Genomic DNA, 57,671 nt, shown 5'->3' with positions numbered 1-57,671 from the left:
TCCTGATCCAGCAGCCAATTCAACCTCGCGCAGAAAGGGGATCGACACCTCGTCATCATTGACGGGGGTGTCGTCGTCCCACAGGCTTATGTCCTTGAGTTCCGAATGCATCGGGTCGCGCCCGTCATCGCGCAAAGCGCCCACTGCTGCACGCCCGCGCAGGTAATCAGTGCTCACGCGAAAATACTCGGCGATACGGGAGATGTGTTTATCCGACGGATCAACGATCTTGCCGCTGAGGATCCGGGACAGTGTGGATTGAGGCACGCCAGTGCGTCGGTGAAGCTCCGTGGGGGAGATCCGGTCGCGGTCCAGCAGCTCTCTTAAGACGATAGAAACGTTGCGTTTTTGCATAGCGCGGATAGTGACGGGAGTTTGGGGGGTTGGCAAATGCTAATTTGCATATTTATGCATTAAACATCCGGATCTCACTTAATTCGAATCAGAACACTGTATATACAACCAGTTATCGACACTCTATTATTCCGACAGCTTGGTATTGCTGCCGATCAACACCTTGCATGTCGACAACTCAAGGCCTATGTATAAAACTCTTTGACAACGTAGCCAGCAACGACGGAGGTGCTCATGGCTTATTCAGCGCTAGCTGTCGCTAACGCCTTCATTGAACGTGCGAAGGAAGGCAAGCTTTCGGGCCTGACGCCCATGAAGCTGCAAAAACTGCTGTTTTATACGCAGTCCTGGCATTTGCGCGAACGGGATCAGCCCCTCATGGATGATCACTTCGCCCGCTGGCAATATGGCCCGGTCATTCCGTCGCTTTACCATGAGTTAAAATCCTACGGTAATCGCCCGGTGACCGCGTTGCTCAGCAACCTGAAGCCCGACGCTGAAGACATTGTCTTCGTGACACCGAGAGTGCCTGAGAGCGATACCTACACCCATCGTTTGATTGACCGGATCATCAACAAATACGGCAAGTGGTCTGGCACCCAACTGTCCAACCTCTCCCACGAGGACGGCACAGCCTGGGCCCTCAAGGGCGCCGACGGTTCGGCCATCGACTGGGAAGACATGGCCACACTCATTCACCCAAAGAGCCGCATCCGTGAGTGAAGAACTCGACAACCTGGAACTCACCTTGCCCCCCGTGGCAGGGCCTGACCAGGACACCCAAGCCGGTGGCGAGCAAGCCATAGGCACCGACGATGAAAGAAGCCAGAACCTCAAAGACCAGAAGGCTGAAAGGCAACTGCGCAAGAAATATGCGGGGCGTGCGTTTTGGTTCGCTGCGTGCGGGGTGATCTTCTGGGGGGTCCTGCTGGTGTGGAATGGCTGGTCGAAGTATTACTCGGGTAAAGCGCCGTTCTCGGACAATGTGTTGATTGCCATCACTACGGCGACTTCAATCAACTTGTTTGCGGCGTTTCTTGGGGTGATCAGAGGGTTGTTTCCGGCTAGTGGGCGTAAATCCAAATAGTCTGGTCGTACTCATACCCTGACTTCTCTCTATCCGGCATTAAGGTGTGAGCACGCAAAAGTCAGTTAATCATCTTCAAGGCACTGATCTTTTTTTTAGTTTTTGCCGAGCTTATCCAGCAGCGACCGGCTGCAAAAATCGCACCGAGGTGGAGTTTCATCTTGCGGCCAACACCTCGGATTTCCGCCACGTCCGTATTGCGCAAGACCTGGTCCCGCTTAACCGGGTCGGTGCTATTGACCACCCCGACCAGCATCAACTGAAGCCGCACCCGCGGCGGCTTCTGTCGTCGGCCAGTCAGCGGCGCGGAGTCTGCAAGGCGTGGTAGCCGTAATCGGCGCGAGCTTTGCGTAAAGGAACGCCCTCCTCGATAGCCGTACGAATATGTTCTTCGGCCTGGTGGATTTCTTCGGCCACCTCCAGCACTTCGCTCAGTGAGCCGGCCGGAATCACCACCAGGCCGTCACCGTCGCCGCGCAACCAATCATCGGGTTGTACCCGCACGCCACCCAGCGTAACGGGCGCCTGGATCGCTTCGACACGCACGCGATCCTTGCCGGTGCGCATCCAGTTCCCCCGGGAAAAGATCGGGTAGTTAAGCTCCAACGCACGGTCGACATCGCGGCAGATACCGTCAATCACCGTCCCGGCCAACTGCTTACGGGCGGCGGTAGAGGTCAGTAAATCGCCCCACACGGTGGTGTCGAGCCGCGCCTGGTTGTCGATCACTACCACCTGGCCAGCCTCAAGGTCGTCGATGTAGTCACCCACCGAGCCGCCGTCCAGGCCAATAGGGCCGTAGCGCAGGGTCCAGGCTTTGCCTGTGAGGTTGAACGACCGGTCCAGAGGCATGATGTCGGTGCACTGGCAAACGATTTTCAGGCGGTCCATCGCATCGCTGAGGTCGGTGCAACTCAGGGCGTCGAGGCGGGTAACAATAGAGGTTTGCATGATGTGGCCTTCCTTGTGTCCTGTGGGTTAACGCGCGGTGGCGTCGGCACTGAATGCGTGGATCTTGTCGACGATCTGGCGTGACGCCGTCCGGATTGCCGTGGTGGTATTGCCAGCGATGTGCGGCGTCAATTGCGCATTGGCAATAGCGGTCAATGGCGAGTCGAAGCGGTCTTTTTCAAGGGCAAAGGTATCGATGGCGACGGCTTTGATATGTCTGGGAAACTGGCGCATGAAAGCGGCCAACCGGTGTTCGTCGACGATCCCGCCGCGCGCGGTATTGATGAGGATTGATCCCTGGCGCATCTGCTGGAACTCGGCGGTGCCGAACAAGCCTCGGGTCTGCGGGGTGAGCGGTACGTGGATCGAGACGATGTTCGCCTCGGCCAGTAACTGTTCAAGACCTGCCCGCCGCTCAAGCCCAAGGCTATGCGCCACCGGTTCGGTAAAACGTTCGGACCCGGTGGCGATCACCCTGATGCCCAGCGCCGCAGCCTTGCGCGCCACCTGCCGGGCAATGCTGCCGGTGCCCACCAGCCCAAGCGTCAGTTCGGCGTATTCGCAGGCAGGTGCCAAGGAGCCTTTTGCCCAATGGCCGTTGTGCGTTTCAGCGTTGTAGTCATCCAGGTCGCGCGACAGAAACAGCGCCTGGGCCACGACGTATTCGGCAACAGCGGTCGCGTTGGAGCCCGGTGTGTTGAGGATCGCCACGCCACACTGCTCGCACGCCAGCCGATCAATATGATTGATCCCTGTGCCAGCCTGGGCAATGGCGCGCAGTGGCGTGGCCAACGCCGGCGAGGTGGCAGCGCGGATCAGGCCAGCGCCCAACGGGATGTTCAGGCGCGTCTTGAACACGCTGTACCCCCCGGCCTGACTCACGGCGGCAATAAAGCCAGGCTCGTCATGGCAGTTGATCTCGGCATAGTGAATGCGCGTGCCGTAGTGCTGCCGGATGCGCTCTTTGTCCGCGAAATAATGCAGGTTGAGGGTGACGCCCAGGCCCAGTTCAAGAAAGCGATCGACTTCCTCAAACAGTAACGGCGGCCCGGGGGCATCCAGTATCAAGGTGGTAAATGCCATACAGTTGATCCTCTTGGAGGGTAGCGCCTGCCGATACCCAGGTTGCCCTGGGCATCGGGGTTAATCACCAGGTGAAATGGTGGGCGCTTGCGGGATCGACCAAACCTGCATCGGTACTCACGGCCGCGAGGAACCCGCTGTAGAAATCATTCAGCGATGACGACTGGATGAACGCGGGATTGCTTTTGGCGTAGAGCAGAAACAAGCGATAGATTCGCAAGTTCTTTTCCTTGAGATAGACCTCGGCCCTGAGGCTGGGCCATAGGTTGAGCAAGCTGCCTTCCTTGATTTTCCATGGATCCGCCGGCTCGGTGCCGTTGGTGGCTTTGTACACGAAGCGCTTACCTTCAATCACTTCCAGGTGCAGGCTGGCCAGCAGCTGTTCGGCGGTACCGACGGCTTCGGCCTTCAAGGCTTGCGCCAGCCTCTGGATGTGGGCCTTTTCCGGGATGCTGCCGGTCAGGGTCAGCCAGGCGCATTTGAGGTCGGTTCGCGCAATGGCGTAGGCCATGCCTTTGACGTAGGTGTGAAAGCTCTCATCCTCGTTGAAGGCCTTGGACAAGCAAGTTGCCGGCTCTTGCGCAAACTGCCCGACGCCGATCAGTTCGCTGTGCAATCCACCGGCCAGCAAGGCGCGGGTCCAGGGAATCGCACGAATGGCATCGGGACGCGACTCGAACACCTTGATGTTGAAGATACGAGAAGGCGGCCGGGTGCCTTTGGCGGTGGCCCTGACCACATCGAATCGCGCCAGGTCCCGCAGCAGGGAAGGCAGCGCCGGATGCTCGAAGAACGTCGCCTGGTAGCGGCGCACCACGCCCCCCCAACGTTGAACCCTGCCGGCAATGACCTCCTCGGACGGCTGCGGCTTGGGCTCGGCGTGCATACGGTACAACTGGCTGAGAAAGTTGACGGACTGGTTGCGGGTCAGCAGATGAGCGCGCATCTCCGCGCAGCCGGCCAGCATGAAGCGGGTTTCCGGGCCCTCCAGCGCGCCGAACTCCTGCAAGGTCTCGGCGATCACCCCATTACACCGTGCGTGTTCCCCGCCCATGATGACGTGGACGACCACCTCGATGCCATAACGGGCCGCGATCAACTTGTGCTGGTTGGCAATCGCCATGTTCAGCTTGTGCATGGCCTTGCCGCCTTGCTTGCCCGTGTCGCTGGGGCCAAACGTGATGTATTGGCGGTTGCCGCGCGTTGCCAGGTGCTGGCGGTACACCGGGTTTTCGTACACCTCATGCACCGTGGCCACCGTGCGCTCGGCACCTGCCAGGTCTTCAGGTTGCAGAGCGATGTCAATCCCGTCCCGTACCTGGGCCGCTTTCATCAGGAACAGCACCTCCAGCGCGCTGAGGGCCGAGGTGTACTCGGCGATCCCGTGGATTTTCATCCGGTCGCGATAACGGTCAATCATTTCAAACCGTTCCACCGCGTTGCGCGCATCGTGCATGCGGATATAGCTCGGATCCTGCTCCATCAGCGCAATGTAATCCTGGCCGGCATATTGCTCGACTTTCCGCGTGTAAATCGGCGTGGTGCGTTGCAAATACTCCTGCCACAGGGCAGCGGGCGTCCGGGCCGCCCCGCCCTCCAGCGCGACCTCAAGGGCGGCCTGACGCGCACGCTCATCCAGCTCGTGATAGTGCCGGCCCTGGCCCAGGCCGATGGTTTCCAGCCACTGGCTGGAAAGGATCTCATTGACCACGCAGCTGAACATCTCGGCGTTTTCACGAAACTCGATATCCAGATAGTGAAAGCCAAACGCATGCACCCGCAGCAGCAGACGGTCGATGGCGGCGGGCTGGGTAAAACGGATGCTGCTCAGTGCGTCGATCAGTTCGGCGGGACGCTTGAAATGCTCGGGATGATCCTTGCCCACGCGAGCACGAATCTCTTCAAGGCGATGCCGTGCGCCGCCGTCCTTGATCAGACTGTCGATATCAGCGATGTAGCGATTGCGCAGCGCCGTTTCCAGCGCCACCACCAGGGTTTCGGTGTGCTGGTTGGTGTCATAGGGGCGGCCATCCTTGTCGCCGTATAACCAGGTGAACAAAGTCAGCCATTTTTCCTGCGGCGCCAGGCCCAGGGCGTGATGCACGTCGGGCAACGCGTCATACACACTGTCGGCGTAAAAAATCTGTGACTCGATATCGGTGCCATTACTGCCCGACCACACGGCGTTGTACAACTCCAGCAGAAGCTGCGCAGTGACTTGAGGCTTTTTCAGGCCACGATCCTCGACGTGCTGTGCCAGTTTCTGCAAGACCAGCACAACGGAATGCTTGAGCTGATCGGTTTCCTTGCACAGCACTCCCAGGCTGATATTCACGCCCGCAGGCGCTGCAATCAACTGCGGATCGAGCGTGAGCAACTGACGAGGCAGACTGGCTTGCGAAGCAATCTGGGTCGCCACACCCCTGACCGACAATTCGAACAGCAGTTGCTTGATCAGTAACAACTTCCAGAATGCCTCGACGTCTTTGCTGGAGCGCGATTCGAAGAACGCCTTGCCCAGAGCTGCGGCCAATTTCGAATCACCCTTGTCCAGATACGACAGCGTATCGATTTCAGCATAGATCCTGAGACAGGCACGGGCATGCGGGGTGTGGGAAGCATCATCCGTGTTGGCCTTGAGTGCGTGCTCCAGGGCTCGCCATAGGACGTCATGCAGTAGCGCGGGGTTGGTATGGCCGATTGAGGGGCGAGTTGATGCATTTTCCAGTATGGAGTTGATCACATGATTCATGGGTTCAAGCCTCGATAATTGTCAAATCCCTTGTTTGCAGTGCGCCGAACAGACACACGCAAAATCATCAATGTCCCAGGCTTAACCCACTGCGTCGCAACGAACGGAACTCACCTGTTCGCCGACAGAAAGCCCCCTTGTCGATACCGAAAAACGGCAAAAAAATGAAACAATTTGTTACATCTGTGAGCAATAAAACATGCTCCGAATTTTTCGACAAAAGACCTTTTTGGAATAGAGAGCCAGAAAAAAATGATAGGAAGCTAATAAAAATCACATCAACGATTCTTTTTAGTGCGGATGTTTTTTCTAAAACCCTGATTATTCGAAATTATATTCACCCGCTCAAAAACGCTCGCCCCGGAAAGAATCTCGCGAAGGCACGACCTGCGAGCGCAACTTAAACAATTCTTCATAAACACGGCTTTATGAAAAACCAGAGCAGGTTCACGCATTAACAGCGGTGTTTCCTTGCAAAACGCCTTGCACCCCACCTCCAATCTTCTCCACGTCGCCAAGCTGCTCGTAGAAGATGCGGCGATGACCAAGGAGACGGACCGTTACGCCTGGGCTTCGCATGACTTGCAGGAAATGGTCAAGGCGGTGGTTGATGATGGGGTGAAGGTGTTGGATTCGCCGGTTAATACCCAGTAAGCCGCGAAAATAGAAAAGGCGGGCAACCGCTAACCTGTGGCGGCGCCGCTCCTTTAGTGGTGGATATCGGGGCGGCACCGCTTTTGCTTTTTACCTATCCGTTTGCGACCTGCGAACCCCCGACCTCGCGTGTTAACCTTGCCGCCATCGCAAAAAATGCTGGGCCAAGCGCCCCCTTTGCCCCATCACTTTCAACGAATTTGCCTACTACCCAATGAGTAAAAACACTTCAGACCTGTCCTCCCACACCCCGATGATGCAGCAGTACTGGCGCCTGAAAAACCAGCACCCTGATCAGTTGATGTTCTATCGCATGGGCGACTTCTACGAGATCTTCTACGAAGACGCGAAGAAGGCCGCCAAGCTGCTGGACATTACCCTGACCGCGCGCGGGCAGTCGGCGGGGCAGTCGATTCCGATGTGTGGGATTCCTTATCACTCGTTGGAAGGCTACTTGGTCAAGCTGGTCAAGCTGGGCGAGTCGGTGGTGATCTGTGAGCAGATCGGTGACCCGGCCACCAGCAAAGGGCCGGTGGAGCGCCAGGTGGTGCGCATCATCACCCCAGGCACGGTGAGTGATGAGGCGTTGCTGGATGAGCGTCGCGATAACCTGATTGCGGCGGTGTTGGGCGATGAGCGTCTGTTCGGCCTGTCGGTGCTGGATATCACCAGCGGCAACTTCAGCGTGCTGGAGATCAAGGGTTGGGAAAACCTGCTGGCGGAGCTGGAGCGTATCAATCCGGTGGAGTTGTTGATCCCGGATGATTGGCCCAAGGACTTGCCCGCCGAGAAGCGTCGGGGAACCAAACGTCGTGCACCGTGGGATTTTGAACGTGATTCGGCACTGAAAAGTCTGTGCCAGCAGTTCTCGGTGCAGGACCTTAAAGGCTTTGGTTGCGAAACCCTGACCCTGGCTATCGGCGCTGCCGGCTGCCTGCTCAGCTACGCCAAGGAAACCCAGCGCACGGCCCTGCCGCACTTGCGCAGCCTGCGCCATGAGCGTCTGGACGATACCGTGGTGCTTGATGGCGCCAGCCGTCGCAACCTGGAACTGGACACCAACCTGGCCGGTGGCCGCGATAACACCCTGCAATCGGTGGTAGACCGTTGCCAGACCGCCATGGGCAGCCGTTTGCTGACCCGTTGGCTGAACCGTCCGCTGCGGGACTTGACCGTGCTGCAAGCGCGTCAGACGTCTATTACCTGCCTGCTGGACGGCTACCGCTTTGAAAAATTGCAGCCGCAACTGAAAGAAATCGGCGATATCGAACGTATCCTGGCACGGATCGGTTTGCGCAATGCACGGCCCCGTGACCTGGCGCGCCTGCGTGATGCCTTGAGCGCCCTGCCGCAGTTGCAAGTGGCGATGACCGAACTGGACACGCCGCACCTGCAACAGCTGGCCGTGACGGCCGGCACGTACCCGGACCTCGCCGCGTTGCTGGAAAAGGCCATCATCGACAACCCGCCGGCGATCATTCGTGACGGCGGTGTGTTGAAAACCGGCTACGACAGTGAGCTGGATGAGCTGCAATCCCTGAGCGAAAACGCCGGGCAGTTCCTGATCGACCTGGAAGCCCGCGAAAAAGCCCGTACCGGCCTGGCTAACCTGAAAGTCGGCTACAACCGCGTGCATGGCTACTTTATCGAGTTGCCGAGCAAGCAGGCGGAGTCTGCGCCTATCGACTATCAACGTCGCCAGACCCTCAAAGGCGCCGAGCGTTTTATCACCCCAGAGCTCAAAGAGTTCGAAGACAAGGCGCTGTCAGCCAAAAGCCGCGCCCTGGCGCGGGAAAAGATGCTGTACGAAGCCTTGCTCGAGGACCTGATCAGCCGCCTGGCGCCGTTGCAAGACACCGCCGCCGCCCTGGCGGAGCTGGATGTGTTGAGCAACCTCGCCGAACGGGCGCTGAACCTGGACCTCAACTGCCCACGGTTTGTCAGCGAACCGTGCATGCGCATCGTGCAAGGCCGTCACCCGGTGGTAGAGCAGGTGCTGACCACGCCGTTCGTCGCCAATGACCTGTCGCTGGACGACGATACCCGCATGTTGGTAATCACCGGTCCGAACATGGGTGGTAAATCCACCTACATGCGCCAGACCGCGTTGATCGTGCTGTTGGCGCATATCGGCAGCTTCGTACCCGCAGCCAGTTGCGAATTGTCGCTGGTGGACCGCATTTTCACGCGGATCGGCTCCAGCGATGACCTGGCCGGTGGCCGTTCGACCTTTATGGTGGAAATGAGCGAAACCGCCAACATTCTGCACAACGCCACCGAACGCAGCCTGGTGCTGATGGACGAAGTAGGTCGCGGTACCAGCACCTTCGACGGCCTGTCCCTGGCTTGGGCCGCGGCCGAACGCTTGGCGCATTTGCGTGCGTACACGCTGTTCGCCACGCACTACTTCGAGCTGACGGTGTTGCCGGAAAGCGAGCCGCTGGTGGCCAACGTGCATCTCAATGCCACCGAGCACAACGAGCGCATCGTGTTCCTGCACCATGTGCTGCCAGGGCCTGCGAGCCAGAGCTACGGCCTGGCCGTGGCGCAGTTGGCCGGTGTGCCGAACGAGGTGATCACCCGTGCCCGCGAACACCTCAGCCGCCTGGAAACCACGGCCCTGCCCCATGAAACCGTGGTCGCCAGCCCAGCCAAGGCCAGCAAGAAACCTGCCGCGCCGCATCAGAGCGATATGTTCGCCAGCCTGCCCCATCCGGTGCTGGATGAGTTGGCAAAGCTTGACCTGGATGACTTGACGCCGCGTAAAGCGCTCGAAATGTTATATGCACTGAAGACTCGGATATAACGCAGACGCTTGCAAGCTGATAGAATCTCGCGCGGTTTGGGATGCTGCGGGCTTTTAGCCTGGTCCGCAGACTATCGCTCTCAAACCTCGCGAACCCCACCACAAGGGGTTTCGCTGCCGCCGCCTGAGGAGAAAATTAGAAATGACCTTCGTCGTCACCGACAACTGCATCAAGTGCAAGTACACCGACTGCGTAGAAGTCTGTCCGGTGGACTGCTTCTACGAAGGCCCGAATTTCCTGGTTATCCACCCGGATGAGTGCATCGACTGCGCCCTGTGTGAACCAGAATGCCCGGCCGTCGCGATTTTCTCCGAGGACGAAGTGCCTGCGGGCATGGAGCAATTCATTCAGTTGAACGTCGAGTTGGCAGACATCTGGCCAAACATCACTGAGCGCAAAGATCCGATGCCGGACGCCGCCGAATGGGATGGCAAGCCCAACAAGATTGAGCAACTAGAGCGCTAAAGCGCCACTGCCCAACAAAAAAAGGCCCTTGAGGGCCTTTTTTGCGTTCGGGTGCCTGGGTTCACTTTTCTACAGGCAAAAAAAGGGGCGGTATGACCCGCCCACATTTTTTCCCTAGTCCCTGTATTCCTTTTCATCATCCTGATGAATCGCATCCTGCGACGTTCCTTTAAACCATCGTTCCTTGATGGCTGTGCCAATCCGTGGACACAGGGCTGATGTTAGAGCGTTCCAAGGGAAGTTCAACGCGATCCCCACGGCGGGCTGACAAACGTTGCCGCTCGCCAGCATGAAAATAATCGTTATTTTTCAAAAAGATAGATAATAGCTTCGTCGATTCAAGACGTACGTAACCGCTAAAAAAACCAAACACTTACGAAAAAGTAAGCGAATGCTTACACGTGCATTGCGCAAAGTAGCAACAAGCCCTATTGGCGCCCCACCTGTAGGAGCGAGCTCGCTCGCGAAAAACCTGAGAGCACCACGGATCGTCAGGCTTTTCGCGTAACCGTTAAAGCCTAATCAATCGTCGCTCACGGTAATGGTCGGCATTGCCGGCGCCGTCGCTTCCTGCAAAACAATCCGCGCACCGACGTGACGGGCCAATTCCTGATAGATCATCGCGATCTGCCCATCGGCCTCTGCCGCGACGGTAGGTTTGCCACCATCGGCCTGCTCGCGAATCTCCATCGCCAATGGCAGCGATGCCAGCAGTTCAACGCCATATTGAGTAGCCAGCTTCTCTCCCCCACCTTCACCGAACAGATGCTCGGCATGCCCGCAGTTGGAACAGATGTGCACCGCCATGTTTTCCACGACGCCCAGCACCGGGATGTTGACCTTGCGGAACATCTCCACACCTTTCCTGGCGTCCAGCAGCGCCAGGTCCTGAGGCGTGGTGACAATCACCGCACCGGCCACCGGCACTTTCTGCGCCAGGGTCAGTTGAATGTCGCCGGTGCCTGGCGGCATGTCGATCACCAGGTAGTCGAGGTCGCCCCAAGCTGTTTGTGTGACCAATTGCAGCAACGCACCGGAGACCATTGGCCCGCGCCAGACCATCGGCGTGTTGTCATCGGTGAGAAACGCCATGGACATCACTTCCACACCCAGCGACTCGATCGGTACAAACCATTTCTGATCCTTGACCTTCGGCCGTGTGCCTTCGGCGATGCCGAACATCACGCCCTGGCTCGGCCCGTAGATATCGGCATCGAGAATGCCCACGCGCGCCCCTTCCCAGGCCAAGGCCAGGGCCAGGTTGGCCGCGGTGGTGGATTTACCCACGCCACCCTTGCCGGAAGCCACCGCCACCACATTCTTGACGTTGGCCAGACCCGGGATCTGCGCCTGGGCCTTGTGCGGCGTGATCACGCATTGGATGTCGACCTTGGCCGAACCCACACCGTCGAGGCCCTCGATAGCCATTTGCAGCATCTGCGCCCAACCGCTTTTGAACAGGCCCGCGGCATAACCCAGTTGCAACTGCACCGACACCTGGTCGCCCTGGACCTCGATGGCACGTACACAGCCGGCACTGACCGGGTCTTGGTTCAAATAGGGGTCGGTGTACTGGCGAAGAACGGCTTCCACCGCTGCGCGATTGACGGCGCTCATGGGCTACTCCCGAAAAAAAGACTGACTGAAACAGGCGGCTATCCTAACCGTTCCAGCCGCCGAACGGCATGCTTTCGAAAGTACGGAAGATTCTGAAACAGCGTCACGGGGTGAAATAAATTTCCCGGCGCTTTATAGTGGCCGACCTCCGTTTCATCAAGTAGCCGAGCCCCATGTCCGAGCCACGCAAGATCCTCGTCACCAGCGCCCTGCCCTATGCCAATGGTTCGATCCATCTTGGCCATATGCTTGAGTACATCCAGACCGATATGTGGGTGCGCTTCCAGAAGCATCGCGGCAATCAATGCATTTATGTCTGCGCGGACGACGCCCACGGTTCGGCCATCATGTTGCGCGCCGAAAAGGAAGGCATCACCCCGGAACAGCTGATCGCCAATGTGCAGGCTGAACACAGCGCCGACTTTGCCGAGTTCCTGGTGGACTTCGACAATTTCCACTCGACCCACTCCGACGAAAACCGCGAGCTGTCGAGCCAGATCTACCTGCGGTTGAAGGAAGCCGGGCACATCGACCAACGTTCGGTGACCCAGTATTTCGACCCGGAAAAGAAAATGTTCCTGGCCGACCGTTTCATCAAGGGCACCTGCCCGAAATGCGGCACCGAAGACCAGTACGGCGACAACTGCGAAAAATGTGGTGCGACCTACGCACCGACCGACTTGAAGGATCCCAAGTCAGCGATCTCCGGCGCCACGCCGGTGCTCAAGGACTCGCAGCACTTCTTCTTCAAGCTCCCGGATTTCCAGCAAATGCTGCAAACCTGGACGCGCAGCGGCACCTTGCAGGACGCCGTGGCCAACAAACTCTCCGAATGGCTCGACAGTGGCCTGCAGCAGTGGGACATCTCCCGCGACGCGCCGTACTTCGGCTTCGAGATTCCGGGCGAGCCAGGCAAGTATTTCTATGTATGGCTGGACGCGCCGATCGGCTACATGGCCAGCTTCAAGAACCTGTGCGACCGCACCCCGCAGTTGGACTTCGACGCGTTCTGGGGCAAGGACTCCACCGCCGAGCTGTACCACTTCATCGGCAAGGACATCGTCAACTTCCACGCGCTGTTCTGGCCGGCAATGCTTGAAGGCTCGGGCTACCGCAAGCCGACCGGCATCGCCGTGCACGGCTACCTGACGGTCAACGGCCAGAAAATGTCCAAGTCCCGTGGCACCTTTATCAAGGCGCGCACCTACCTGGACCATCTGTCGCCGGAATACCTGCGCTATTACTACGCATCCAAGCTGGGCCGTGGTGTGGACGACCTGGACCTGAACCTGGAAGACTTCGTACAGAAGGTCAACTCGGACCTTGTAGGTAAAGTCGTCAACATCGCCAGCCGTTGCGCCGGGTTCATCCACAAGGGCAACGCCGGTGTACTGGTAGCCGAGAACGCCGCACCGGAACTGACCGACGCCTTCCTGGCCGCCGCGCCGAGCATCGCCGACGCTTATGAAGCCCGCGACTTTGCCCGCGCCATGCGCGAGATCATGGGCCTGGCCGACCGCGCCAACGCCTGGATCGCCGACAAGGCGCCATGGTCGCTGAACAAGCAGGAAGGCAAGGAAGCGGAGGTTCAGGCGATCTGCGCCACCGGGGTCAACCTGTTCCGTCAGTTGGTGATCTTCCTCAAGCCGGTGCTGCCATTGCTGGCCGCCGATGCCGAGGTGTTCCTCAACGTGGCGCCGTTGAGCTGGAACGATCACACCACCTTGCTCGGTAATCATCAGTTGAACGCGTTCAAGCCCTTGATGACCCGGATTGACCCGGTGAAAGTCCAGGCCATGACCGATGCTTCGAAAGAAGACCTGGTGGCCAGCCAGACCGATACCGGCCAATCCGCGCCGGCGGGCAATGGCGAGCTGGTCAAGGACCCGATTTCCCCGGAAATCGATTTCGACGCCTTTGCCGCCGTGGACCTGCGCGTGGCGCTGATCATCAAGGCCGAGGCCGTGGAAGGCGCCGACAAGCTGCTGCGCCTGACGCTGGATATCGGTGACGAACAGCGCAACGTGTTCTCCGGCATCAAGAGCGCTTACCCGGACCCGTCCAAGCTCGATGGTCGCCTGACCATGATGATCGCCAACCTCAAGCCACGAAAAATGAAGTTTGGCATTTCCGAAGGCATGGTGATGGCTGCGGGCCCTGGCGGCGAAGAAATCTACCTGCTGAGCCCGGACAGCGGTGCCAAGCCGGGTCAACGCATCAAGTAACCTCTGCAAAATGCCCCGCTGTTGCTACAGCGGGGCTTCTCAGCTTGCCCTCCTCCCTGGACCGGGCATCAACGCTATGATCACAGCATGAACCTCATTCAACGTATCGACGCGCTGCTGCCGCAGACTCAATGCGGCAAGTGCGGGCACCCGGGCTGCAAGCCCTACGCAGAAGGCATCGCTAAAGGCGAAGCCATCAACAAGTGCCCGCCCGGTGGGCAGGAAACCATTGCCGGGCTCGCGCAACTGCTGCGCCTGCCGGTACTGGAGCTGGACACCAGCCGTGGAGATGCGCCTGCGCAAGTCGCCTATATCCGCGAGGCCGAATGCATCGGCTGTACCAAATGCATCCAGGCCTGCCCGGTGGACGCCATTGTGGGTGCCGCCAAGTTGATGCACACCGTGATTGTCGACGAGTGCACCGGTTGCGACCTGTGCGTTGCGCCTTGCCCTGTCGACTGTATCGAGATGCGCCCACTTGCTGACGTTCTGCCTATCGTCGGTGACTTGGCCAGCAACGATGATGAACGGCGTGTACGCGACCTCAAACGCAACCGGGCGCGGCGGCGCTTCGAGCAACGTAACGCCCGCCTGCAACGTGAAGAAGCCTACAAGCTCGCCGAACGCCTGGCACGAGCCAAGCGCACAGCGCCGATGGAGGTGGCACCGGTTGATAACACTCAGGCCGCTCAGGACGCTGCGATCAAGCAGGCCAAAAGCAGCGTCGCCATGAGTCGCGCTCAGTTGCACAAATCCTTGAAAGCGTTTGGGCATCCGCCGACCTTTGAGCAACAGTCGCAATTGATTATGCTGCAGCGGCAGTTCGAGGCATCCGAGCAGGCGCTTGCCGCACTGGAGGCCAACAGCTCACCGCAGCCACCAAAGACGACCACTAAAAGCGCCGAGTTCAAGCGCGCAAAAATCCAGCTGGCCATGCGCCGTGCAGCGTTGAAAAAGGCTCAGGATCACCATGCCGACGAGCATCAATTGGCAACCTTGAAAGCCGCATTGAATGCCGCCGAGCAAACGCTGCAAGATGCCGAGGCCAACGGCTGACCCAGTGCGCTGTGTATTGCTAACATCACGCCGACCGCCTGCAAGGAAACGCCTGTCCCTATGAATGCCGCAAAACGTCTGGAAATCTTCCGCAGGTTTCACGAAGACAATCCGGAACCGAAAACCGAACTGGCCTACTCCTCACCGTTCGAATTACTGATTGCGGTGATCCTATCGGCTCAATCCACAGACGTAGGCGTTAACAAGGCCACGGCGAAGTTGTACCCCGTGGCCAATACACCCGCCGCGATTTACGCCCTGGGTGTGGAAGGCTTGTCCGAATACATCAAAACCATCGGCCTGTATAACAGCAAGGCCAAGAATGTGATCGAAACGTGCCGCCTGTTGTTGGAGCTGCATGGGGGTGAGGTGCCACAAACCCGCGAAGCCCTCGAAGCCTTGCCAGGCGTGGGCCGCAAAACGGCGAACGTGGTGCTCAATACGGCGTTTCGGCAGTTGACCATGGCGGTGGACACGCACATTTTCCGCGTCAGCAACCGAACCGGCATTGCACGGGGCAAGAATGTGGTTGAGGTGGAAAAGCAATTGATGAAGTTCGTGCCCAAGCCCTATTTGCTCGACTCCCACCATTGGCTGATCCTGCACGGACGCTACGTTTGCCAGGCCCGCAAGCCGCGCTGCGGCAGCTGCCGTATCGAAGACTTGTGCGAATACAAGGACAAGACCTCCGACGATTGAGCGATCATTGCTTTTTGTGATCAGGCGATTGAAAAAATCTTTTTTACCCGTTCGCGGATTATCGCTATAAGGAGCCCCAACGGCAGTCTTAGCCTGGAGTTGACCTTATGAGCGCTGGCAACGAACAACTGGAAGTGGAAGACGACCTCGTTGAGTCGGATGACGATGTGGTAGAGGCACCTGTGGCAGAGGTGGCCAAGACCAATTTAAGCAAACGCCGCACTATCGACAATCTTCTGGAAGAGCGACGCTTGCAAAAACAGCTGGCCGATTACGACTTCGATCTCTGATCGAGCCGTTGGCGGCCGGAAGCCTCCCTGACGGAGGCTTTTTTCTGCCGGTTACACGGGTATTCAAGAGATGCAATATCCTCCTAGACCAGGCCGTTGCGCTGGGCCAGTTCGATCAAGTCCACGAGGGACCTGGCATTGAGCTTGAGCAGCAAGCGCGTCTTGTAGGTACTGACGGTTTTGTTGCTGAGGAACATGCCATCGGCAATCTCCTTGTTGGTTTTGCCACGGGCCAGTTGCTGCAGCACCATCATCTCCCGCCCCGATAAGCGTTCGACCATGTCGGCTTCACTGGCATTGCCCATGGTTGACCGCACTGAGTTGAGCGCCTGGTTCGGGAAATAGCTATAGCCGGAAAGCACCGCCTTGATGGCACTGAGCAACTCTGTCAGATCCTGCTGCTTGCACACATAGCCGGCGGCACCCGCCTGCATGCAGCGCATGGAAAAATGGCCGGGAGCCTGGGACGTCAGCACCAGCACCTTGAACGAGACGGCTTGCTTGGTCGAAGCCAGCCGACAAATAACTTCCAAGCCGTCGAGCTTGGGGATTCCGATATCCAGTATCACAATATCCGGCATATGTTCCCGTGCAAGTTGCAACGCATCGACACCGTTATCAGTCTCGGCAACGACCTCATAACCATGACGCTCCATTAGCATGCGCACAGCAAGACGAATGACGGGATGATCATCCACGATCAGCACTTTATTCATGAGAAAGTCCAATTTCGCTGTTCGAATTATTTAGAGCAAACACAATAGCCTAGTCGATTACTAGTTGGCATAGCATTCCACCCCGAGCAAGAGCAGGCAGAGACCCAACCCACAAGAAGATAGGAATTAACCTACAAAAATTCGCCAACTTAGATGCATGTAGCTTTATGGTTGCTTTCAGACCTTTCCCGGCGCGCACATATTTTGAGTGAAATGTCTGGGGCATGAGCCCCTGAAGGTAAACGTGCCGCACAAGACTTTCAGGAAATGCCCCTTGCTTGTCGCAATGACGCCCGCAAACCGACCCGGAAAAACCGTCCGCATTAGTTCCATTTAACATATTTCAACATTTCCGCAATTCCTACAGAAAATTCAACAACTCACATCTCCATTGCAACTACATGAGTGAATTTTCTGTCAGACATAGTTCCTCCCCAGATGTAAAAAATGATTCAGCCTTAAAAAAAGATAAACCGGTAAATAATTGCGCAAGTTACGAAAAAACCTTAAACACACGCTAAACGCTAATAAACAGTGCGACATCTAAAATCCAGGCAAAAAAAATGGCCCCTTGCATAAGGGGCCATTTTTCACGACAGGCGCACGGTTCAGAACAACGAGCGGCCCTTGTTGGCAGCAATGCGCATGCGCAGTGCGTTCAACTTGATGAAGCCTGCCGCGTCCGCCTGATTGTAGGCCCCGCCGTCTTCTTCGAAGGTGGCGATGTTGGAGTCGAACAGCGACTCATCGGACTTGCGGCCGGTGACGATCACGTTGCCCTTGTACAGCTTCAGGCGCACAACACCGTTCACATGAGCCTGGGAGGCGTCGATCATCTGTTGCAGCATCAGACGCTCAGGGCTCCACCAGTAACCGGTGTAGATCAGGCTGGCGTACTTGGGCATCAGCTCGTCTTTGAGGTGAGCGACTTCGCGGTCCAGGGTGATGGATTCGATGGCGCGGTGGGCGCGCAGCATGATGGTGCCACCTGGGGTTTCGTAGCAGCCACGGGACTTCATGCCCACGTAACGGTTCTCGACGATGTCGAGACGGCCGATACCATGCTGGCCACCGATCCGGTTCAGGGTCGCCAGTACGGTGGCCGGGGTCATTTCAACGCCGTCCAGCGCAACGATATCGCCGTTACGGTAAGTCAGTTCCAGGTACTGCGCCTTGTCTGGAGCGTTCTCCGGGGAGACCGTCCATTTCCACATGTCTTCTTCGTGCTCGGTCCAGGTGTCTTCCAGCACGCCGCCTTCATAGGAGATGTGCAACAGGTTGGCGTCCATTGAGTACGGCGACTTCTTCTTGCCGTGGCGCTCGATCGGGATGGCGTGCTTTTCAGCGTAATCCATCAGCTTTTCACGGGACAGCAGATCCCATTCACGCCACGGCGCAATGACTTTAACGCCTGGCTTGAGTGCGTAGGCACCCAGTTCGAAACGGACCTGGTCGTTGCCCTTGCCGGTGGCGCCGTGAGAAATGGCGTCGGCGCCCGTTTCGTTGGCGATCTCGATCAGGCGCTTGGCGATCAGCGGACGTGCGATGGAGGTACCCAGCAGGTACTCACCTTCGTAGACAGTGTTGGCGCGAAACATCGGGAAAACGAAATCGCGGACGAATTCTTCGCGCAGGTCGTCAATGTAGATCTCTTTCACGCCCATGGCTTGCGCCTTGGCACGTGCAGGCTCGACCTCTTCACCCTGACCCAGGTCAGCGGTGAAGGTCACCACTTCACAGTTATAAGTATCCTGCAGCCACTTGAGGATCACCGAAGTGTCCAGGCCGCCGGAATACGCGAGAACGACCTTGTTTACGTCGGCCATGCCATCACTCCACGGGGTTGTACGGAAAGGCGACGATTCTACCGATCAAAACCGTGAAATTACAGGGGCGCGACAGCAAATGAAGATAAAGCGACAGATTATGTCGAGTGGGCGACCGATGGTCGCCCTTATGAGGTAGCCGCCGGGTTGCTTGGCGCAATGGTCTGGGGCGCCGGTTTCTCGGGGGCAGCCACGCGCTCCAGCTGAATATTCACACGGCGGTTACGCGCACGGTTGGCGGCATTGGTGTTGGGCGCCAAGGGGTAGCTTTCGCCATGGAAGCGCATCGTGATTTGCGATTCCTGAATGCCGTTGGCCTTGAAGTAGTCCATCACCGCCAGGGCGCGGCGCCGTGAGACGTCACGGTTGGTCAGGCGATTGCCACTGTTATCGGAATGACCGTTCAACTCGACATGGTTGACCGTGGGATCGGCTTTCATGAATGCCAGGATCACCGACAACTTCTTCTTGGCCGCCGCGTCCAGCTCAATACCACCACCGGGGAAGCCCACTTCAGTCTGTTTGACCTGGTCGTAATTCATGGGCAGCAGCTTGGTGGTGCACACCTGATAATCGTTGTACGCCTTGTTGAACTTCACAGGCAGCAGGCGAATTTCCGAGTAGCCGCCTTGACGCCCGTAATGCCGCACGGTCGGGCTGCGCCCTTCAAGCAAACCCGTGAACAGGCGGCCGGCCTGGGCCTGGGAGCTATTGAACAGGACGTCGCCGCTGCCGACACGCACGGCCCCCAGGTTGATATCACCTCGGCCCGGCTGCCAAGGCGCGGCAGCGGCCAACAGGGTTGCGGAGCCGGCGCCGAGGCTGCTGCCATAGGTTTTCAGACGAAACGTCGCCTGTTCGCCGGCCCGGCGTACGAATTCACCGGAACCGAAATCGCTGATCGGCTGGGTCAGGCGGCACTCGAACTGATCGCCCTCTACCTTCCACTCAATATTCTCCAGACGTGTCTGGAACGTGAGGGCCGCCGCAGGCAGGCTGGCGAACACACTGAGCAGGGCTAGATAATACTGGCGCACGGGAGGCTCCACTGGTTTCTACAACACTTCAAAGCGTCATACATCGTTAAGGCATACCCGGAGATATCGGTAGCATCCGGCAAAACTTGATAGCGAGTGCCTGCAAGAGTCTTTTCCGGTAGCATTCCCACCAGATTGACCCGCCTGGAATCCCCAATGTCCGACCGCCTGACCCTGCTGCGTCCCGACGACTGGCATATTCATCTTCGCGATGGTGCTGCGTTACCTCAAACCGTGGCCGATGTCGCGCGCACGTTTGGCCGCGCCATCATCATGCCTAACCTCGTACCTCCGGTGCGCAATGCCGCAGAAGCCGACGCCTATCGCCAGCGCATCCTCGCTGCGCGACCGGCCGGCAGCCGCTTCGAACCGTTGATGGTGCTCTACCTCACCGACCGCACCCAGCCTGAAGAAATCCGTGAAGCCAAGGCCAGCGGTTACGTGCACGCCGCCAAGCTGTACCCGGCAGGCGCGACCACCAACTCCGATTCCGGCGTGACCAGCATCGATAAGATCCTGCCGGCAATCGAAGCCATGGCGGAGGTCGGCATGCCATTGCTGATCCACGGGGAAGTCACCCGTGGCGATGTGGACGTGTTCGATCGCGAAAAAATCTTCATCGATGAACACATGCGTCGTGTGGTCGAGCTGTTCCCCACGCTCAAGGTGGTGTTTGAACACATCACCACCGCCGATGCGGTGCAGTTCGTCAGCGAGGCGTCGGCCAACGTTGGCGCGACCATCACGGCCCATCACCTGCTCTACAACCGCAACCACATGCTGGTGGGCGGGATTCGGCCGCACTTCTACTGCCTGCCGATCCTCAAACGCAACACCCATCAGGTAGCCCTGCTGGATGCCGCCACCAGCGGCAACCCGAAGTTCTTCCTCGGCACCGACTCGGCGCCCCACGCCCAGCACGCCAAGGAAGCCGCATGCGGCTGCGCCGGCTGCTACACCGCGTTTGCCGCCATCGAGTTGTACGCCGAAGCGTTTGAACAACGTAATGCTCTGGACAAGCTCGAAGGTTTCGCCAGCCTCAACGGCCCGCGTTTCTACGGCCTGCCGGCGAATACCGACCGCATTACCCTGGTTCGTGAAGACTGGACCGCCCCTGCCAGCCTGCCGTTTGGCGAGCTGACCGTTATCCCGCTGCGCGCCGGTGAAACACTGCGCTGGCGCCTGCTGGAGGAAAGCAAGTGAGTGAAGACCATTACGACGACGAACAAGAGCACGGCGGTGGTGGCTCGCGCCATCCGATGGCCGAGCGTTTTCGCGGCTATCTGCCGGTCGTCATCGACGTAGAAACCGGTGGTTTCAACTGCGCCACCGATGCCTTGCTGGAAATTGCCGCAACCACCATCGGCATGGACGAACAGGGCTTTGTGTACCCGGAGCACACCCATTTCTTTCGCGTCGAGCCGTTTGAAGGCGCCAATATCGAAGCCGCTGCCCTGGAATTCACCGGGATCAAGCTCGACCACCCACTGCGCATGGCGGTAAGTGAAGAAGCGGCGCTGACCGACATCTTCCGTGGCGTGCGCAAGGCATTGAAGGCCAATGGCTGCAAACGTGCGATCCTGGTCGGTCACAACAGCAGTTTCGACCTGGGCTTCCTGAACGCCGCCGTGGCGCGGTTGGACATGAAGCGCAACCCGTTTCATCCGTTCTCCAGTTTCGACACCGCAACGCTTGCAGGCCTGGCCTACGGTCAGACCGTTCTGGCCAAAGCCTGCCAGGCGGCCGGTATCGACTTTGACGGGCGTGAAGCCCACTCGGCCCGCTACGACACCGAGAAGACCGCCGAGCTGTTCTGCGGCATCGTCAACCGCTGGAAGCAGATGGGCGGCTGGGAAGACTTCAACGACTGAAGTCAAATCCCGCGCATAAAAAAACCGGCCTTTTCAGGCCGGTTTTTTTTACCGTGACGTTGGCTTACAGCTTGCCAGCGTTCTCGGTCAGGTAAGCCGCAACGCCTTCTGGCGAAGCGTTCATGCCTTTGTCGCCTTTTTTCCAGTTGGCAGGGCAGACTTCGCCGTGCTCTTCGTGGAATTGCAGCGCGTCGACCAGGCGGATCAGCTCTTCCATGTTACGGCCCAGCGGCAGGTCGTTGATGATCTGCGAGCGCACAACGCCCTTGTCGTCGATCAGGAACGCGCCACGGAACGCCACGCCGCCTTCGGACTCAACGTCGTAGGCCTTGGCGATGTCGTGCTTCATGTCGGCAGCCATGGTGTATTTGACTTTGCCAATTCCGCCGTCGTTGATGGCGGTGTTGCGCCAGGCGTTGTGGGTGAAATGGGAGTCGATGGAAACCGCGACCACTTCAACATTGCGCGCCTTAAAATCGTCCATGCGGTGGTCCAGGGCGATCAGCTCTGAAGGGCAGACGAAGGTGAAGTCCAGCGGGTAGAAGAACACCAGGCCGTATTTGCCTTTGATGGCTTCAGACAGCTTGAAGCTGTCTACGATTTCGCCATTGCCGAGGACGGCTGGTACGTCGAAATCCGGGGCTTGTTTACCGACGAGTACGCTCATTGGATATCTCCTGATATAGGGGTGACGATTGAAGTAAAAGGACCGGTCGAATCTGCCTGTGGAAACAGACAGAAATATGACGCAATCACGCTTCGTGAAGACCGACCATCATACACCGAAAAAACCGTTCGTCAGCGCACGGGCAATTCCCCCCGGATTGCTGCTGAAACTATTTTGACAATCATTCTCGTTAACATTAAGATCCATCGCACTTAAGCCATAAACCCGCGACGGTTCTCACTTATGTATGTCTGCCTCTGCACTGGCGTCACCGACGGACAAATCCGCGAAGCAATCTACGAAGGTTGCTGCAGCTATAAGGAAGTACGTGAAACCACCGGCGTTGCCAGCCAGTGTGGCAAATGTGCTTGCCTGGCCAAGCAAGTGGTACGGGAAACCCTGACGCAGCTGCAAACAGCCCAGGCCGCGCTCCCCTACCCAGCAGAATTTAAACACGCCTGAATAGGCATGTTTTGAAGAACCGGACCTAGTGTCCGGTTTTTTTATGCCATCAATTCAAATAGTTAGCGCCAAGACGCGGAACACAAACATTCTTATTCCGATTAATTTTCATTTATTATTCAATAACTTAGGTTTGACACTAGGATTTTCACCGCTCAGACTCCGCCCTATACACAGCTATTACAGGGCAGGACCCCAGTCATGAAAGGCGACATCTCAGTCATCCAGCAACTCAACAAAATCCTTGCCAATGAACTGGTCGCGATCAATCAGTACTTTCTGCATGCGCGCATGTACGACGATTGGGGCCTGGAAAAGCTCGGCAAGCGTGAATACAAAGAGTCGATCAAGGCCATGAAGGACGCCGACGCGCTGATCAAGCGCATCCTGTTCCTGGAAGGCCTGCCGAACGTACAGGACTTGGGCAAGCTGAACATCGGCGAGCACACCCAGGAAATGATCAGCAGCGACCTGGGCTTTGAGCGCAAGAGCCACAGCGATCTGAAAGCCGCTATCGCTCACTGCGAAACCAAGGGCGATTTCGGCAGCCGTGAACTGCTGGAAGATATCCTGGAAGATCAGGAAGAGCATATCGACTGGCTTGAAACCCAGTTGGGCCTGATCGACAAGGTCAGCCTGGAGAATTACCTGCAATCGCAGATGGGTGAATAACCCGTAGCGTTCAGGCACAAAAAAGCCCCGCTCTCACCAGAGAAGCGGGGCTTTTTATTGCTCGCCAATTAGGCGTCAGTCTTGACTGCTGCTTTTTGCGCTGCGTCTTTGATCAGCGCTTGCAGCGAACCATCAGCTGCCATTTCAGTGATGATGTCGCTACCGCCAACCAGCTCACCGGCTACCCACAACTGCGGGAAAGTCGGCCAGTTGGCGTACTTTGGCAGGTTGGCACGGATTTCAGGGTTTTGCAGGATATCCACGTAAGCGAACTTCTCGCCGCATTGCATGACGGCCTGGGACGCTTTTGCGGAGAAACCGCACTGAGGCGCGTTAGGTGCGCCCTTCATGTAAAGCAGAATGGTGTTGTTGGCAATCTGCTCTTTGATCGTTTCGATGATATCCATGGAACACCTCTGCAGGAACTTTGCGACTCACGGGTCGGCACGGTGGCGCATTGTAACGCAAAAATCCAGCAGGATGCTCAGGCCGCCGCCACCTTCACCGGTACGCCATTGAGCGCCGCATTACCCGACAACTCATCCAATTGCCGCTCGTCGGTCAAGTCATTCGCACTCGCCCCCGGCTGGTTGCTCGCGATGCTCATCTGCACGCCCGGACGACCGTGGCCCCAGCCGTGAGGCAGGCTGACCACACCCGGCATCATGTCCGTGCTGGCCGCTACTTCCACCTCGACCATACCGATACGCGAACTCACCCGCACCCGCTGGCCATCGCTCAACTGACGGCTAGCCAGATCATCGGGGTGCATCAGCAGTTGATGGCGTGGCTTACCCTTCACCAGCCGGTGATAGTTATGCATCCAGGAATTATTGCTGCGCACATGCCGCCTGCCAATCAATAGCAGTTCGTCGGCCACCGGCAACGGCTGCGCGGTGAAACGCGCCAGGTCTGCCAGGATCACGGCCGGTGCCGCTTGCACCTTGCCATCCGCGGTTTTCAAACGTGCCCCGAGGTTGGGCTTGAGCGGCCCCAGGTCCACGCCATGGGGATGATCCGCCAGCATGGCCACCGACAGTTTATGACTGGATGCGTCACCATAGGCACCCGCACGCAGGCCGAAGTCGATCATCTGTGCCGGTGGCAGGGTGGGCTTGAGCACCGCGCCAGTGTGCGCCGCAAACGCCTTGGCCAAGCCGACAAAAATCTCCCAGTCATGCAACGCCCCCTCAGGCTTGGGCAGGATGGCACGATTGAAGCGCGTGACATTGCGCACCGCAAACAGATTGAAGGTGGTGTCGTAGTGATCGTTTTCCAGCGCCGAGGTGGAGGGCAAGATCAGGTCGGCATAACGCGTGGTCTCGTTGATATACAGGTCGATGCTGACCATGAATTCCAACCCGTCCAGTGCTTGCTCCAATTGGCGACCGTTAGGTGTGGACAGCACCGGGTTGCCGGCCACCGTCACGAGGGCGCGGATCTGCCCTTCACCCTCGGTCAGCATTTCTTCGGCCAGCGCCGACACCGGCAGTTCTCCACCGTACTCCGGGCGTCCGGACACGCGGCTCTGCCAGCGGTTGAAATGGCCGCCGCTGGTGGAGGCCACCAGGTCCACCGCGGGGCTGGTGCAGAGCGCGCCGCCGACGCGGTCCAGATTGCCGGTCACCAGGTTGATCAGTTGCACCAGCCAATGGCACAGCGTGCCAAACGCCTGGGTCGAGACCCCCATGCGGCCATAACAAACGGCCTTGTCAGCGCCGGCGAAGTCCCTGGCCAACTGGCGGATCTGCTCGGCAGGCACCGCACACTGGCGGCTCATGGCCTCGGCATCGAAGCCGGCAATCGCCTTGCGTACATCATCCAGGCCTTCCACCGGCAAATGGCTGTCGCGTGTCAGCCCTTCTGTGAACAACGTGTTGAGCACCCCAAACAACAACGCCGCATCGCCGCCGGGACGTACGAACACGTGCTGGTCGGCGATGGCTGCCGTCTCGCTGCGCCGCGGGTCGACCACCACCACTTTTCCGCCCCGCGCCTGGATGGCCTTGAGGCGTTTTTCCACATCGGGCACGGTCATGATGCTGCCATTGGAGGCCAGCGGGTTGCCGCCGAGGATCAACATGAAGTCGGTCTGGTCGATGTCGGGGATGGGCAACAACAGGCCGTGGCCGTACATCAGGTGGCTGGTGAGGTGATGAGGCAACTGGTCTACCGAGGTCGCGGAAAAGCGATTGCGCGTCTTCAACAGCCCTAGAAAGTAGTTGCTGTGGGTCATCAACCCATAGTTATGCACGCTTGGGTTGCCCTGATACACCGCCACCGCGTTCTGCCCATGCCGCGCCTGGATACCCGCAAGCCGCTCGGCCACCAGGGCAAAGGCTTCATCCCAGCCAATCGGCTGCCATTCGCTGCCCACCCGCCGCATGGGTTGGTGCAGGCGGTCCGGGTCATTCTGGATGTCCTGCAGGGCCACGGCTTTGGGGCAGATGTGGCCGCGACTGAAACTGTCCAGAGGGTCGCCCTTGATCGAGGTGATCGCCAGGCGACCGTCTTCGCCTTGGGTGGTTTCCAGGGTGAGGCCGCAGATGGCTTCGCACAGGTGGCAGGCACGGTGGTGGAGAGTCTTGGTCATGGCCAGTCTCTTTTATAGGGGCTTTGGCTCAACTATGGGCCGCGACCACTTGGGGCGCCAGCAACCTTCGCGTTGTGAATCGACAGGCATAGGCCAGGGCATGGCTAAGCATGAGCAAATGTTTCAGAAACCTTGCCAGCAGGCGCTGAAACCGACGCGGCCTGGCCCAAGCCCGCCCCCGCGCATTGCAAAAGGCCTGGACGCCAGTGTACAAATGGCTCGCTGCTGTCAGGAAATCGTCTTCAAACGCGCGCCAGCGCCCTGCTTGAACATCCCTAAAGCCGTAGCCCTATTGGTAAAACGCGACATTTAATGTCAATATCGCGTCTTCCCCTATTTCGTCGCCCCGTGCGGCTTTCGCCGCAGGTCTCGCCCGTTGTCGCAATAAACAAGGCTTTGAGTATCTGCGGTCTGTTGCAAAAGGTAGTTAATGATGAGCGCAAGGCACTTTCTCTCCCTGATGGATTGCACGCCCGAAGAGCTGGTCAGCGTGATCCGTCGCGGCATTGAGCTTAAAGACCTGCGTAACCGCGGTGTACTGTTTGAGCCGTTGAAAAACCGGGTGCTCGGGATGATTTTCGAAAAGTCCTCGACGCGCACACGCCTGTCGTTCGAAGCCGGCATGATCCAGCTGGGTGGCCAGGCCATCTTCCTGTCACCGCGCGACACCCAGTTGGGCCGTGGTGAGCCGATCAGCGATTGCGCCATCGTGATGTCGCGCATGCTCGATGCCGTGATGATCCGTACCTTCGCCCACAGCACCTTGACCGAATTTGCCGCCAACTCCCGTGTGCCCGTGATCAACGGCCTGTCCGATGACCTGCATCCCTGCCAGTTGCTGGCCGACATGCAAACCTTCCTCGAACACCGTGGCTCGATCCAAGGAAAGACCGTGGCCTGGATCGGCGACGGCAACAATATGTGCAACAGCTATATAGAAGCGGCGATCCAGTTCGACTTCCACCTGCGTATCGCCTGCCCTGAAGGCTACGAGCCCAGCGCCGAGTTCATGGCCAAGGCCGATGGCCGTGTGCAACTGCTGCGCGATCCAAAAGACGCAGTGGTCGGCGCGCACCTGGTGAGCACAGACGTCTGGACCTCCATGGGCCAGGAAGACGAAACCGCCAAGCGCCTGGCCCGGTTCGCGCCGTTCCAGGTGACTCGCGCGTTGCTCGACCTGGCCGCGCCGGACGTGCTGTTCATGCACTGCCTACCCGCCCACCGGGGCGAAGAAATCAGCCAGGACCTGCTCGACGATCCGCGCTCAGTCGCGTGGGATCAGGCCGAGAACCGCCTGCATGCGCAAAAAGCATTGCTCGAATTCCTCGTCCCGCCGTCGTACCACCACGCATGAGCCAGCCATTACTGCTGAACCTGCGCAATCTGGCATGCGGCTATCAAGACCAGCGGGTGGTGCAGAACCTCAACCTGCACCTCAACGCCGGTGATATCGGTTGCCTGCTCGGCTCTTCGGGCTGCGGCAAGACCACTACCCTGCGCGCGATCGCAGGCTTTGAGCCGGTGCATGAAGGCGAAATCAGCCTGGCGGGCGACGTCATCTCCCGCGCCGGTTTCACCCTCGCGCCGGAGAAGCGTCGCATCGGTATGGTGTTCCAGGACTACGCATTGTTCCCGCACCTGAGCGTGACTGACAACATCGCCTTTGGCATTCGCAAACACCCGCAAAAAGAGCGCGTGGTCGCCGAGTTGCTGGAACTGGTCAACTTGAAGAACCTGGGCAAGCGCTTCCCCCATGAGCTTTCCGGTGGCCAGCAACAACGCGTCGCCCTCGCCCGCGCCCTGGCGCCGGAGCCGCAGCTGCTGTTGCTGGATGAACCCTTTTCCAACCTCGATGGCGAACTGCGCCGCAAGCTCAGCCATGAAGTGCGCGACATCCTCAAGGCACGCGGCACTAGCGCGATCCTGGTGACCCATGATCAGGAAGAGGCCTTCGCCGTCAGCGATCACGTCGGGGTCTTCAAGGAAGGCCGACTGGAGCAGTGGGACACACCCTACAACCTCTATCACGAACCGCAGACGCCTTACGTTGCCAGTTTCATCGGCCAGGGGTATTTCATCCGTGGGCGGCTGAACTCACCGGAATCGGTCAGCACTGAACTGGGCGACTTGCGCGGAAACCGAGCCTATACCTTGCCGACCGGTGCAGCAGTGGATGTGCTGCTGCGCCCGGACGACATCGTGTATGCGCCGGACAGCGCGTTGAAAGCCCGGATCGTCGGCAAGACCTTCCTCGGCGCCTCAACGCTGTACCGGTTACAGCTGCCGACCGGCGCGCAATTAGAGTCGATTTTCCCCAGCCATGCCGATCACCAAGTGGGCGCAGAGGTGGGGATCCGTGTGGCGGCTGAACATTTGGTGGTGTTCCAGGCATCCGGCAGCACAGCGGCGCAGATTCCCGCTGTTGAGTCAGGCGTGCGCCGCCACAGCGTCGCTCACTGACGAAACCGGATCAAACTGTGGGAGCTGGCTTGCCTGCGATACAGACAACTCGGGTTATCTGTTACACCGCGTTGATGCTATCGCAGGCAAGCCAGCTTCCACATTTGATCCTCATAGACTTCAAAGATGATTATCAGGCCCGCCCGATCGGTGCGAATTTGGCCTGGGTGTGTTCTGCCAGCACCGCCGCTGGCAATTCAACTTCCAGGCCTCTTCTGCCCGCGCTGACAAAAATCGTTGCAAAGGGTTGCGCCGTTTCATCGATAAACGTGCGCAGGCGCTTTTTCTGCCCCAACGGACTGATGCCGCCCAACAGATAACCCGTGGAGCGCTGCGCCGCTGCCGGGTCAGCCATTTCGACTTTCTTCACACCCGCAGCGTGAGCCAGGGCTTTCAAGTCCAGACTTCCGACGACCGGCACCACCGCCACCAACAATTCACCCTTCTCACTGCTCGCCAGCAGCGTCTTGAACACCTGGGCCGGGTCCAGGCTCAATTTCTCCGCGGCCTCCAGCCCATACGAGGCTGCCTTGGGATCATGTTCATAACTATGCACACGATGTTCGGCGCGAACTTTTTTCAACAGGTCCAATGCAGGGGTCATAGCGGCTCCGGGCGGGCAAACTGATGGCCAATTCTAGGCCAAGCCTACCTAAAACGCTCTAGCACAGACCTATTACCGCTTAAGCAACGCGCCTTGGCCATGATCATTCATCACACCAATAGTTCGGAAATGACCAATGGTTCACTTTCGACCTTTGACAGCGGTCATTCTTGTCTATATTTTTTCGTTTCCGAATACCGTAGGAATAATCCTCTGGTACTCCGCAGTAAGCCGCGATCCAGGATGGGGATCCTTCTCGTGGTGAATATCGCGCAACTGCCCGTTGAGGCCGTGCGCAAGACAAGAACAACAATTGAGGTTTTCCATGACAACTGCTCTTCAACAGCCTTCACTTTCGAGCCAATGCATGGCCGAATTCCTGGGCACCGCGCTGCTGATCTTCTTCGGTACAGGATGCGTCGCCGCGCTCAAGGTCGCGGGTGCGAGCTTTGGCTTGTGGGAAATCAGTATCATCTGGGGGGTCGGCGTGAGCATGGCGATCTACCTGAGTGCCGGTATTTCCGGGGCTCACCTCAACCCAGCGGTCAGTATCGCCCTGTGCATCTTTGCCGATTTTGAAAAGCGCAAACTGCCCTTCTATATTCTTGCCCAGGTCGCCGGCGCCTTTTGCTCCGCCGCCCTGGTGTACACGCTCTACAGCAATCTGTTTTTCGATTACGAACAAACCCACCACATGGTCCGCGGCTCCCAAGCCAGCCTGGAATTGGCCTCGGTGTTCTCCACCTATCCTCATGCGCTGCTGAGCACGGCCCAGGCATTCCTGGTGGAAATGGTCATCACCGCCATCCTGATGGGCGTGATCATGGCCCTCACCGACGATAACAACGGCCTGCCACGCGGCCCCCTGGCGCCCCTGCTGATCGGTTTGCTGATCGCGGTGATTGGTAGCGCCATGGGCCCCCTGACCGGCTTTGCGATGAACCCGGCACGGGATTTCGGCCCCAAGCTGATGACCTTTTTCGCCGGTTGGGGTGAAATGGCCTTTACTGGCGGTCGAGATATTCCTTACTTCCTGGTGCCGATTTTCGCCCCGATTGTCGGCGCATGCCTGGGTGCTGCGGCCTATCGCGGGCTGATTGCCCGCCATCTGCCGAGCGCAGCACCGGCTATCGCTGAAGAAACACCTGACACGGCTGTCAACGGCAAGACTCGTATTTCCTGAAAGCGCCAGCCTGGTCCCCTGCCCTTCGCGGCCCAGGCTGATTTCTGACTTCCTTATTTCGTCCAAGGCAATTGACATGACCGACCTTCAGAATAAGAACTACATCATTGCCCTTGATCAGGGCACCACCAGTTCCCGGGCGATCATCTTCGATCGTGACGCCAACGTGGTGTGTACCGCCCAGCGTGAATTCGTCCAGCACTACCCGCAGGCGGGCTGGGTTGAACATGACCCGATGGAAATCTTCGCCACCCAGAGCGCGGTGATGGTTGAGGCGCTGGCCCAGGCCGGCCTGCACCATGACCAGGTGGCCGCCATCGGTATCACCAACCAGCGTGAAACCACGGTGGTCTGGGACAAGATCACCGGCCGCCCGATCTACAACGCTATTGTCTGGCAGTGCCGCCGCAGTACCGAGATCTGCCAGCAGCTCAAGCGCGACGGCCATGAGCAATACATCAGCGACACCACGGGCCTTGTGACCGACCCGTACTTCTCCGGCACCAAGCTCAAATGGATCCTCGACAACGTCGAAGGCAGCCGCGAACGTGCGCGCAATGGCGAACTGCTGTTCGGCACTGTCGACAGCTGGCTGATCTGGAAATTTACCGGCGGCAAGACCCACGTCACCGACTACACCAACGCGTCGCGCACCATGCTCTTCAACATCCACACCCTGGAGTGGGATGCGAAGATGCTGGAGATTCTCGACATCCCACGGGAAATGCTCCCTGAAGTGAAGTCATCGTCGCAAATCTATGGCCGTACCAAGAGCGGCATCGCTATCGGTGGCATTGCCGGCGACCAGCAAGCGGCCCTGTTTGGCCAGATGTGCGTGGAGGCGGGCCAGGCCAAGAACACCTACGGCACCGGCTGCTTCCTGCTGATGAACACCGGCGACAAGGCGGTGAAATCCAAGCACGGCATGCTCACCACCATTGCCTGCGGCCCGCGCGGTGAGGTTGCCTATGCCCTGGAAGGCGCGGTCTTCAACGGCGGCTCCACCGTGCAATGGCTGCGTGACGAACTGAAGATCATCAACGATGCCCACGACACCGAATACTTTGCCGGCAAGGTCAAAGACAGCAACGGCGTGTACCTGGTACCCGCCTTCACCGGCCTCGGCGCGCCCTACTGGGACCCGTATGCCCGTGGCGCACTGTTCGGCCTGACCCGTGGCGTACGCGTAGACCACATTATTCGCGCAGCCCTGGAGTCGATTGCCTACCAGACCCGCGACGTCCTCGACGCCATGCAACAGGACTCGGGCGAACGCCTCAAGGCCTTGCGCGTGGACGGCGGCGCGGTTGCCAACAATTTCCTGATGCAATTCCAGGCCGACATCCTCGGCACCCAGGTAGAACGCCCGCAAATGCGTGAGACCACTGCCTTGGGCGCAGCCTACCTGGCCGGCCTGGCGTGTGGCTTCTGGGGCAGCCTGGACGAGTTGCGCGGCAAAGCAGTGATCGAGCGCGAGTTCGAACCACAGCTGGATGAAGCGGCCAAAGAAAAACTCTATGCCGGCTGGCAAAAAGCCGTGAGCCGCACCCGTGACTGGGAGCCGCACGAAGGCGCCGAATAAGCCAAGCGCTGGCTTACGGTAGGTTGTAACTGGCAGGGAGCGGATTCCTGCGTCATCATGGGCCACTTTTGTATGGCAGCCCAAAGGACGCCCCATGAATCTGCCTCCCCGCCAACAACAAATCCTCGAACTGGTCCGCGAACGCGGCTACGTCAGTATCGAGGAAATGGCGCAGCTATTCGTTGTCACCCCGCAAACCATCCGCCGCGATATCAACCAGCTGGCGGACGCCAACCTGTTGCGCCGCTACCACGGCGGCGCAGCCTATGACTCCAGTGTCGAGAATACCGCGTACGCCATGCGTGCCGACCAGATGCGCGACGAGAAGCAACGCATCGGTGAAGCCATCGCCGCGCAGATTCCCGATCATGCCTCGCTGTTCATCAACATTGGCACCACCACCGAATCCATCGCCCGTGCGCTGCTCAATCACAACCACCTGAAAATCATCACCAACAACCTCAACGTCGCCACCATGCTCAGTGCCAAGGACGACTTTGATGTGTTGCTCACCGGCGGCAATGTACGCCGTGACGGTGGCGTGGTGGGCCAGGCCAGTGTCGACTTCATCAACCAGTTCAAGGTCGACTTTGCCCTGGTGGGCATCAGCGGGATCGACGAGGACGGCAGCCTGCTGGACTTCGATTACCAAGAAGTGCGGGTTTCCCAGGCCATCATCGCCAATGCGCGGCAAGTGATTCTGGCGGCAGACTCCAGCAAATTCGGGCGCAATGCCATGATTCGCCTGGGGCCGATCAGCCTGGTGGACTGCCTGGTGACTGACCAGCAGCCGGTGCCGGCCTTGGTGCAAGTGCTGAATGAGCACAAGGTGCGGCTGGAAGTCGTTTAGCGCCTGTTCAGGCGTCATCGCGGGCAAGCCCGACTCCCACAGTTTGAAATGCGATTAAATGTGGGAGCCGGGCTTGCCCGCGATGACGGCCTCACTCACACCCATACATTCACCTTTGTTCATAATTCTTCCTTTCTCCGCCCTTCGATGAGTTTTTTCAATCGAAGTCGGGTGGCTGTGCCCGCAATTATCAGCTACCATTTTCGCAAATGAACATTAATGTTCGAATTCCAAGACGAAAAGATCGCGAGGCCAGCCGATGAACCCTTCCACCTTGCCTGCTCCACCGCTTGCCGAAGTCTATGACGTTGCCGTAATTGGTGGCGGGATCAATGGCGTCGGGATTGCGGCAGACGCAGCCGGTCGCGGTTTGTCGGTATTCCTTTGCGAAAAGGATGACTTGGCCAGCCACACCTCCTCGGCCAGCAGTAAGCTGATCCACGGCGGCCTGCGTTACCTGGAACACTACGAATTCCGCCTGGTGCGCGAAGCCCTGGCCGAACGTGAGGTGCTGCTAGGCAAAGCCCCACACATCGTCAAGCAAATGCGCTTCGTGCTGCCGCACCGCCCGCACTTGCGCCCGGCGTGGATGATTCGCGCTGGCTTGTTCCTGTATGACCACTTGGGCAAGCGCGAAAAACTGGCAGGCTCCAAAAGCCTCAAGTTCGGTGCCGACAGCCCGCTGAAAAGTGAAATTACCCGAGGCTTCGAATACTCCGACTGCTGGGTCGATGACGCCCGCTTGGTCGTGCTCAACGCCATGGCGGCCCGCGAGAAAGGCGCGCACATCCACACGCAGACCCGTTGCGTCAGCGCCCATCGCAGTAACGGCCTGTGGGAAATGAACATGGAGCGTGCCGACGGCAGCCTGTTCTCGATCCGCGCCCGCGCCCTGGTGAATGCTGCCGGCCCTTGGGTGGCCAAATTCATCAAGGACGACCTGAAGCTGGATTCGCCCTACGGCATCCGCCTGATTCAAGGCAGCCACCTGATCGTGCCGCGCCTGTACGAAGGCGCCCACGCGCACATCCTGCAGAACGAAGACCAGCGCATCGTCTTCACTATTCCGTACCTGAACCACTTGACGATCATCGGCACCACCGACCGCGAATACACCGGCGACCCGGCTGCAGTGGCGATCACCGAAGGCGAAACCGACTACATGCTCAAAGTGGTCAACGCGCACTTCAAGAAACAACTGAGCCGTGACGATATCGTCCACACTTACTCCGGCGTGCGCCCGCTGTGCAACGACGAGTCCGACAACCCATCGGCCATCACGCGCGATTACACCCTGGCCTTGTCCGGCGGCACCGGCGAAGCGCCGATCCTGTCGGTATTCGGCGGCAAGCTGACCACCTATCGCAAACTGGCCGAGTCGGCCATGGCCCAACTGGCGCCGTACTTCACCCAGATGCGCCCTAGCTGGACCGCCACGGCCAGCCTGCCCGGCGGTGAAGACATGACCACCCCTGAAGCCCTGGCTGACGCCATCCGCGCCAAGTTCGACTGGGTACCGAGCGAGATCGCCCGCCGCTGGTCCACCACTTACGGCAGCCGCACCTGGCGCTTGCTGGAGGGCGTGCAAACGCTCGCCGATCTGGGTGACCACCTGGGTGGCGGCCTGTATAGCCGCGAAGTCGACTATCTGTGCGCCGAAGAGTGGGTGACGCAACCGCAGGACGTGCTGTGGCGCCGTACCAAGCTTGGCCTGTTCACCACCGAGCAGGAGCAGGAAAACCTGCAACGCTATTTGTCCAAGGTCGAGCAGAACCGCAGCAAGATCGAAGCGGCCTGACCGCCTGACTGTAGGAGCGAGCTTGCTCGCAGAAAACTAGAGAGCGCCGCGTTTATTCAGCATAAACGCGGCGTTTTTGCGTTTTTCGCGAGCAAGCTCGCTCTACAGACTATTCGGTTTTCCGAACGTGCCCCTCTGCTCTATTCGGTTTGCCGGATCAAAGACCGAAAATATCATCGAAACAAAAAGTTAATTTCCATATAAATCATGTAGTTATCCTTTTATTTTCGGTATGGCACGACTCATGCTCTACACTCTTCAACGATTGCCTGAGGCGCCTTAGGAGCCGTCACGGGCAGTTGCTGTACAAGAGAGCCGTTCAGCTGGCTTCATAAAAAAAACAAATGTCGAGGAAGTATTGATGCGCATCGTTCCCCATATCCTGGGCGCAGCTATCGCTGCTGCTCTGATCAGCACTCCAGTTTTTGCCGCCGAACTCACCGGCACACTGAAGAAAATCAACGACTCCGGCACCATCACTCTCGCTCACCGCGACAGCTCCATTCCGTTTTCCTACATCGCGGATGGTTCGGGCAAACCCGTGGGCTACTCCCACGACATCCAGTTGGCCGTTGTCGAGCAACTGAAAAAAGACCTGAACAAACCCGACCTCAAAGCCAAGTACAACCTGGTGACCTCGCAAACCCGTATCCCGTTGATCCAGAACGGCACCGCGGATCTGGAGTGCGGCTCCACCACCAATAACGCCGAACGCGCCCAGCAAGTTGACTTCACCGTCAACATCTTCGAAATCGGCACCCGCCTGCTGGTCAAGAAAGACAAGGAAGGCAAGCCGTCCTACGCTGACTTTGCCGACCTGAAAGGCAAAAACGTCGTGACCACCGCCGGCACCACGTCCGAGCGCATCATCAAGGCGATGAACGCCGACAAGCAAATGGGCATGAACGTTATCTCCGCCAAAGACCACGGCGAATCCTTCCAGATGCTCGAAAGCGGCCGTGCCGTTGCATTCATGATGGACGACGCCCTGCTGGCCGGTGAAGAAGCCAAGGCCAAGAAGCCCGATGACTGGGTTATCACCGGCACTCCGCAGTCATTCGAAGCCTATGCATGCATGGTTCGCAAAGGCGACCCGGACTTCAAGAAAGCCGTGGATGACGCCATTGTCGCCCTGTACAAGTCCGGCGAGATCAACAAGATCTACGCCAAATGGTTCGAAAGCCCGATCCCACCGAAAGGCCTGAACCTGAACTTCCCGATGAGCGACAAGGTCAAGGAGCTGATCGCTAACCCTAGCGACAAACCAGCGCCAGAAGTAAAAATCTGATACCTGACTAAGCTTATGTCCTGAGGGAGCCAACCCTCCCTCAGGCGTCTGTAATTACCTGCTGGTTTTAACTTGGAACACTCGACCTGGCGGTTTTCGAGCCGATCGTGTGTGCCTGGCGTTCAACGTCAGGCGGGAACGGATCTTCCCCAAGCGGGTGCTTGTACATCGATCGATCTCGAGGGGAGACCCTAATGAATTACAACTGGGACTGGGGCGTGTTCTTCAAGTCCACCGGCGTGGGCAGCGAGACTTATCTCGACTGGTACCTCTCCGGGCTGGGCTGGACCATCGCCATCGCTGTCGTGGCATGGATTATCGCCTTGCTGCTGGGCTCCATTCTGGGGGTCATGCGCACGGTGCCAAACCGCCTCGTATCGGGCATCGCGACCTGCTACGTGGAACTGTTTCGTAACGTGCCGCTGCTGGTTCAGCTGTTCATCTGGTACTTCCTGGTACCGGACATGCTGCCGCAGAACCTGCAGGACTGGTACAAACAAGACCTGAACCCGACCACTTCGGCCTACCTGAGTGTCGTAGTGTGCCTGGGCCTGTTCACTGCCGCCCGTGTGTGCGAGCAAGTGCGTACCGGTATCCAGGCGCTGCCACGGGGCCAGGAATCCGCGGCGCGCGCCATGGGCTTCAAGCTGCCGCAGATCTACTGGAACGTGCTGCTGCCCCAGGCTTACCGCATCATCATTCCGCCGCTTACCTCGGAATTCCTCAACGTGTTCAAGAACTCCTCCGTGGCGTCCTTGATCGGCTTGATGGAACTGCTGGCGCAAACCAAACAGACCGCCGAGTTCTCGGCCAACCTGTTTGAAGCCTTCACCCTGGCCACGCTGATCTACTTCACCCTGAACATGAGCCTGATGCTGCTGATGCGCGTGGTCGAGAAGAAAGTCGCAGTGCCCGGCCTGATCTCCGTGGGGGGCAAATAATGGACTTCGATTTCAGCGGCATCATCCCCGCCATCCCGGGCCTGTGGAACGGCATGGTCATGACCTTGAAGCTGATGGTCATGGGTGTGGTCGGCGGCATCATCATCGGGACCATTCTGGCCCTGATGCGCTTGTCGTCCAATAAACTGCTGTCCCGCGTGGCCGGCGCCTATGTGAACTACTTCCGCTCGATCCCGCTGCTGCTGGTGATCACCTGGTTCTACCTGGCGGTGCCGTTCGTGCTGCGCTGGATCACCGGCGAAGACACCCCGATCGGCGCGTTCACCTCCTGCGTCGTGGCGTTCATGATGTTCGAGGCTGCGTACTTCTGCGAAATCGTACGAGCCGGCGTGCAGTCGATTCCCAAGGGCCAGATGGCGGCGGCACAAGCCATGGGCATGACCTACGGCCAGACCATGCGCCTGATCATCCTGCCCCAGGCGTTCCGCAAGATGACGCCGTTGCTGCTGCAACAGTCGATCATCCTGTTCCAGGACACCTCCCTGGTCTACACCGTGGGCCTGGTGGACTTCCTCAACTCCGCCCGCTCCAACGGCGACATCATCGGCCGCTCCAACGAGTTCCTGATTTTTGCCGGTGTCGTCTACTTCATCATCAGCTTTTCCGCCTCGCTGCTGGTCAAGCGTCTGCAAAAAAGGTTTGCCGTATGATCTCTATCAAGAACATCAACAAGTGGTATGGCGACTTCCAGGTGCTGACCGATTGCAGCACTGAGGTTAAAAAAGGCGAAGTGATCGTGGTGTGCGGGCCGTCCGGCTCGGGCAAATCCACCCTGATCAAATGCGTGAACGCGCTGGAACCGTTCCAGAAAGGCGACATTGTCGTCGACGGCACCTCCATCGCCGACCCGAAGACCAACCTGCCAAAACTGCGTTCGCGCGTGGGCATGGTGTTTCAGCACTTCGAGCTGTTCCCGCACCTGACCATCACCGAAAACCTGACCATCGCGCAGATCAAGGTTTTGGGCCGCAGCAAGGAAGAAGCCACCAAGAAGGGCCTGCAACTGCTCGACCGCGTGGGCTTGTCGGCTCACGCCCACAAGCATCCTGGCCAGCTCTCCGGCGGCCAGCAACAACGTGTGGCGATTGCCCGCGCCCTGGCCATGGACCCGATCGTCATGCTGTTCGACGAACCGACCTCGGCGCTGGACCCGGAAATGGTCAACGAAGTGCTCGACGTGATGGTGCAACTGGCCCACGAAGGCATGACCATGATGTGTGTGACCCACGAAATGGGCTTTGCGCGCAAAGTGGCCGACCGCGTGATCTTCATGGACGCCGGCAAGATCATCGAAGACTGCCCGAAGGAAGAGTTCTTCGGCGACATCAGCGCACGCTCCGAGCGTGCGCAGCACTTCCTCGAGAAAATCCTGCAGCACTAAAAGCAACACCGTTCGTCCTGTAGGAGCCGGGCTTGTGTGGGAGCTGGCTTGCCTGCGATGGCATCGCCTCGGTGCAACTGTTACACCGAGGCGCCTGCATCGCGGGCAAGCCCGACTCCCACACAAGCCCGCTCTTACACTGGCGAGAAGTAGCTGACCCAAGGCATCTGTGATGAAATGCGACCCCAATCAATATCGCGCCGCGCCGCCATCACTTGCCGTGAAGCCTCGTCTGATACGCCAACTGTTCCTGCCGCCGTTGATCATCGCCCTGATGGTCGGCCTGGGTTATATCGGCTTCTGGGTCAGTGACTACTACGGCATCCGCACCCTCAGCGACAACGGCGAACGCCAGTTGGAGCTGCACGCCCGCACCGTCGAAAGCGAACTGAGCAAGTACACCTACCTGCCCAGCCTGCTGGAACTGGAGTCCAGTGTTTCCCAACTGCTCGCCGACCCGAACCAGGAAACCCGCAAGACGGTCAACGACTACCTCGAAGGCCTGAACCGCCGCAGTCGCAGCCGCGCCATCTACGTGATGGACACCACCGGCCGCGTGCTGGCCACCAGTAACTGGCGCGATGCCGACAGTTACCAAGGTGAGGACCTGTCCTTTCGCGCCTATTTCCAGAACGCCGTACGCGGCCAGCCCGGTCGTTTCTACGGCATCGGCAGCACCAACGGCGAACCCGGCTATTACCTGGCCCATGGCCTGGAAGAGCACGGCAAGATCATCGGCGTCGCTGTGGTCAAGGTACGCCTCGAAGCGCTAGAAGAGCGCTGGCAACGTGCGCGCCTCGAAGCTTTCGTGAGCGATGAGAACGGCATCATTATTCTTTCCAGCGACCCGGCGCGTCGCCTCAAGGCCGTACGCCCGCTGAGCGATGACACCAAGGACCGCCTGGCCCACAGCCTGCAATATTACTGGGCGACGCTCAATGAACTGCAACCCCTGGCCCGTGAGCGCCTGAACGAAGGCACCGAGAAACTGACCTTCCCGGCCAACACCGAAGTGGTCAACGACCAGCACGCGGTCAGCTACCTGGCGCAGACCCGCCCGCTGAACGACACGCCGTGGAACTTCACCCTGCTCACCCCGCTCAACGACCTGCGCCGCGCCGCGATCAACCAGGGCATCCTGGTGGCCGTCGCCTTCGGCCTGGTCGCCTTCCTGCTGATTGCCTGGAACGAGCGACGCAAGGTCATCGCCACCCGCCTCGCCGCACGGGAAGCCTTGCAGGAAGCCAACAGCCAGCTTGAGCGTCGGATTGCCGAACGCACCGCCGACCTGCGCGCCAGCAACGAACGGCTCAAGGGCCAGATTCGCGAACGACGCCAGGCCGAAGAAACCTTGCGCCGCGCCCAAGACGAACTGGTACAGGCCGGCAAACTCGCGGCCATCGGCCAGATGTCCACCAGCATCGCCCACGAACTGAACCAGCCGCTGGCGGCCTTGCGCACGCTGTCGGGCAACACCGTACGCTTCCTTGAGCGCGGCGCCCTGGACACCGCCAGCACCAACCTCAAGACCATCAACGAACTGATCGACCGCATGGGCCGCATCACCGCCAGCCTGCGCTCCTTTGCTCGGCGCGGCGACGACCAGGGCGAAGCCAGCCTCGGCAAGGCCGTGGACGCCGCGTTCCAGGTGCTCGGCGCGCGCCTGGACAGCCTGCCGTTGACCGTGCACCGTGACTTTGCCAACGCCCAATTGCAGATCGACCAGACCCGCCTGGAGCAGATCCTGGTCAACCTGATCGGTAACGCGCTCGATGCCATGCAAGCCCAAGCGGTGCCGCAACTGTGGCTGGAAGGCCAGAGCGGCGATGGCAAATACCGCCTGTTGGTGCGTGATAATGGCCACGGCATCGACCCCGAGGCGCGCAAGCATTTGTTCGAACCCTTTTTTACCACCAAGCCCGGCGAACAAGGCCTGGGCCTGGGCCTGACCCTTTCCGCAAGCCTCGCGGCCGCTACCGGCGGTAGCCTTGCCGTGGAACATCCGGCCAATGGTGGTACCGCCTTTGTCCTTAACCTGCCATTGGTGGGCGCTCAACGAGCTGAGTCGACATGAATACACAAGCCCAAGACCTTACCGTCCTGATCGTCGAAGACGACCCCCATGTACTGCTCGGTTGCCAGCAAGCACTGGCGCTCGAGGACATCACCAGCGTCGGCGTGGGCAGCGCCGAAGAAGCGCTCAAGCGCATCGGCGAGAACTTCGCTGGCATCGTCATCAGCGATATCCGCCTGCCGGGCATCGATGGCCTGGAACTGCTGACCCGCCTCAAGGCCATGGATAAAAGCCTGCCGGTGGTGTTGATCACTGGGCATGGCGATATCTCCATGGCGGTGGGCGCCATGCGTAACGGCGCCTACGACTTCATGGAGAAACCCTTCTCGCCCGAACGCCTGGTGGACGTGGCACGCCGCGCCCTGGAACAGCGCGGCCTGGCGCGGGAAGTCTGGTCGTTACGCCGGCAACTGGCCGAGCGCGACTCGCTGGAAGGCCGCATCATCGGCCGCTCGCCAGCGATGCAAAACCTGCGTGAACTGATCGCCAACGTCGCCGACACCTCGGCCAACGTGTTGATCGAAGGCGAAACCGGCACCGGCAAGGAACTGGTCGCGCGCTGCCTGCATGATTTCAGTCGACGCCATACCCACCAGTTCGTTGCGCTCAACTGCGGTGGCCTGCCGGAGAACCTCTTCGAAAGCGAGATTTTCGGCCACGAGGCCAACGCCTTCACCGGCGCCGGTAAACGTCGCATCGGCAAGATCGAGCATGCCCATCAAGGCACGCTGTTCCTCGATGAAGTAGAGAGCATGCCGATCAACCTGCAGATCAAATTGCTGCGGGTGCTGCAAGAACGTACGTTGGAACGCCTGGGTTCGAACCAGAGCGTGGCAGTGGATTGTCGGGTAATCGCTGCCACCAAGTCCGACCTCGACGAGTTGAGCCGCGCCAGCCAGTTCCGCAGCGACCTGTACTACCGCCTCAATGTCGTCACCCTGGAACTGCCGCCTTTGCGCGAGCGGCGCGAAGACATCCTGCAACTGTTCGAACACTTCCTGCAGCAATCGTCGCTACGCTTCGACCGCGCCGTGCCGGAGCTGGACAACCAGACCCTGTCCAGCCTGATGAGCCACGACTGGCCGGGCAACGTGCGTGAGTTGCGCAACGTCGCCGAACGCTTCGCCCTGGGCTTGCCCGCCTTCAAGAAAAGCGGCGCCGGCAGCGGCAACCAAGGGGTTGCCTTTACCGAGGCGGTGGAAGCCTTTGAGCGCAACCTGCTCAACGATGCCCTGCAACGCAGCGGCGGGAACCTGACCCAGGCCAGCCAGGAACTGGGGATGGCCAAGACCACCCTGTTCGACAAGGTCAAGAAATACGGGTTGAGTCACTGATGGATCTGTTCTTGAAGGCTGCACTTGGCGCCGCAGTGGTGCTGATCCTGGCGGCGCTGGCCAAGACCAGAAACTATTACATCGCGGGCTTGGTGCCGCTGTTTCCCACTTTTGCGCTGATCGCCCATTACATCGTCGGCAAAGGCCGAACAGTTGCGGATTTGAAGACCACGATCCTGTTCGGGATGTGGTCGATCATTCCGTACTTTGTGTATTTGGCGACGCTGTATGTAATGGTCGATCGGCTGCGGTTGGAGGCATCGCTGGCAGTCGCCGCCGTGGCCTGGTTGATGGCCGCGACGGTGTTGGTCAGCGTGTGGGTACGCCTGCACACCTGACACAACGCGGCAGATCGTTCCCACGCTCCCGCGTGGGAATGCAGCCAACGACGCTCCGCGTCCACGCGCGTGACGCAGAGCGTCACCAGCGGCACTCCCACGCGAAGCGTGGGAGCGATCATCGCAGGCAAGCCAGCTCCCACACTCAGATCAGCGCACGATCTTGTCTACCTGAATCCCCAGCTTCTTCAGGCGATACCAGAAGCTGCGCTCGGAAATGCCGATCCGCTGCGCCGCCGCGGCCTGCACCCCATTGCTCTCCTGCAACGCCGCAAGAATGTAGGCTTTCTCCACTTCGGCCAGCGCCGCATCCAGGTCCCGCGGCACGCCTGGGCCGTCGCTGAGGAGCGCGGTTACATCGCCCTCGCTCGGTTTGGAAGCAAATAGATACCCCGGCAAATCAATATCCTCGATCACCGATGAAGCCGCGACGATGGTTGCGCGCTCCACGCAGTTTTGCAGCTCGCGAATATTGCCCGGCCAGTGATACGCCGCCATGGCCTGCAACGCCTCGGGGCTGAAACCGGTGATGCGTTTGCCGGTTGTCGCGCTCAGGGTGTGGGCGAAGTGGCGCGCCAGGGGCGCGATGTCTTCCACGCGTTCACGCAAGGACGGCAACGGAATCGGGAAGACATTCAGGCGGTAATACAGATCTTCGCGAAACTCCTTGGCTGCCACCGCATCCAGCAGGTTCTTGTTGGTGGCGGCAATTACCCGTACATCCACCTTGCGCTCGCGGGGGTCGCCCACCGGTTCGATAACCCGCTCCTGCAAGGCGCGCAGAATCTTGGCCTGCAACGCCAAGGGCATATCACCCACCTCATCCAGAAACAGCGTGCCCTTGTCGGCCTGCATGAAGCGCCCTACCCGGTCAGCCACGGCGCCGGTGAACGCGCCTTTGCGATGGCCAAACATCTCGCTTTCCAGCAAGCCTTCAGGGATGGCCGCGCAATTGACCGCCACGAAGGGTTGGTCGGCACGGCTGCCATGCTTGTGGATGGCGCGGGCGACCATTTCCTTGCCAGTGCCGCTTTCGCCGGTCAGCAGGATAGTAGCGTTGCTGTCGCGCACCGAATCGACCGCCTGGAGCACTTGGCGAAACGCCGGGCTATCGCCCACCAGGCTGTCGAACTGCGCATGCTCGTCCAGCTCGGCGCGCATGCGCGCGTTGTCGCGCATGATGTCGCGAAACTGCAGGGCCTTGGCCACGGTGATGTCCAGCTCGTCGATGTCGAACGGCTTGGCAATGTAGTCATAGGCACCGTTACGCATCGACTGCACGGCGTTTTTCACCGTGCTGTAGGCCGTCATCACGATCACCGGCAAGGTCGGATAACGCACCTTGATTTCGGCCAGCAACGCCGGCCCGTCCATGCCCGGCATGCGCCAGTCGCTGATGACCAGGTCGATGTCCTCCTCCCCCAGCACCTTGAGCGCATGCAGGCCATTGCCCGCGCTGAACACCTGGATGCCGTTCTGGCTCAAGGCCTGGGTCAGCAGATCACAGAGCTTGGGCTCGTCGTCGACCACCAATACGTTATGCGTCATGCCCTTCCTCATCTTCACCGTCGTCTTCACCGTCAGCCGGAATGTACAGGCTGAAGGTCGCGCCGGCATCTTTCTCACTGGCGCATTCGATGCTGCCGTCGTGACTTTCCATGATCGAATAGACTTTGGCCAGGCCCAGGCCTGTGCCCGAGGCCTTGGTGGTGACGAATGGCGTGAAGATACGCTCCACCATGTCCGCAGGGATGCCCTCGCCGGTATCGGCGATGCTGATCACGGTGTTGTCGCCCACGCTGCGAATGCCCAGGGTCAGGCGCCCGCCGTCGGGCATCGCGTCGATGGCGTTGAGAATCAGGTTGAGACAGGCCTGCTTGAGCTGCTTGGCATCGGCGTAGATCGTCGCGCCAGGCGCCTGGTCGTCGATCTGCGCGTCAATGCGATGGCTGCTCAGCTCCGGGCCGCAGAAACCGAGGATTTCTTCCACCAGGGCGCGTGCCGGTTGCTGCACGCGTATCGGCGGGTTGGGCTTGGCGAAATCGAGGAACTCGGTAATCAGCTCGTTGATGCGGCTGACTTCGCTGATGACATATTCCAGGTGACGCTTGTCGGTTTCCGCCAGGTCAGCGCGCCGATGCAACAGTTGGGTGGCGGTCTTGATGATGCCCAATGGGTTGCGAATTTCGTGAGCCAGGCCCATGGCGACTTCACCCAGGGCATGCAAGCGGTCACGCCGGCGCAGTTGGGCTTCCAGATGATGCAACTCGCCCAGGCGTTCGGTCATGTGGTTGAAGGTGCTGCTCAATTGCGCCAGTTCGTCACCGCCACTGACCACCACACGGTGCGCATAACTGCCCGAGATCACCGCATCCACGCCTTGGGACAAATCGCGCAGAGGCTTGGTCAGGCGCCGCGACACCAACAACCCGGCCGCCAGTGACAGCGCCGAGCTGACCAGGAAGATCAGCACGAACAGGTTGCTCTGGTTCACCAGCCCCACCAGGCTGGTATGGCGTAGCAGGCCGCTGAAGATCACCCCTTGCAACTCGCCGGCATCATTGAAAATCGGCCAATACAAACCGCTGTACTGGTTAGTGAACTGCTCGCTGGGCTGCTTGGTGCTGCGCAGGTAGGCCTCGACATTCTTGGGGATGCGCGAGGGGTGATTGGCGAAGCGCTGGGTGGAAAATATTTCGGAAAACCCGGCAGGGTTGGCCAGGTACAAACGCAGGTCGAGGGAATGCACGTCGGCCACGCTGGTGAGGAAACTGCTGTCCAGGTAAGTGGCGACCAGCAACAGGTAATCAACGCCGTCACGGCTGGTTTCGAAGGTCGACACCACCAGGCCCGTGCTCACGCCGGCGACTTGCACGGTTTGCAGCACCGCGTTGCTGGTGAGGTTGATCTGCCTGACGATGTCATCGGCGGCCGTGCTGAACATCACTTTACGGTCGCTGGTGCGAATCAGCGCGACCACGTCGATATCGGTGGCATCGGCAATGTCGGCGGTGAGCCGGTCATGCTTCTCGGCATTTTTGGACGACGGCGGGCTGGTATAGCGCAGGAACAGCTTGGCCATGCGCGCGTTGTCGTGAAGGATGTCGCCGATTTCGTCCTTGACGATCTTGGTCGACTCTTGCAGCCAGATCCGCACGTTGCTGTCGAAAATCTGCGACAACGTGGTGGCGGCCAGCTCAGCCGCGATCATGGTGGGAATCACGCTGACCAGCCAGAACGCCAGCACCAGCTTGCGCTGGACGCTCCAACGCGAGATGGCAAAGGGGCGGGCTTTCTGGCGGGTCTTGGTAATCATCAGGTTTCGCTTATCGCAGCAGCCATGGCAGGGTCGGAACGATCCGGTCGAATAAACAGTTTTACAAGCTTGAGCAGGCCGTTGACCAGCCAGTTACGGTGGCGGAAGAACAGGCTGTTGCCCTCGAACTCGCACCCCAGGCGCAGTTTACTGGCATACCCGGCCTGGCCGCACTCGTACAGCGCAATACGGTGTTCAATACAGTAGTCGACATTGGTCAACCAGCTACGGAAGTACAGGTTGTACTCGCGGCTGAACGCAAGGTCATGGCCAAAGAACTTGTCCACCAGCCGATGCTCATCCAGCAGAATCAGGTTGAACGCCACCAGGCGCTCGTCCACCCAGTACAGAACACAGACCGCCCGCTCGTGCAGGTGTTCGAGCACCCCCGTGAAGTAACCGGCGGGCAGGCGTTCGAACTGCAAGTCTGCGCGCGCGAGCGTGGCCTCGTACAGGCGCATGACCTCGGGCAGCACGTCATCGATATTGCGCCGCCACTCGACCCGCGGCCCTGGTGCGCGCAGTTTGCGGCGCAGGTCCTTGCGCGTGGATTTGCCCAGCGACCCCAGGTAGGCATCCACCGAGCCATAAGGCAGGGGCAACACCCCCGTGGGCAAACTGGGCATGCTTTGAAAGCCTGCGGCAAGGCAGCTCTGGGCCCAATGCGGGTCGTTGGTGGGCGCATCCTTGACCGCCAGCAAGCCGATACCGAGCGCGTTGGCATCGCTGCGCGCAGCCGCCAGTAACTGCTGCAACAGCAACGGGCGCCGGGATTCGGCCACATGGCTGGCGACACCGGCATCACAGCGCTCAGCCACCGGCGAACCGATGGCGTACAACGCCAGTTGCAAAACGCCCGGCCACAGCCGCTCCAGGCGCTCGGTCAAGCGTTTGCCGGCCCCCGACAGCGTAGTGTCGAGGCGATAATGGGTGATGAACGCGGCAGCCACGGCCACCAGCGTTTGATCCTCGAAGACCGCCAGGTAACGCCACTGAAAGTCATCGATTGCGGCGTTTTCCACGGCCAGGTAATAGTCCCAATCCTCCAGGGCACCGGGAAAACAGTCGTTCCAGGCATCGCGCTGGATAGCCCGGATGGTCGGGAAGGCTTGGGTGGTAATCACAGTTTTTCCTTATCAACACCGCTCTACTGTAGGAGCGAGCTTGCTGTGGCGAGGGAGCTTGCTCCCGCTCGACTGCGCAGCAGTCGCAGGCTTTTGGGGGTGCTTCGCACCCCAGCGCAAGCAAGCTTGCTCGCCACAGCAAGCTCGCTCCTACAAGTAAATTAATCACGCCACACGATTGAGTTGCACTGCGTGCTGCTCGACAAACCTGGCACTCAACTCGATCACCCGGCGGTACTGCAAATCGACCGTGATCATGTGGTAGCAGTTGTCCAGCAGGATCTTGGTCACCGGCCCGCCGAGGTGGCGCTCCACGTAATCGGCGTTCCAGCGGCTGGTGATGTCGTCCTCGATGGAATGCAGCACCAGCGCCGGCACCTTGATCTGGGGCATGCGTTTCTTGACCACCGCGTTCATGCGGTGCAGCTCGCGCACGGTGATGCCTTCCATGGTCAGCAACCCCGCCTCACTGCTCTCGCCTTCCTTCATCTGCCGCTCGACGATGGCCCGCAGGCGCTCGTTCTTAATGCCATAGGGCGGCTTCTCTTCGAAGCTGCAAATGTGCACGCCGAACGGAATCTTCATCAGCAAGGGCGTGAGAAACGCCAGTTTGTTGATGCTCCAGCCGTCGTACTTCAAGGTGGTGGAATACATCAGCAACCCGGCGACTTGCCCTGGGTGTTCGGACGCCACATACATCGACATCACCGCGCCCATGGACAAGCCACCGACAAACACCTGCCCGTGGCGTTGCTTGACCTGTACGAAGGTCTTGCGCACGCCTTCGTACCAGTCCTGCCAGCCGGTGGCCTGCAAGTCGCTGTTGTCGCCGCAGTGCCCGGCCAGCGTGGGCACATACACCGTGCAGTTGCCCGCCTTGGCCAGGCCCTTGGCGACCTGGCGCAACTCGGTCGGTGTGCCGGTCAGGCCGTGGATCAACAGGATCCCGACCGGACCATCACCGAGAACGAAACCGGCAGTACCTTCACCGAGGTCGATCCCTTGAGCATTCACCGCGTGGTTGCTCGCACCAGCAGTTGCTCGAGCAACTTCAGGCCCAGATCGATTTCCGGGTAGCTGATTTCCAGGGACGGCGCCAGGGTGATCACGTTCTTGTAGTAACCGCCCACATCGAGGATCAACCCGAGCTTCTGGCCGTCTACCAGCATGTCGCCTTTCATGCCTTCTTCGACCATGTAGTCCAGGGTCGCCTTGTCCGGGGTGAAGCCATCCGGGCCGCAGATTTCGCAGCGCAGCGCCAGGCCCAGGCCGTCCACATCGCCGATGATGGGGAAGCGTTTTTGCAAGTCTTGCAGGCCTTCCAGGAAGTATTTGCCCTTGGCCATGACCATGGCGCCGTAGTCGACTTCGCTGGTCATCTTGAACATTTCCAGGCCCACCGCGGTGCCCAACGGGTTGGAGGCGAAGGTGGAGTGAGTCGAACCTGGCGGGAACACCTTCGGGTTGATCAACTCTTCACGGGCCCAGATACCGCCCAATGGGTTGAGACCATTGGTCAACGCCTTGCCGAACACGATCACGTCCGGCTGTACATCGAAGTGCTCGATCGACCAGAGTTTGCCGGTGCGATAGAAGCCCATCTGGATTTCGTCGGACACCATCAGGATGCCGTGCTGGTCCAGGACGTGCTTGAGCTCGCGGTAGAAATTCATCGGCGGGATCACGTAGCCGCCGGTGCCCTGGATCGGCTCGACATAGAAAGCTGCGTATTCGCACTGGTTGGTCTTAGGGTCCCACACGCCGTTGTATTCGGTCTCGAACAAGCGGGCGAACTGCTGCACGCAATGGCTGCCGTACTCTTCCTTGGTCATGCCCTTCGGGCCACGGAAGTGGTAAGGGAATGGGATGAAATTGGCGCGTTCGCCAAAGTGGCCGTAGCGACGACGATAGCGGAAGCTAGAGGTGATCGACGAGGCGCCGAGGGTGCGCCCGTGGTAGCCGCCTTCGAAGGCGAACATCAAGCTTTTGCCGTTGCTGGCGTTGCGCACCACCTTCAGGGAATCCTCGATGGACTGCGAACCGCCGACGTTGAAGTGCACACGGCCGTCGAGGCCGAACTTGTTCTTGGCATCGACCGCGATCATTTCCGACAGCTCGATCTTGCCTTTGTGCAGGTACTGGCTGGCGATTTGCGGCAGGGTGTCGATCTGCTTTTTCAGCGCGTTGTTCAGGCGCGGGTTGGCATAGCCGAAGTTGACGGCCGAGTACCACATCTGCAGATCGAGGTAGGCCTGGTCTTCGGTGTCCCACACATAGGAGCCTTCGCAGCGGCTGAAAATACGCGGCGGCTCGATGTAGTGAACGGTGTCGCCGTAGGAGCAATACTTGGCTTCTTTATCCAGAAGCACCTGGTCTTCAGCGGTAGCGATACGGATATCAGACATGATGGAAGAGTTCCTGATTGTCAGAAGAGGTGTTGAAGGTGGTGGCGTTGGCAGCGAGGCCTTGTGGCAGCTTGGCCAGCAACGCCGGCACTTGCGCAAAGCTGTCGAAGCGCGCATGAGGAATCTGGTGGGCGACGCAGTAGTCGGCGAGGCTGCCCTTGGCGAACACGAAGTCGGCGGTGGAGGCCACGCACATGTCGGACTTGCCGTCGCCGATCACCAGCACGCGCTTGTTGCGCGGCGTGGATTTGCACTTGCAGTTGCCGGCAGCGGCGCGACAGGCATCGCTGGCATACGGGAAGTCGATGCGCCAGCTGTCCTGGTCGACCTGGCGCAGGCGGTTGGCGAGGATCGGCAACAAGGTCACGTAGTTGCGCGAAAGGATGCGGGCAATGCCCTGCTCGATGCCATCGCTGACCACTTCGATGGAAGCACCCAGGCCCATGACGTGATCGACAAAATCCGGGAAGTCCGGGTCGATCTCGACACTGTCAAAGTACGCCAGCAGTTCAGCCGGGGTGGCCTTGATCAGCGCCAGTTGGCGGCTCAGGCATTCGCGTGAACCGATATGCCCATCCAGCCATTCCTGCTCAATGGTTTCCCACTCGGGGCCGGCGAAGCGTTGGAGGACGTTGTCGATGACATCCGTGGGGGTAATGGTCCCGTCGAAGTCACACACGATATGCCAGTTGATCATCTGCCTTTCCTTTAGGTAAAGGGCCTTGGAGGAGCGCGCTGTCTGCGCTTGCCAAGGGATAGAGCAGGGACTGTGCCAACTGGCCAAAACCCCGCAGGGCTGGGGGTGAGCGCGAAATGCGCAGCGATATATGTCGCAGGAGCTACAATTTTTGTAGCTTGCTACAAACAACATGAGTGCTTGCGCAGGCGCGTCGGTTTGCGCGTTCATGCGCGCCTGCCCACCTTCAGGAAACGTCTCCATGTCCAAGCTCGCTGCTGCTGTATTCACCGGTTTACTTGGAGGGTGGGGCCTTTGCAGTGCCGCGTGGGCAGAAGGCATCACGGGCGACGTGGGCGCGGGCCTCAGCTATCAGCCCCACGACCCCAGCGCCAGCCGCTACGAAACCCGGCCTGTGCCTTACCTGGACCTGGATTGGGGCGACGTCAGCCTGAGTACCGATGACGGCCTCACCTGGAGCGCCCTGGATACACACGGCCTGACCGCTGGCCCCTATATCAACTACCTTCCGGGGCGTACTTCCAACGGCGAATTGCAGGGCCTGCGCAACGTGTCGGACATGGCCGAGGTGGGCGGCTTCGTCCAATACGCCCCGGCCAATTTCTGGCGGGTCTATGCGCAATTGGGCCAGGCCGTGGGCGGCGGGCATTCCCAGAGCGGCGCCCTGGGCAAAATCGGCGGCGAGTTGGGTTACCCCGTGGGTGGCGGGATTATCGGCAGCAATAGCCTGGTTGCGCATTTTGCCGATGCGCGCCAGACCAATACCTTCTTCGGCGTGGACAACAACGAAGCCGTCGCTTCAGGCTTGCGGCCCTATAACGCGAGCGGGGGCTTCCAGAATGTGACGCTGAGCCAAAGCTTCGCCTTCCCCCTGGCGCCCCATTGGTCGCTGCTGACCAGCGCCAGCTGGGTACACCTGGTGGGGTCGGCGGCCAAGAGCAGCATCGTCAAGGAGGCTGGCCATGTGAATCAGGGCCAGGTGCAGACGGCGATCAGCTACACCTTCGACTGAATTACACGGGAGCAAAATTGTGGGAGCGGGCTTGCTCGTGAAAGCAGTGTGTCCGTCACCCGCTACTTAACTGACCCACCGCATTCGCGAGCAAGCCCGCTCCCACATTGAGCCTGTGTTTCATAGCACAAACTTCAGTGTTCTTCGCCTTCAGCCAACAGCGCGATACCACCGATAATCACCACCACGCCCACCCAATGCAGCACGCTGATGTGCTCGCCCAGCCCCAGCCAAGACCCCAGCAATACGGCCACAAACACCAGCGAACTCAGCGGAAACGCCAGGGACAAACTGCTACGCCGCAGGATCAGCATCCACACAAAAAACGCACCCAGATAGCTGGCAATCGCCGCCAGAATCCCCGGGTTGCGCGCCACGTCCGCCAGCCATTGCCAACTGAAGTCCATCGGCCCCAATTGATCGCCGGCCACCTTGGTGAACAACTGCCCGGCGCTTTCGGTGGCGATCAGCAGTGCCCACAGCACCAGGGTGCCAAGCCGCCCATGCAGCCAGCCGGTATTGGTTGTTTGCGTTGTCATGCCTGGTTCCCCGCGATTGCTACCAACATCACACCCAAAGTGATCACCAATGTGCCCAGCCAGCGACGTCCGCTGACGGTTTCCTTGAGCACCACCCTGCCCGCCAACACCACCAGGCAATAGGCCAACGCCGCCAGCGGAAACAGCAGACTCAAGGGCGCACGGGACAGCGCTTCGAGCCACACAAAAAACTCAATCACATAGGCGCCGACGCCGGCCCACAGCAGCGGCGCATTGAACACCTGGCCCCAGAACGCACGCAGGCGAAAACCGCCATCGAGTTGGGGCAAACGGTCCACGCCCAATTTGAAACACAGCTGGCCAATCACATCGAGGACGATGGAAAACGCCAGTAACAACACCACGGTCAGGGTCACGGGAACAGCTCCTCAAACAGGTCGATCAAGGCTTCATTGGTTGCAGCATTGCGCTGCAAGTCTTGCGGGCTCCAGCGCTCCGGTGGCGGCTGGTCGGACTTGGCTTCCCAGCGCTTGAACGCGTTGCTGAACGCCGGTGTGGCGAACTCACCGCAGATGTCGATGCCAATGATGCGTTTACCCGCCGCCAACGCCCGCAGGGCCTGGAGCAAATGGGTCAGGCGCATGCCGCCCTGGTCCCAGTTGGTGGCGGCGTCTTCACTGGCCAGCACATCTTTGTCGATGGTGATCCAGATCGCCTCGGTGGGCAGGCTGGCAATCATCTGGTCGAGGAAGGCTGCCCAATCCAGGTCCGCCAGGTTGCGCCAATGCAGGTGGTTTTCCTGTTGCTGGTGGCCGGCGCCGTCCCCCACCCGGCCCCAGACCTTGGACGGCGGATGCTGCCAGGGAAACAACTGCAAACGCCCGCGCTTGAGGGCGCCAAGGTTGCCGCCGCGCAGTTGCGGGTTATGCAGGTCATCGCTGCACGGGCCGAGGGTGACGATGCGTTGGATCGCCGGCATCTTCAGCGCCCGGTTGACCCACGAACCGCAGTGCCGCTTGGGCGCAAAGCGCACCCAGTCGGGGTGGTTGTCAAAGTGAATCAGGCTGACGGGCTCTTTGAGATCGGCCAAAAACGCCGGCGTAAGGTGGTGATAATCGCCGGAACCGACAAACAGAATTTCCGGGCGCGCGTCACGGGGCCGTGGCCGTTGGGCCAGGCGCTCGACGAAACGCTTCCAGGTTTTTTCGGTGGACCACAAACGCAATTTCGGGCCCAGGTCCAGCAGGTCCAGGCGCGTGGCCCGACCGCTGGCCAACCGCCGGGCAATCGGTGCCTGGCCGGTGAGGCTGTGGTCAAGGTCTAGAATGTTCAAGGTAAGTTTCACCCCTAATGGCAGCGCCCAACCGCAGGCCGGTTGGGCTTTAGGGGTGTAATGCAAGGGATGGGCCAGCGCTCGGATGAGCGCCATGTTTGCAAACAATGAGTATCACGTGTGGGAGCTGGCTTGCCGGCGATAACGGTGTGTCAGCCAGCCCATTTGCAACTGACAGTCCGCTATCGCAGGCAAGCCAGCTCCCACATTTTGCTCCGTGCTCGGCCTCAGGATTTCGATTCGTTGATAATCTGGCGAATCGCGCCGACGAAGGCTTCCGCCGGTTGCCCACCGCTCACCGCATATTGGTCATTGAAGACAATGGTCGGCACCGAACTCACCCCACGAGAAACCCACAGCTGTTCCTGCTCGCGGACTTCGGCGGCGTATTCATCGCTGGCAAGAATCTCGGCGGCGCGCGCAATGTCCAGCCCTACGCTCTCGGCGATGATCGCCAGGGTCGCGTGGTCGGAAGGGTCCTGGCCATCGCTGAAATACGCCTTGAACAGCGCTTCCTTGAGGTTGTATTGCAAACCTTCCAACCCGGCCCAATGCAACAGGCGGTGCGCGTCGAAGGTGTTGTAGATACGGCTCTGGCCGTCGGTGCGGAACGCAAAGCCCAATGCGGCGCCCATGTCGCGGATACGCGCACGATTAGCCTGGGACTCTTGCGCCGTGGAGCCGTACTTTTCGGTGATGTGCTCGACGATGTTCTGCCCGATGGCGGGCATGTTCGGGTTCAGTTCGAACGGCTGGAAATGAATCTCGGCCTGCACTTCGCTGCCGAGCTGGTCGAGGGCCTCGGTCAGGCCGCGCAGGCCGATGATGCACCAGGGGCAGGATACGTCGCTGACGAAATCGATTTTCAGGGGGGTACTCATGGTGGGCAACCTCGCGGGCAGTCATGCGCATACATAAAGGTTGCACGATACACCACCTTCACAGCACCTTCGAAGGCTCGCTCAAATCGATCTGCGCCCAGTGCGCGGCATCCTGGCGATGGGCTTGCAGGTAGGGCAACACCGCCGCCAGCAAGGGCGCCTTGAACGCTTCCTGAAAACGGTGGGCCAGGCCGGGAATCAATTTCAACTGGCTGCCCTGGATATGCGCGGCCAGATGCACGCCGTGCATTACCGGCAACAACGGGTCGGCGGTGCCGTGTACGACCAGGGTCGGCACCCGCAGCTGGTTGAGCAAGGGCACACGGCTCGGCTCGGCCAGGATCGCCATGATCTGGCGCTTCACGCCTTCGGGGTTGAAGGCGCGGTCATAGGACAGCGCCGCCTGGTGCAGCAACGCCTGGCGATCGTCCTTGATATCCGGGCTGCCCAACGCCGCGAGCAAGTCTGCCTGTTGCTCCAGCGCCACCTCACGATTGGGCGCGCTGCGCCGCGACAGCAATTGCACCAGGGCTGCGTTCGGTGCGGGCAGGCCCTCGGCGCCGGAGCTGGTCATGATCAGGGTCAGGCTTTCCACACGCTGTGGCGCCATGGCCGCCAGGTGTTGAGCGATCATGCCGCCCATGCTTGCGCCAAGGACATGAAATTGCTGCACCTGCAATGCATCCATCAAGCCCAGCGCGTCGTCGGCCATGTCGGTCAACGTATAGGGTGCCGCCACCGGCAAACCGAGCTTGTAGCGCAGCACTTCGAAGGTCAGGTTGGCGCTCGCCGGCGCCTGCCGCCAGGTGGACAGGCCGACGTCGCGGTTGTCGTAGCGAATCACCCGAAAGCCTTGTTCGCACAGGGCCACCACCACTTCATCCGGCCAGTGAATCAACTGCCCGCCCAGCCCCATCACCAGCAGCAACGCAGGGTCGGACGCACGGCCGATACTTTGATAGGCGATGCTCACCTGAGCCAGGTCGACCGTTTGGGTCGGGACATTGACATCACACCGAGAAGCCGCAAAAGACGGCAGGCCGAACAGGAGAGCGGCCACTAAAAACAACGCACGCATGAAAAACACCAAAACGCAGAACCCCAGTAGAGCGCGAGTCTGATGAAGTTTGTTCAAGCGCGCTGCCACAGTTCGATGACAGTTTGATGAAGAGTGCCCAGCGGTCATGTCGATAGCTATGTGCCGCAGCCCACTTGGCATGTCGATCTCTAATAGGGCTTTGGCCTTTTAGATAGAGCGAATCCGCCCCATGCCTTCTTCCATTGCCCTACCTCCTGCGACACACCCACTGATGCAACCGGCCATCGACGAACACCTGCTCGCCGATGCCACGCCACGCTTGCAGAACTGCCGCGCCGAGCTGCTCGTGCTAATGGAGGGTATCCCGACGGTGCGCGACACCATCAATCGGATGCTCCAAGCGCAGCTTCAATTGGACGGCGAGCGCGTGGCACTGGAGTTTCCCGCCACCGAGCGACGTGGGCGCAGCCGCATTGTCCTGACAGATGCCTGCCTCTATATGCAACAGCATCCGGCCCTGGATACAGCGCAGGAGCCAGACGCACGTGTGCTCAACCTGCCGCGGTCCCACGCGTTGTCGCGCTACACCGCGGCGATGCTGCTCGACGAGCTCAAGGGCCTGGACCTGGAACAAAGCCTGGATGACCACTGGCTGCGCTACTGGCGTACAGAGCGAGCGCCCCGCTCGCCGGTAACTTGCTACAAGCGGGTGCTGGAGCTGTACCGGATTCACATTGAAGCCAGCGCTGAGCGGTCACTCGCCTCGGGGAAGGTGCATGCCGAAGTCCTCGATCCCGTGTTTTCACTGCTCCATTCGCAGTCGGCTACAGCGCAGACACCTCGCCGCTACACCGAACACCTATTTCTCAAGCCCCACGACGCCCCAGCCATCGCCCTGCCTGGTGCCTGGGTATTGAGCCTCGATACGGAAACGCCGGCCAGTCAACTGCTGTACCTGCCCACTCAGGTTCCGACATGGAAGGTATTGAGCAGACGCGAAGACCTGGAACGCTGGCTGCTCGACCGACAGCAAGCGCTGTTCGGCATCACCGAGGTCGATCCTTTGGCAAGGATCGACTATAAGGCCAGCCACAACCCGCTGGAAACGGGCATCACCCTTTGGCTGAAACAATTGACCGAGGCGCAATATCAGGACGCGCTGAGCCCGCTTGCGAACGTACAGATTCACAACGCTTACTTGGCCCTCCAGCACGTCGACCGGCGTGATGACATGCGTAAAACCCGCTGTCTGTTTGCCTCGGAGCCTGAACACCCGGAATCGGCCGTCGGCACCACTAGCACCCCACCCGTTCCCCAATTCGGCCGGCTGCATAACGGTGTCGATACCCGCCAACGCAAAGCTTTGATCGAGCACCAACGGCGCGCCCTGGAAAACCTGTTGGGCAACGACACACCAACGAGTGAGCGCTGGCAGTCATTCAAGCAACAACTGGACGCACTCAAGGCGCTACAACACGCTGCCGAAGCGGCGGCGCGGGCCATGCTCAACCGAGCGCCCCTGGATTTCGACACGCTCAACACCCACTACACCGCGCTGTACCAGGCACGTTTGCAGGGGGTCAAGACCGAAGCGCGTATCCAGAGAACCCTCGATCAACTAAGTGAGGACGAACTGCAACTGATCGAAAACGCCCTGGCCGCACCCTCGCCGGATGTCGTCGCATTGACCTTGTCGGTCACTCAGGCCGGGAATCCAACGCCTTCCCGCACCGAACTCAACGGGCCACTGGTTTTCCTTCCACCCCAGGACGAATCCACGGCCGGGACACGTGAAGGCGTGCATATCATTTACTGGCCCGGCAGGGACGGTGGTTTGCAGCGTTTCTCGTCGCGCCAGGCACTGGAGGATGGGATATTTGGCATTCAGCCCGAGGATCAACAACTGGCGCTGCAATTCACGACACTGACCCAGGACCCATTCGACTACAGCTTGAGCAGTCAACAGGCCGCCTTTGAAGAACAGGCCGCCCGCGTGCGCCAGACGTGGTCAGCCGATGAACACGCGTCACAGCGCGTCGGTGAACTGGAGCAACGGGTGGAGCAAACGCTGCCTGGCTTGTTGGTGCCCGAAAACTCGGCGCGTGAGGCGGCGTTTCTGCTACTTGTCGAACAACATAATGCGCGGCTGCTGGCCGAACGACTGCCGTCATGGCTGATCACTCAACCCGTTGAAAAACGCGAGGCATTCAAGGCCCTGCTACGCGCCTATATACCGGCGCTGAACAATGCCCAGACGCTGCTGGAGCGCTCCCTGCCACCGCGTGACGCGTTCGTCAGGCACAAGCTCGATGCGCGTATACGCAAGGATTTTTCTATCCGCAAAGGCTTTACTCTTCAACTGGAACTGCCTGACTCGGTGGAGCATAAACGCGACATCATTGCCGGCGCCGCACCGGGAACTCCGGTCAAAATCATTGATGTACCCAGTGCCAGGCGCAGCCAGATGACGTTGGACGACCTGGCGCTACGCAACATCGACGCCGAACTGAGCCAGCGCCTGGGGTTCGTGACTGTCCAGGTGACGGCCGACGATGTCGAAGAGCGTGACACCCTCAAGGCTGGCATCACAAAAAGCTACCTGAAGGATCTAGTTACCGGCCTTGACCTGGCTAAACAGTACGAAGTCCGCATCCTCGACGCGTTCAAGGGCGCCCAGGGCGAATCCATCCATCAAAAACTCTACCGCCGCGAATGCCTGGTGGAGCCTTTGCGCCTGATGCTCAAAACGCAGGGCATATTGGCGCACATGCAGAACCACATCAGCGCCGACGAAGTACGGGTGTTGAACACCGCCATCGACGCCGATACCCAGGCCGCCTGGCACGCCAGCGCGAAGCGCATCCGTCTGCTGCCGGCTCATCTGAGTGTTGGTGGTGCGGACACCCGGCAGGAGAGCCAGATTACCCTGTCGGGCATCACATTCATCGAGGAACAAAACTCGGGCAGCACCTTGCTTTACCTTCCGGACGCGCCTGACGAACGCTACCTGCGCCGTTATGCCAATCTTGAGCAGGCGCGCATTGCCCTGTTCGAACTCTGCCGTCTCGACAGCATGGCGCTATACGTGGCGGGTCGCGCAATCAAGGGTGATGTGCGAGCACACCTGGGTCGTATCGACCATGCCACCGGTAAAGGCTACGACGCGATGATACAGGCCGGACTCCCCTGGCCAGTCACCACTTCATTGGCCGCCCATCAGTTGAATGCTCAGATGGGCCGTTTGCTGGAAGCGCATCGTAATGATGCGCGATCCAATGATGACCTGGCCCACGAAAAATATTCTCTCAAAAGCGGCAAGGTGTTCAACGGCATCAAAATCGCTCTGTCGTTCGTACCCTTCATCGGCACTGCAGTGTCCCTGGCAGACGCCACCACCAGCCTGTACCAAGCCGTAGCTGCCTTCAGGCGCGGTGACAGCGGGCATGGCATCGAACAATTAGCCTCGGTGTTCGAGTGCCTGGTATACGCGGCGATGGATACCCTGGCGCTGGCGGCCGTGCCCGGCTCACGCGGCAGTTCGGCCCGGCGATTGAGCGCCGCCCACCAGCTCAAGCATCCGCGACGCCCAAACTTTTGGCGCTCTGTCAAAACACACCAGCGCACAA

51 protein-coding genes and 1 pseudogene (2 of these 52 cut by a window edge) are annotated in these 57,671 nt (G+C 59.5%); 28 read left to right on the top strand and 24 right to left on the bottom strand.

Annotated features, from left to right (window positions below):
• Nucleotides 1-363: the start of an XRE family transcriptional regulator gene (locus GH769_RS02600; protein WP_172832690.1), read on the bottom strand. The gene continues 381 nt to the left of window position 1, outside the view; the window shows 363 of its 744 coding nt (coding positions 1-363); it begins with the start codon at nucleotides 361-363; its stop codon lies off the left edge, out of view.
• Between the two features lie 225 nt (nucleotides 364-588).
• Here GH769_RS02600 and GH769_RS02595 point away from each other — a divergent pair, with 225 nt between their 5' ends.
• On the top strand, nucleotides 589-1,077 hold the full coding sequence (locus GH769_RS02595; protein ID WP_014717156.1) for a Panacea domain-containing protein: 489 nt from the start codon (nucleotides 589-591) through the stop codon (nucleotides 1,075-1,077).
• Nucleotides 1,070-1,441, top strand: coding sequence for a hypothetical protein (locus GH769_RS02590; RefSeq protein WP_032903281.1), 372 nt, complete (start codon nucleotides 1,070-1,072; stop codon nucleotides 1,439-1,441). Before GH769_RS02595 ends, GH769_RS02590 begins: the two co-directional genes overlap by 8 nt.
• Before the next feature lie 61 nt (nucleotides 1,442-1,502).
• On the opposite strand, the gene GH769_RS29260 is transcribed toward GH769_RS02590, so the two are convergent.
• From GH769_RS29260 to GH769_RS02570, 4 genes are all read right to left on the bottom strand, one after another.
• Nucleotides 1,503-1,712, bottom strand: a complete 210-nt coding sequence (locus GH769_RS29260) for an ultraviolet light resistance protein B (RefSeq protein WP_306108847.1) — start codon at nucleotides 1,710-1,712, stop codon at nucleotides 1,503-1,505.
• 26 nt (nucleotides 1,713-1,738) lie between these two features.
• On the bottom strand, nucleotides 1,739-2,392 hold the full coding sequence (locus GH769_RS02580; RefSeq protein WP_020301165.1) for an RraA family protein: 654 nt from the start codon (nucleotides 2,390-2,392) through the stop codon (nucleotides 1,739-1,741).
• A 27-nt stretch (nucleotides 2,393-2,419) separates the two neighbouring features.
• The gene (locus GH769_RS02575; protein WP_108538567.1) at nucleotides 2,420-3,475 is read right to left on the bottom strand and encodes a D-isomer specific 2-hydroxyacid dehydrogenase family protein; all 1,056 of its coding nucleotides are present in this window, start codon (nucleotides 3,473-3,475) and stop codon (nucleotides 2,420-2,422) included.
• Between the two features lie 64 nt (nucleotides 3,476-3,539).
• On the bottom strand, nucleotides 3,540-6,227 hold the full coding sequence (locus GH769_RS02570) for a phosphoenolpyruvate carboxylase (RefSeq protein WP_032903284.1): 2,688 nt from the start codon (nucleotides 6,225-6,227) through the stop codon (nucleotides 3,540-3,542).
• A gap of 450 nt (nucleotides 6,228-6,677) precedes the next feature.
• Here GH769_RS02570 and GH769_RS02565 point away from each other — a divergent pair.
• From GH769_RS02565 to fdxA, 3 genes and pseudogenes are all read left to right on the top strand, one after another.
• A pseudogene (locus GH769_RS02565) lies at nucleotides 6,678-6,881 on the top strand (DUF3077 domain-containing protein); the annotation flags it as partial.
• 214 nt (nucleotides 6,882-7,095) lie between these two features.
• Complete coding sequence (gene mutS, locus GH769_RS02560) at nucleotides 7,096-9,687, top strand: DNA mismatch repair protein MutS (RefSeq protein ID WP_020301168.1); 2,592 nt, start codon at nucleotides 7,096-7,098, stop codon at nucleotides 9,685-9,687.
• Nucleotides 9,688-9,829: 142 nt separating this feature from the next.
• Nucleotides 9,830-10,153: a ferredoxin FdxA gene (gene fdxA, locus GH769_RS02555; protein WP_014717148.1), complete on the top strand. Its 324-nt coding sequence runs from the start codon at nucleotides 9,830-9,832 to the stop codon at nucleotides 10,151-10,153.
• Between the two features lie 522 nt (nucleotides 10,154-10,675).
• On the opposite strand, the gene apbC is transcribed toward fdxA, so the two are convergent.
• Nucleotides 10,676-11,770, bottom strand: a complete 1,095-nt coding sequence (gene apbC / locus GH769_RS02550; RefSeq protein WP_032903285.1) for an iron-sulfur cluster carrier protein ApbC — start codon at nucleotides 11,768-11,770, stop codon at nucleotides 10,676-10,678.
• Between the two features lie 173 nt (nucleotides 11,771-11,943).
• On the opposite strand from apbC, the gene metG reads away from it, so the two are divergent.
• The 4 genes from metG (at nucleotide 11,944) to GH769_RS02530 (ending at nucleotide 16,040) form a co-directional block, all read left to right on the top strand.
• Complete coding sequence (metG, locus tag GH769_RS02545) at nucleotides 11,944-13,995, top strand: methionine--tRNA ligase (protein ID WP_032903287.1); 2,052 nt, start codon at nucleotides 11,944-11,946, stop codon at nucleotides 13,993-13,995.
• A gap of 87 nt (nucleotides 13,996-14,082) precedes the next feature.
• Entirely contained in the window at nucleotides 14,083-15,051 is a 969-nt protein-coding gene (gene rsxB / locus GH769_RS02540) for an electron transport complex subunit RsxB (RefSeq protein WP_019817697.1), read from the top strand.
• Between the two features lie 60 nt (nucleotides 15,052-15,111).
• A complete protein-coding gene (gene nth, locus GH769_RS02535) occupies nucleotides 15,112-15,750 on the top strand; it encodes an endonuclease III (RefSeq protein WP_003188989.1) in 639 nt (212 codons plus the stop codon).
• 107 nt (nucleotides 15,751-15,857) lie between these two features.
• Entirely contained in the window at nucleotides 15,858-16,040 is a 183-nt protein-coding gene (locus tag GH769_RS02530; RefSeq protein WP_014717144.1) for a PA3496 family putative envelope integrity protein, read from the top strand.
• 83 nt (nucleotides 16,041-16,123) lie between these two features.
• Here GH769_RS02530 and GH769_RS02525 read toward each other — a convergent pair whose 3' ends face one another.
• The 3 genes from GH769_RS02525 to GH769_RS02515 all read right to left on the bottom strand — a co-directional run bounded on the left by GH769_RS02525 (nucleotide 16,124) and on the right by GH769_RS02515 (nucleotide 19,619).
• Nucleotides 16,124-16,756, bottom strand: a complete 633-nt coding sequence (locus GH769_RS02525) for a response regulator transcription factor (protein WP_003188986.1) — start codon at nucleotides 16,754-16,756, stop codon at nucleotides 16,124-16,126.
• A gap of 608 nt (nucleotides 16,757-17,364) precedes the next feature.
• Nucleotides 17,365-18,582 (bottom strand): argininosuccinate synthase, encoded by a 1,218-nt coding sequence (locus GH769_RS02520; RefSeq protein WP_003188984.1) that lies wholly within the window; start codon nucleotides 18,580-18,582, stop codon nucleotides 17,365-17,367.
• A 128-nt stretch (nucleotides 18,583-18,710) separates the two neighbouring features.
• Complete coding sequence (locus tag GH769_RS02515) at nucleotides 18,711-19,619, bottom strand: OmpA family protein (RefSeq protein ID WP_032903290.1); 909 nt, start codon at nucleotides 19,617-19,619, stop codon at nucleotides 18,711-18,713.
• A gap of 156 nt (nucleotides 19,620-19,775) precedes the next feature.
• Here GH769_RS02515 and pyrC point away from each other — a divergent pair, with 156 nt between their 5' ends.
• Together pyrC and rnt are read left to right on the top strand one after the other, a co-directional pair.
• On the top strand, nucleotides 19,776-20,822 hold the full coding sequence (gene pyrC / locus GH769_RS02510) for a dihydroorotase (protein ID WP_014717142.1): 1,047 nt from the start codon (nucleotides 19,776-19,778) through the stop codon (nucleotides 20,820-20,822).
• Nucleotides 20,819-21,490 (top strand): ribonuclease T, encoded by a 672-nt coding sequence (gene rnt / locus GH769_RS02505; protein WP_003188980.1) that lies wholly within the window; start codon nucleotides 20,819-20,821, stop codon nucleotides 21,488-21,490. The genes pyrC and rnt overlap by 4 nt, the downstream gene beginning before the upstream one ends.
• A 64-nt stretch (nucleotides 21,491-21,554) precedes the next feature.
• Here the strand turns inward: rnt and GH769_RS02500 are convergent, their stop codons facing one another.
• Complete coding sequence (locus GH769_RS02500; protein ID WP_003172097.1) at nucleotides 21,555-22,157, bottom strand: peroxiredoxin; 603 nt, start codon at nucleotides 22,155-22,157, stop codon at nucleotides 21,555-21,557.
• A 243-nt stretch (nucleotides 22,158-22,400) separates the two neighbouring features.
• Between GH769_RS02500 and GH769_RS02495 the strand changes: the two genes are divergently transcribed.
• Together GH769_RS02495 and bfr are read left to right on the top strand one after the other, a co-directional pair.
• On the top strand, nucleotides 22,401-22,619 hold the full coding sequence (locus GH769_RS02495) for a bacterioferritin-associated ferredoxin (RefSeq protein ID WP_003188977.1): 219 nt from the start codon (nucleotides 22,401-22,403) through the stop codon (nucleotides 22,617-22,619).
• A gap of 201 nt (nucleotides 22,620-22,820) precedes the next feature.
• The gene (gene bfr / locus GH769_RS02490) at nucleotides 22,821-23,291 is read left to right on the top strand and encodes a bacterioferritin (RefSeq protein WP_012722487.1); all 471 of its coding nucleotides are present in this window, start codon (nucleotides 22,821-22,823) and stop codon (nucleotides 23,289-23,291) included.
• Nucleotides 23,292-23,359: 68 nt separating this feature from the next.
• On the opposite strand, the gene grxD is transcribed toward bfr, so the two are convergent.
• Both grxD and GH769_RS02480 read right to left on the bottom strand, forming a co-directional pair.
• The gene (gene grxD, locus GH769_RS02485; RefSeq protein WP_014717141.1) at nucleotides 23,360-23,698 is read right to left on the bottom strand and encodes a Grx4 family monothiol glutaredoxin; all 339 of its coding nucleotides are present in this window, start codon (nucleotides 23,696-23,698) and stop codon (nucleotides 23,360-23,362) included.
• A 77-nt stretch (nucleotides 23,699-23,775) separates the two neighbouring features.
• The gene (locus GH769_RS02480; RefSeq protein WP_014717140.1) at nucleotides 23,776-25,884 is read right to left on the bottom strand and encodes a molybdopterin oxidoreductase family protein; all 2,109 of its coding nucleotides are present in this window, start codon (nucleotides 25,882-25,884) and stop codon (nucleotides 23,776-23,778) included.
• A gap of 433 nt (nucleotides 25,885-26,317) precedes the next feature.
• On the opposite strand from GH769_RS02480, the gene argF reads away from it, so the two are divergent.
• Nucleotides 26,318-27,238, top strand: a complete 921-nt coding sequence (gene argF / locus GH769_RS02475; protein ID WP_014717139.1) for an ornithine carbamoyltransferase — start codon at nucleotides 26,318-26,320, stop codon at nucleotides 27,236-27,238.
• Nucleotides 27,235-28,344 carry an ABC transporter ATP-binding protein gene (locus GH769_RS02470; RefSeq protein WP_032903291.1) on the top strand — a complete coding sequence of 370 codons (1,110 nt, stop codon included), beginning with the start codon at nucleotides 27,235-27,237 and terminating at the stop codon, nucleotides 28,342-28,344. Before argF ends, GH769_RS02470 begins: the two co-directional genes overlap by 4 nt.
• 133 nt (nucleotides 28,345-28,477) lie before the next feature.
• Here the strand turns inward: GH769_RS02470 and ybaK are convergent, their stop codons facing one another.
• Nucleotides 28,478-28,948 carry a Cys-tRNA(Pro) deacylase gene (gene ybaK, locus GH769_RS02465; protein WP_014717137.1) on the bottom strand — a complete coding sequence of 157 codons (471 nt, stop codon included), beginning with the start codon at nucleotides 28,946-28,948 and terminating at the stop codon, nucleotides 28,478-28,480.
• 325 nt (nucleotides 28,949-29,273) lie between these two features.
• Between ybaK and GH769_RS02460 the strand changes: the two genes are divergently transcribed.
• The 11 genes from GH769_RS02460 (at nucleotide 29,274) to GH769_RS02410 (ending at nucleotide 41,738) form a co-directional block, all read left to right on the top strand.
• A complete protein-coding gene (locus GH769_RS02460; protein WP_014717136.1) occupies nucleotides 29,274-30,131 on the top strand; it encodes an MIP/aquaporin family protein in 858 nt (285 codons plus the stop codon).
• Nucleotides 30,132-30,207: 76 nt separating this feature from the next.
• Nucleotides 30,208-31,713, top strand: coding sequence for a glycerol kinase GlpK (glpK, locus tag GH769_RS02455; RefSeq protein ID WP_014717135.1), 1,506 nt, complete (start codon nucleotides 30,208-30,210; stop codon nucleotides 31,711-31,713).
• Nucleotides 31,714-31,807: 94 nt separating this feature from the next.
• Nucleotides 31,808-32,563: a DeoR/GlpR family transcriptional regulator gene (locus tag GH769_RS02450; protein WP_014717134.1), complete on the top strand. Its 756-nt coding sequence runs from the start codon at nucleotides 31,808-31,810 to the stop codon at nucleotides 32,561-32,563.
• Between the two features lie 259 nt (nucleotides 32,564-32,822).
• Nucleotides 32,823-34,361, top strand: a complete 1,539-nt coding sequence (gene glpD, locus GH769_RS02445) for a glycerol-3-phosphate dehydrogenase (protein WP_020301173.1) — start codon at nucleotides 32,823-32,825, stop codon at nucleotides 34,359-34,361.
• Between the two features lie 361 nt (nucleotides 34,362-34,722).
• Complete coding sequence (locus tag GH769_RS02440; protein WP_005785249.1) at nucleotides 34,723-35,649, top strand: glutamate/aspartate ABC transporter substrate-binding protein; 927 nt, start codon at nucleotides 34,723-34,725, stop codon at nucleotides 35,647-35,649.
• Nucleotides 35,650-35,843: 194 nt separating this feature from the next.
• A complete protein-coding gene (locus GH769_RS02435; RefSeq protein WP_014717132.1) occupies nucleotides 35,844-36,590 on the top strand; it encodes an amino acid ABC transporter permease in 747 nt (248 codons plus the stop codon).
• Nucleotides 36,590-37,261, top strand: coding sequence for an amino acid ABC transporter permease (locus GH769_RS02430; RefSeq protein ID WP_003188954.1), 672 nt, complete (start codon nucleotides 36,590-36,592; stop codon nucleotides 37,259-37,261). The genes GH769_RS02435 and GH769_RS02430 overlap by 1 nt, the downstream gene beginning before the upstream one ends.
• Entirely contained in the window at nucleotides 37,258-37,992 is a 735-nt protein-coding gene (locus GH769_RS02425) for an amino acid ABC transporter ATP-binding protein (protein WP_003188952.1), read from the top strand. Before GH769_RS02430 ends, GH769_RS02425 begins: the two co-directional genes overlap by 4 nt.
• A gap of 172 nt (nucleotides 37,993-38,164) precedes the next feature.
• Complete coding sequence (locus GH769_RS02420) at nucleotides 38,165-40,066, top strand: sensor histidine kinase (protein WP_014717131.1); 1,902 nt, start codon at nucleotides 38,165-38,167, stop codon at nucleotides 40,064-40,066.
• Nucleotides 40,063-41,400, top strand: a complete 1,338-nt coding sequence (locus GH769_RS02415; RefSeq protein ID WP_014717130.1) for a sigma-54 dependent transcriptional regulator — start codon at nucleotides 40,063-40,065, stop codon at nucleotides 41,398-41,400. Before GH769_RS02420 ends, GH769_RS02415 begins: the two co-directional genes overlap by 4 nt.
• Nucleotides 41,400-41,738, top strand: a complete 339-nt coding sequence (locus tag GH769_RS02410) for a GlpM family protein (RefSeq protein WP_014717129.1) — start codon at nucleotides 41,400-41,402, stop codon at nucleotides 41,736-41,738. Before GH769_RS02415 ends, GH769_RS02410 begins: the two co-directional genes overlap by 1 nt.
• A gap of 150 nt (nucleotides 41,739-41,888) precedes the next feature.
• On the opposite strand, the gene GH769_RS02405 is transcribed toward GH769_RS02410, so the two are convergent.
• From GH769_RS02405 to GH769_RS02380, 6 genes are all read right to left on the bottom strand, one after another.
• Entirely contained in the window at nucleotides 41,889-43,286 is a 1,398-nt protein-coding gene (locus tag GH769_RS02405) for a sigma-54 dependent transcriptional regulator (protein ID WP_019817693.1), read from the bottom strand.
• Nucleotides 43,276-45,054, bottom strand: coding sequence for a HAMP domain-containing sensor histidine kinase (locus tag GH769_RS02400; RefSeq protein WP_032903293.1), 1,779 nt, complete (start codon nucleotides 45,052-45,054; stop codon nucleotides 43,276-43,278). Before GH769_RS02400 ends, GH769_RS02405 begins: the two co-directional genes overlap by 11 nt.
• Nucleotides 45,054-46,178, bottom strand: coding sequence for a GNAT family N-acetyltransferase (locus GH769_RS02395; protein ID WP_020301176.1), 1,125 nt, complete (start codon nucleotides 46,176-46,178; stop codon nucleotides 45,054-45,056). The genes GH769_RS02400 and GH769_RS02395 overlap by 1 nt, the downstream gene beginning before the upstream one ends.
• A 165-nt stretch (nucleotides 46,179-46,343) precedes the next feature.
• Nucleotides 46,344-47,192, bottom strand: a complete 849-nt coding sequence (locus tag GH769_RS02390; protein ID WP_020301177.1) for a carboxylesterase — start codon at nucleotides 47,190-47,192, stop codon at nucleotides 46,344-46,346.
• Nucleotides 47,189-48,583: an aspartate aminotransferase family protein gene (locus GH769_RS02385; RefSeq protein ID WP_003188936.1), complete on the bottom strand. Its 1,395-nt coding sequence runs from the start codon at nucleotides 48,581-48,583 to the stop codon at nucleotides 47,189-47,191. The genes GH769_RS02390 and GH769_RS02385 overlap by 4 nt, the downstream gene beginning before the upstream one ends.
• Nucleotides 48,576-49,280: an MtnX-like HAD-IB family phosphatase gene (locus tag GH769_RS02380; RefSeq protein WP_020301178.1), complete on the bottom strand. Its 705-nt coding sequence runs from the start codon at nucleotides 49,278-49,280 to the stop codon at nucleotides 48,576-48,578. The genes GH769_RS02385 and GH769_RS02380 overlap by 8 nt, the downstream gene beginning before the upstream one ends.
• Nucleotides 49,281-49,521: 241 nt before the next feature.
• Between GH769_RS02380 and GH769_RS02375 the strand changes: the two genes are divergently transcribed.
• Nucleotides 49,522-50,292 (top strand): MipA/OmpV family protein, encoded by a 771-nt coding sequence (locus tag GH769_RS02375; protein ID WP_020301179.1) that lies wholly within the window; start codon nucleotides 49,522-49,524, stop codon nucleotides 50,290-50,292.
• 134 nt (nucleotides 50,293-50,426) lie between these two features.
• Here the strand turns inward: GH769_RS02375 and GH769_RS02370 are convergent, their stop codons facing one another.
• The 5 genes from GH769_RS02370 to GH769_RS02350 form a co-directional block, all read right to left on the bottom strand.
• A complete protein-coding gene (locus tag GH769_RS02370) occupies nucleotides 50,427-50,831 on the bottom strand; it encodes an EamA family transporter (RefSeq protein ID WP_020301180.1) in 405 nt (134 codons plus the stop codon).
• Nucleotides 50,828-51,208: an EamA family transporter gene (locus tag GH769_RS02365; protein WP_014717121.1), complete on the bottom strand. Its 381-nt coding sequence runs from the start codon at nucleotides 51,206-51,208 to the stop codon at nucleotides 50,828-50,830. Before GH769_RS02365 ends, GH769_RS02370 begins: the two co-directional genes overlap by 4 nt.
• Nucleotides 51,205-52,125 carry an arginase gene (locus GH769_RS02360; protein WP_032872911.1) on the bottom strand — a complete coding sequence of 307 codons (921 nt, stop codon included), beginning with the start codon at nucleotides 52,123-52,125 and terminating at the stop codon, nucleotides 51,205-51,207. The genes GH769_RS02365 and GH769_RS02360 overlap by 4 nt, the downstream gene beginning before the upstream one ends.
• A 227-nt stretch (nucleotides 52,126-52,352) precedes the next feature.
• A complete protein-coding gene (locus GH769_RS02355; protein WP_014717119.1) occupies nucleotides 52,353-53,006 on the bottom strand; it encodes a DsbA family oxidoreductase in 654 nt (217 codons plus the stop codon).
• Nucleotides 53,007-53,064: 58 nt separating this feature from the next.
• Nucleotides 53,065-54,084, bottom strand: a complete 1,020-nt coding sequence (locus GH769_RS02350) for an alpha/beta fold hydrolase (RefSeq protein WP_019817689.1) — start codon at nucleotides 54,082-54,084, stop codon at nucleotides 53,065-53,067.
• A gap of 190 nt (nucleotides 54,085-54,274) precedes the next feature.
• Between GH769_RS02350 and GH769_RS02345 the strand changes: the two genes are divergently transcribed.
• Nucleotides 54,275-57,671, top strand: the 5' portion of a protein-coding gene (locus GH769_RS02345; protein WP_239688383.1) for a dermonecrotic toxin domain-containing protein. 2,174 nt of this gene lie beyond the right edge of the window; 3,397 of the gene's 5,571 nt are visible here — the first part of the coding sequence; it begins with the start codon at nucleotides 54,275-54,277; its stop codon lies beyond the right edge, outside the window.

Source organism: Pseudomonas sp. CFSAN084952 (genome assembly GCF_009648855.1).
Classification (GTDB): Bacteria; Pseudomonadota; Gammaproteobacteria; order Pseudomonadales; family Pseudomonadaceae; genus Aquipseudomonas; species Aquipseudomonas paracarnis.
The sequence above is the reverse complement of the archived record's forward strand: the minus strand, read 5'-3'. Positions and strand labels throughout refer to the sequence as shown.

What these genes read in the sequence shown, in the direction of transcription:
- GH769_RS02520 (WP_003188984.1), bottom strand. Translation starts at nt 18,582, where the DNA reads ATGGCCGACGTAAACAAGGTCGTTCTCGCGTATTCCGGCGGCCTGGAC.
- GH769_RS02575 (WP_108538567.1), bottom strand. Translation starts at nt 3,475, where the DNA reads ATGGCATTTACCACCTTGATACTGGATGCCCCCGGGCCGCCGTTACTG.
- nth (WP_003188989.1), top strand. Translation starts at nt 15,112, where the DNA reads ATGAATGCCGCAAAACGTCTGGAAATCTTCCGCAGGTTTCACGAAGAC.
- GH769_RS02440 (WP_005785249.1), top strand. Translation starts at nt 34,723, where the DNA reads ATGCGCATCGTTCCCCATATCCTGGGCGCAGCTATCGCTGCTGCTCTG.
- bfr (WP_012722487.1), top strand. Translation starts at nt 22,821, where the DNA reads ATGAAAGGCGACATCTCAGTCATCCAGCAACTCAACAAAATCCTTGCC.
- GH769_RS02525 (WP_003188986.1), bottom strand. Translation starts at nt 16,756, where the DNA reads ATGAATAAAGTGCTGATCGTGGATGATCATCCCGTCATTCGTCTTGCT.
- GH769_RS02350 (WP_019817689.1), bottom strand. Translation starts at nt 54,084, where the DNA reads ATGCGTGCGTTGTTTTTAGTGGCCGCTCTCCTGTTCGGCCTGCCGTCT.
- GH769_RS02580 (WP_020301165.1), bottom strand. Translation starts at nt 2,392, where the DNA reads ATGCAAACCTCTATTGTTACCCGCCTCGACGCCCTGAGTTGCACCGAC.
- glpK (WP_014717135.1), top strand. Translation starts at nt 30,208, where the DNA reads ATGACCGACCTTCAGAATAAGAACTACATCATTGCCCTTGATCAGGGC.
- GH769_RS02380 (WP_020301178.1), bottom strand. Translation starts at nt 49,280, where the DNA reads ATGATCAACTGGCATATCGTGTGTGACTTCGACGGGACCATTACCCCC.
- grxD (WP_014717141.1), bottom strand. Translation starts at nt 23,698, where the DNA reads ATGGATATCATCGAAACGATCAAAGAGCAGATTGCCAACAACACCATT.
- GH769_RS02415 (WP_014717130.1), top strand. Translation starts at nt 40,063, where the DNA reads ATGAATACACAAGCCCAAGACCTTACCGTCCTGATCGTCGAAGACGAC.
- rsxB (WP_019817697.1), top strand. Translation starts at nt 14,083, where the DNA reads ATGAACCTCATTCAACGTATCGACGCGCTGCTGCCGCAGACTCAATGC.
- GH769_RS02460 (WP_014717136.1), top strand. Translation starts at nt 29,274, where the DNA reads ATGACAACTGCTCTTCAACAGCCTTCACTTTCGAGCCAATGCATGGCC.
- GH769_RS02375 (WP_020301179.1), top strand. Translation starts at nt 49,522, where the DNA reads ATGTCCAAGCTCGCTGCTGCTGTATTCACCGGTTTACTTGGAGGGTGG.
- glpD (WP_020301173.1), top strand. Translation starts at nt 32,823, where the DNA reads ATGAACCCTTCCACCTTGCCTGCTCCACCGCTTGCCGAAGTCTATGAC.
- pyrC (WP_014717142.1), top strand. Translation starts at nt 19,776, where the DNA reads ATGTCCGACCGCCTGACCCTGCTGCGTCCCGACGACTGGCATATTCAT.
- GH769_RS02435 (WP_014717132.1), top strand. Translation starts at nt 35,844, where the DNA reads ATGAATTACAACTGGGACTGGGGCGTGTTCTTCAAGTCCACCGGCGTG.
- GH769_RS02405 (WP_019817693.1), bottom strand. Translation starts at nt 43,286, where the DNA reads ATGACGCATAACGTATTGGTGGTCGACGACGAGCCCAAGCTCTGTGAT.
- GH769_RS02595 (WP_014717156.1), top strand. Translation starts at nt 589, where the DNA reads ATGGCTTATTCAGCGCTAGCTGTCGCTAACGCCTTCATTGAACGTGCG.
- GH769_RS02480 (WP_014717140.1), bottom strand. Translation starts at nt 25,884, where the DNA reads ATGACCAAGACTCTCCACCACCGTGCCTGCCACCTGTGCGAAGCCATC.
- GH769_RS02450 (WP_014717134.1), top strand. Translation starts at nt 31,808, where the DNA reads ATGAATCTGCCTCCCCGCCAACAACAAATCCTCGAACTGGTCCGCGAA.
- argF (WP_014717139.1), top strand. Translation starts at nt 26,318, where the DNA reads ATGAGCGCAAGGCACTTTCTCTCCCTGATGGATTGCACGCCCGAAGAG.
- GH769_RS02370 (WP_020301180.1), bottom strand. Translation starts at nt 50,831, where the DNA reads ATGACAACGCAAACAACCAATACCGGCTGGCTGCATGGGCGGCTTGGC.
- fdxA (WP_014717148.1), top strand. Translation starts at nt 9,830, where the DNA reads ATGACCTTCGTCGTCACCGACAACTGCATCAAGTGCAAGTACACCGAC.
- metG (WP_032903287.1), top strand. Translation starts at nt 11,944, where the DNA reads ATGTCCGAGCCACGCAAGATCCTCGTCACCAGCGCCCTGCCCTATGCC.
- GH769_RS02530 (WP_014717144.1), top strand. Translation starts at nt 15,858, where the DNA reads ATGAGCGCTGGCAACGAACAACTGGAAGTGGAAGACGACCTCGTTGAG.
- GH769_RS02355 (WP_014717119.1), bottom strand. Translation starts at nt 53,006, where the DNA reads ATGAGTACCCCCCTGAAAATCGATTTCGTCAGCGACGTATCCTGCCCC.
- GH769_RS02420 (WP_014717131.1), top strand. Translation starts at nt 38,165, where the DNA reads ATGAAATGCGACCCCAATCAATATCGCGCCGCGCCGCCATCACTTGCC.
- apbC (WP_032903285.1), bottom strand. Translation starts at nt 11,770, where the DNA reads ATGAGCGCCGTCAATCGCGCAGCGGTGGAAGCCGTTCTTCGCCAGTAC.
- GH769_RS02470 (WP_032903291.1), top strand. Translation starts at nt 27,235, where the DNA reads ATGAGCCAGCCATTACTGCTGAACCTGCGCAATCTGGCATGCGGCTAT.
- GH769_RS02430 (WP_003188954.1), top strand. Translation starts at nt 36,590, where the DNA reads ATGGACTTCGATTTCAGCGGCATCATCCCCGCCATCCCGGGCCTGTGG.
- ybaK (WP_014717137.1), bottom strand. Translation starts at nt 28,948, where the DNA reads ATGACCCCTGCATTGGACCTGTTGAAAAAAGTTCGCGCCGAACATCGT.
- GH769_RS02500 (WP_003172097.1), bottom strand. Translation starts at nt 22,157, where the DNA reads ATGAGCGTACTCGTCGGTAAACAAGCCCCGGATTTCGACGTACCAGCC.
- GH769_RS02385 (WP_003188936.1), bottom strand. Translation starts at nt 48,583, where the DNA reads ATGTCTGATATCCGTATCGCTACCGCTGAAGACCAGGTGCTTCTGGAT.
- GH769_RS02570 (WP_032903284.1), bottom strand. Translation starts at nt 6,227, where the DNA reads ATGAATCATGTGATCAACTCCATACTGGAAAATGCATCAACTCGCCCC.
- mutS (WP_020301168.1), top strand. Translation starts at nt 7,096, where the DNA reads ATGAGTAAAAACACTTCAGACCTGTCCTCCCACACCCCGATGATGCAG.
- GH769_RS02410 (WP_014717129.1), top strand. Translation starts at nt 41,400, where the DNA reads ATGGATCTGTTCTTGAAGGCTGCACTTGGCGCCGCAGTGGTGCTGATC.
- GH769_RS02495 (WP_003188977.1), top strand. Translation starts at nt 22,401, where the DNA reads ATGTATGTCTGCCTCTGCACTGGCGTCACCGACGGACAAATCCGCGAA.
- GH769_RS02400 (WP_032903293.1), bottom strand. Translation starts at nt 45,054, where the DNA reads ATGATTACCAAGACCCGCCAGAAAGCCCGCCCCTTTGCCATCTCGCGT.
- GH769_RS02425 (WP_003188952.1), top strand. Translation starts at nt 37,258, where the DNA reads ATGATCTCTATCAAGAACATCAACAAGTGGTATGGCGACTTCCAGGTG.